General features: G+C 56.7%; 40 protein-coding genes and 3 pseudogenes (1 of these 43 cut by a window edge). 13 read left to right on the top strand and 30 right to left on the bottom strand.

All coding sequences use genetic code 11. The annotated features are described in order from the left end of the window. Positions 1 to 109 precede the first annotated feature (109 nt). Positions 110 to 631, top strand: coding sequence for a hypothetical protein (locus ACIGG6_RS11085; RefSeq protein WP_281997892.1), 522 nt, complete (start codon positions 110 to 112; stop codon positions 629 to 631). 126 nt (positions 632 to 757) lie between these two features. Here ACIGG6_RS11085 and ACIGG6_RS11080 read toward each other — a convergent pair whose 3' ends face one another. From ACIGG6_RS11080 to ACIGG6_RS11065, 4 genes are read right to left on the bottom strand one after another with little or no spacing between them, the layout of a single operon-like run. Beyond that, the gene (locus tag ACIGG6_RS11080) at positions 758 to 1,801 is read right to left on the bottom strand and encodes a L,D-transpeptidase family protein (protein WP_035539261.1); all 1,044 of its coding nucleotides are present in this window, start codon (positions 1,799 to 1,801) and stop codon (positions 758 to 760) included. A 53-nt stretch (positions 1,802 to 1,854) separates the two neighbouring features. Next, positions 1,855 to 3,387 (bottom strand): apolipoprotein N-acyltransferase, encoded by a 1,533-nt coding sequence (lnt, locus tag ACIGG6_RS11075; RefSeq protein WP_027957957.1) that lies wholly within the window; start codon positions 3,385 to 3,387, stop codon positions 1,855 to 1,857. Positions 3,388 to 3,391: 4 nt separating this feature from the next. Then, on the bottom strand, positions 3,392 to 3,895 hold the full coding sequence (gene lspA, locus ACIGG6_RS11070) for a signal peptidase II (RefSeq protein WP_027957956.1): 504 nt from the start codon (positions 3,893 to 3,895) through the stop codon (positions 3,392 to 3,394). Then, positions 3,892 to 6,078, bottom strand: a complete 2,187-nt coding sequence (locus ACIGG6_RS11065; RefSeq protein WP_027957955.1) for a heavy metal translocating P-type ATPase — start codon at positions 6,076 to 6,078, stop codon at positions 3,892 to 3,894. The genes lspA and ACIGG6_RS11065 overlap by 4 nt, the downstream gene beginning before the upstream one ends. 86 nt (positions 6,079 to 6,164) lie before the next feature. Here ACIGG6_RS11065 and ACIGG6_RS11060 point away from each other — a divergent pair, with 86 nt between their 5' ends. Continuing rightward, a complete protein-coding gene (locus ACIGG6_RS11060; protein ID WP_027957954.1) occupies positions 6,165 to 6,623 on the top strand; it encodes a MerR family transcriptional regulator in 459 nt (152 codons plus the stop codon). A 28-nt stretch (positions 6,624 to 6,651) separates the two neighbouring features. On the opposite strand, the gene ACIGG6_RS11055 is transcribed toward ACIGG6_RS11060, so the two are convergent. The 4 genes from ACIGG6_RS11055 to ACIGG6_RS11040 form a co-directional block, all read right to left on the bottom strand. Next, a complete protein-coding gene (locus ACIGG6_RS11055) occupies positions 6,652 to 7,434 on the bottom strand; it encodes a ZIP family metal transporter (RefSeq protein ID WP_016916429.1) in 783 nt (260 codons plus the stop codon). Positions 7,435 to 7,546: 112 nt separating this feature from the next. Beyond that, on the bottom strand, positions 7,547 to 8,536 hold the full coding sequence (locus ACIGG6_RS11050; RefSeq protein WP_016916430.1) for a M23 family metallopeptidase: 990 nt from the start codon (positions 8,534 to 8,536) through the stop codon (positions 7,547 to 7,549). Continuing rightward, positions 8,536 to 9,213, bottom strand: a complete 678-nt coding sequence (locus ACIGG6_RS11045) for a DsbA family protein (RefSeq protein WP_016916431.1) — start codon at positions 9,211 to 9,213, stop codon at positions 8,536 to 8,538. Before ACIGG6_RS11045 ends, ACIGG6_RS11050 begins: the two co-directional genes overlap by 1 nt. Positions 9,214 to 9,326: 113 nt before the next feature. Next, positions 9,327 to 10,241 (bottom strand): cation diffusion facilitator family transporter, encoded by a 915-nt coding sequence (locus ACIGG6_RS11040; RefSeq protein WP_016916432.1) that lies wholly within the window; start codon positions 10,239 to 10,241, stop codon positions 9,327 to 9,329. A gap of 204 nt (positions 10,242 to 10,445) precedes the next feature. On the opposite strand from ACIGG6_RS11040, the gene ACIGG6_RS11035 reads away from it, so the two are divergent. Then, positions 10,446 to 11,366 carry a bile acid:sodium symporter family protein gene (locus ACIGG6_RS11035; RefSeq protein ID WP_027957952.1) on the top strand — a complete coding sequence of 307 codons (921 nt, stop codon included), beginning with the start codon at positions 10,446 to 10,448 and terminating at the stop codon, positions 11,364 to 11,366. Between the two features lie 110 nt (positions 11,367 to 11,476). On the opposite strand, the gene ACIGG6_RS11030 is transcribed toward ACIGG6_RS11035, so the two are convergent. Together ACIGG6_RS11030 and ACIGG6_RS11025 are read right to left on the bottom strand one after the other, a co-directional pair. Continuing rightward, the gene (locus tag ACIGG6_RS11030; protein WP_027957951.1) at positions 11,477 to 13,246 is read right to left on the bottom strand and encodes a hypothetical protein; all 1,770 of its coding nucleotides are present in this window, start codon (positions 13,244 to 13,246) and stop codon (positions 11,477 to 11,479) included. A gap of 80 nt (positions 13,247 to 13,326) precedes the next feature. After that, positions 13,327 to 14,175: pseudogene (locus ACIGG6_RS11025) on the bottom strand (YifB family Mg chelatase-like AAA ATPase); the annotation flags it as partial. Between the two features lie 199 nt (positions 14,176 to 14,374). On the opposite strand from ACIGG6_RS11025, the gene ACIGG6_RS11020 reads away from it, so the two are divergent. Both ACIGG6_RS11020 and ACIGG6_RS11015 read left to right on the top strand, forming a co-directional pair. Further along, positions 14,375 to 14,710: a type II toxin-antitoxin system PrlF family antitoxin gene (locus ACIGG6_RS11020; protein ID WP_399844475.1), complete on the top strand. Its 336-nt coding sequence runs from the start codon at positions 14,375 to 14,377 to the stop codon at positions 14,708 to 14,710. Continuing rightward, complete coding sequence (locus tag ACIGG6_RS11015; protein ID WP_399844474.1) at positions 14,707 to 15,204, top strand: type II toxin-antitoxin system YhaV family toxin; 498 nt, start codon at positions 14,707 to 14,709, stop codon at positions 15,202 to 15,204. The genes ACIGG6_RS11020 and ACIGG6_RS11015 overlap by 4 nt, the downstream gene beginning before the upstream one ends. 12 nt (positions 15,205 to 15,216) lie before the next feature. On the opposite strand, the pseudogene ACIGG6_RS11010 reads toward ACIGG6_RS11015, so the two are convergent. From ACIGG6_RS11010 to ACIGG6_RS10990, 5 genes and pseudogenes are all read right to left on the bottom strand, one after another. After that, positions 15,217 to 15,450: pseudogene (locus ACIGG6_RS11010) on the bottom strand (magnesium chelatase domain-containing protein); the annotation flags it as partial. Between the two features lie 117 nt (positions 15,451 to 15,567). After that, positions 15,568 to 16,437 carry an ABC transporter substrate-binding protein gene (locus ACIGG6_RS11005; RefSeq protein WP_399844473.1) on the bottom strand — a complete coding sequence of 290 codons (870 nt, stop codon included), beginning with the start codon at positions 16,435 to 16,437 and terminating at the stop codon, positions 15,568 to 15,570. A 109-nt stretch (positions 16,438 to 16,546) separates the two neighbouring features. Next, on the bottom strand, positions 16,547 to 18,643 hold the full coding sequence (locus ACIGG6_RS11000; RefSeq protein WP_399844471.1) for a TonB-dependent siderophore receptor: 2,097 nt from the start codon (positions 18,641 to 18,643) through the stop codon (positions 16,547 to 16,549). Between the two features lie 131 nt (positions 18,644 to 18,774). Next, complete coding sequence (locus ACIGG6_RS10995) at positions 18,775 to 19,722, bottom strand: helix-turn-helix transcriptional regulator (RefSeq protein ID WP_399844470.1); 948 nt, start codon at positions 19,720 to 19,722, stop codon at positions 18,775 to 18,777. A 245-nt stretch (positions 19,723 to 19,967) separates the two neighbouring features. After that, positions 19,968 to 20,309, bottom strand: a complete 342-nt coding sequence (locus tag ACIGG6_RS10990; protein WP_159343507.1) for an accessory factor UbiK family protein — start codon at positions 20,307 to 20,309, stop codon at positions 19,968 to 19,970. A 349-nt stretch (positions 20,310 to 20,658) separates the two neighbouring features. On the opposite strand from ACIGG6_RS10990, the gene ACIGG6_RS10985 reads away from it, so the two are divergent. From ACIGG6_RS10985 to glnK, 3 genes are all read left to right on the top strand, one after another. After that, entirely contained in the window at positions 20,659 to 20,997 is a 339-nt protein-coding gene (locus tag ACIGG6_RS10985) for a P-II family nitrogen regulator (RefSeq protein ID WP_058579766.1), read from the top strand. A gap of 87 nt (positions 20,998 to 21,084) precedes the next feature. Next, on the top strand, positions 21,085 to 22,332 hold the full coding sequence (locus ACIGG6_RS10980) for an ammonium transporter (protein ID WP_253504134.1): 1,248 nt from the start codon (positions 21,085 to 21,087) through the stop codon (positions 22,330 to 22,332). Between the two features lie 265 nt (positions 22,333 to 22,597). Continuing rightward, the gene (gene glnK / locus ACIGG6_RS10975) at positions 22,598 to 22,936 is read left to right on the top strand and encodes a P-II family nitrogen regulator (protein WP_009098335.1); all 339 of its coding nucleotides are present in this window, start codon (positions 22,598 to 22,600) and stop codon (positions 22,934 to 22,936) included. 94 nt (positions 22,937 to 23,030) lie between these two features. Here the strand turns inward: glnK and ACIGG6_RS10970 are convergent, their stop codons facing one another. After that, positions 23,031 to 23,807, bottom strand: a complete 777-nt coding sequence (locus tag ACIGG6_RS10970; RefSeq protein ID WP_399844467.1) for a ferredoxin--NADP reductase — start codon at positions 23,805 to 23,807, stop codon at positions 23,031 to 23,033. A gap of 192 nt (positions 23,808 to 23,999) precedes the next feature. Here ACIGG6_RS10970 and ACIGG6_RS10965 point away from each other — a divergent pair, with 192 nt between their 5' ends. Next, entirely contained in the window at positions 24,000 to 24,926 is a 927-nt protein-coding gene (locus ACIGG6_RS10965; protein ID WP_058579768.1) for a LysR family transcriptional regulator, read from the top strand. A 3-nt stretch (positions 24,927 to 24,929) separates the two neighbouring features. On the opposite strand, the pseudogene ACIGG6_RS10960 reads toward ACIGG6_RS10965, so the two are convergent. The 3 genes and pseudogenes from ACIGG6_RS10960 to ACIGG6_RS10950 form a co-directional block, all read right to left on the bottom strand. Then, positions 24,930 to 27,035: pseudogene (locus tag ACIGG6_RS10960) on the bottom strand (methyl-accepting chemotaxis protein). Between the two features lie 144 nt (positions 27,036 to 27,179). Then, on the bottom strand, positions 27,180 to 29,048 hold the full coding sequence (locus ACIGG6_RS10955) for a methyl-accepting chemotaxis protein (RefSeq protein ID WP_399844465.1): 1,869 nt from the start codon (positions 29,046 to 29,048) through the stop codon (positions 27,180 to 27,182). Between the two features lie 119 nt (positions 29,049 to 29,167). Further along, complete coding sequence (locus ACIGG6_RS10950; RefSeq protein ID WP_083023018.1) at positions 29,168 to 29,599, bottom strand: host attachment protein; 432 nt, start codon at positions 29,597 to 29,599, stop codon at positions 29,168 to 29,170. A gap of 80 nt (positions 29,600 to 29,679) precedes the next feature. Here ACIGG6_RS10950 and ACIGG6_RS10945 point away from each other — a divergent pair, with 80 nt between their 5' ends. Continuing rightward, positions 29,680 to 30,273, top strand: coding sequence for a histidine phosphatase family protein (locus ACIGG6_RS10945; protein WP_399844463.1), 594 nt, complete (start codon positions 29,680 to 29,682; stop codon positions 30,271 to 30,273). On the opposite strand, the gene ACIGG6_RS10940 is transcribed toward ACIGG6_RS10945, so the two are convergent. From ACIGG6_RS10940 to hemE, 8 genes are all read right to left on the bottom strand, one after another. Continuing rightward, positions 30,270 to 30,662 carry a RidA family protein gene (locus ACIGG6_RS10940; protein WP_399844461.1) on the bottom strand — a complete coding sequence of 131 codons (393 nt, stop codon included), beginning with the start codon at positions 30,660 to 30,662 and terminating at the stop codon, positions 30,270 to 30,272. The two genes, ACIGG6_RS10945 and ACIGG6_RS10940, sit on opposite strands and share 4 nt — an antisense overlap. Before the next feature lie 99 nt (positions 30,663 to 30,761). After that, positions 30,762 to 31,490 (bottom strand): amino acid ABC transporter ATP-binding protein, encoded by a 729-nt coding sequence (locus tag ACIGG6_RS10935; protein ID WP_399844479.1) that lies wholly within the window; start codon positions 31,488 to 31,490, stop codon positions 30,762 to 30,764. A gap of 85 nt (positions 31,491 to 31,575) precedes the next feature. After that, positions 31,576 to 32,676, bottom strand: a complete 1,101-nt coding sequence (locus ACIGG6_RS10930) for an amino acid ABC transporter permease (RefSeq protein WP_399844459.1) — start codon at positions 32,674 to 32,676, stop codon at positions 31,576 to 31,578. A gap of 20 nt (positions 32,677 to 32,696) precedes the next feature. Further along, positions 32,697 to 33,887, bottom strand: a complete 1,191-nt coding sequence (locus ACIGG6_RS10925) for an amino acid ABC transporter permease (RefSeq protein WP_399844457.1) — start codon at positions 33,885 to 33,887, stop codon at positions 32,697 to 32,699. Positions 33,888 to 33,971: 84 nt separating this feature from the next. Next, positions 33,972 to 34,997 (bottom strand): amino acid ABC transporter substrate-binding protein, encoded by a 1,026-nt coding sequence (locus ACIGG6_RS10920; RefSeq protein WP_399844455.1) that lies wholly within the window; start codon positions 34,995 to 34,997, stop codon positions 33,972 to 33,974. A 225-nt stretch (positions 34,998 to 35,222) separates the two neighbouring features. Further along, positions 35,223 to 36,248 (bottom strand): amino acid ABC transporter substrate-binding protein, encoded by a 1,026-nt coding sequence (locus tag ACIGG6_RS10915; RefSeq protein ID WP_399844454.1) that lies wholly within the window; start codon positions 36,246 to 36,248, stop codon positions 35,223 to 35,225. An 88-nt stretch (positions 36,249 to 36,336) separates the two neighbouring features. Next, positions 36,337 to 37,197, bottom strand: a complete 861-nt coding sequence (speE, locus tag ACIGG6_RS10910; protein ID WP_399844453.1) for a polyamine aminopropyltransferase — start codon at positions 37,195 to 37,197, stop codon at positions 36,337 to 36,339. Further along, positions 37,194 to 38,309, bottom strand: coding sequence for a uroporphyrinogen decarboxylase (gene hemE, locus ACIGG6_RS10905; RefSeq protein WP_159343496.1), 1,116 nt, complete (start codon positions 38,307 to 38,309; stop codon positions 37,194 to 37,196). The genes speE and hemE overlap by 4 nt, the downstream gene beginning before the upstream one ends. Positions 38,310 to 38,530: 221 nt before the next feature. Here hemE and ribA point away from each other — a divergent pair, with 221 nt between their 5' ends. The 3 genes from ribA (at position 38,531) to ACIGG6_RS10890 (ending at position 41,060) form a co-directional block, all read left to right on the top strand. Continuing rightward, positions 38,531 to 39,166, top strand: coding sequence for a GTP cyclohydrolase II (gene ribA / locus ACIGG6_RS10900; RefSeq protein WP_159343495.1), 636 nt, complete (start codon positions 38,531 to 38,533; stop codon positions 39,164 to 39,166). A gap of 164 nt (positions 39,167 to 39,330) precedes the next feature. Beyond that, on the top strand, positions 39,331 to 40,500 hold the full coding sequence (locus ACIGG6_RS10895; protein ID WP_399844452.1) for a zinc-dependent alcohol dehydrogenase: 1,170 nt from the start codon (positions 39,331 to 39,333) through the stop codon (positions 40,498 to 40,500). A 20-nt stretch (positions 40,501 to 40,520) separates the two neighbouring features. Continuing rightward, complete coding sequence (locus tag ACIGG6_RS10890; protein ID WP_399844451.1) at positions 40,521 to 41,060, top strand: hypothetical protein; 540 nt, start codon at positions 40,521 to 40,523, stop codon at positions 41,058 to 41,060. On the opposite strand, the gene ACIGG6_RS10885 is transcribed toward ACIGG6_RS10890, so the two are convergent. The 3 genes from ACIGG6_RS10885 to dxs all read right to left on the bottom strand — a co-directional run. Continuing rightward, positions 41,061 to 41,687, bottom strand: a complete 627-nt coding sequence (locus ACIGG6_RS10885; protein WP_399844450.1) for a glutathione S-transferase family protein — start codon at positions 41,685 to 41,687, stop codon at positions 41,061 to 41,063. A gap of 67 nt (positions 41,688 to 41,754) precedes the next feature. Beyond that, complete coding sequence (gene djlA, locus ACIGG6_RS10880; protein WP_399844449.1) at positions 41,755 to 42,513, bottom strand: co-chaperone DjlA; 759 nt, start codon at positions 42,511 to 42,513, stop codon at positions 41,755 to 41,757. A 43-nt stretch (positions 42,514 to 42,556) separates the two neighbouring features. Next, positions 42,557 to 42,608, bottom strand: the 3' portion of a protein-coding gene (gene dxs / locus ACIGG6_RS10875) for a 1-deoxy-D-xylulose-5-phosphate synthase (protein WP_399844448.1). The gene runs 1,865 nt beyond the window's last position; 52 of the gene's 1,917 nt are visible here — the last part of the coding sequence; the start codon falls outside the window, past its right edge; it ends in the stop codon at positions 42,557 to 42,559.

Raw genomic sequence — 42,608 nt, 5'->3', positions numbered from 1 at the left:
CGCCCGCTGGCGAACTTCAGGGGAATATCGATTTGATTTGCTCATGGCTCCATCCTCTCAAGGTTTGGAGCCTCCGGGAATCCCGGTACGGTTCACGTGTCTCAGGTCTATGCCGTCCGCTTCTTTATCAGAAAAAGCGCTGCATGCTTATTGGCAGCAATTGGAAACCCGTATAGAGGCGGGCAAAACGTCCCACACCTCCGCACGACTTGCACTAAGAGCGGCAGCCGCATTGCTACTCGCTACTGACCGGGAGGGGCAGCGACTGCCTCAACAGGGCGATGTGGACAACTATTTGCAGGCGGTGCCCGGACAAGCAGCCTCGGTCACGGGGTTTACTAATTTCTTAAATCGCCAACATGCCACCACGTTGGCTCCTCGGGTGGATGTAAAACGGGCAAGAAAGCGGCGAAAAGAAACACTAGCCCGCACCCTGATGACGATGGCCCGGTGTGCTGATCAAGGAGAGGCCTGGAGGGAGGCATGGATCGTTGCTGCCATGGAGTATTTCCATGACACAAAATTAACGCAGAAAATGCTTCGACAACAGACCGTAGAGCGGACGACAGACGGGATACAGGTGGTAGTGGGTGGCGTTACCTACTGGCTGCCTCTGGATATTGAGTGCTAAGACACTGATAGCGCGCAGTCACTTGGAGGGCCCCGCGACTCTGTAGGCGAATGTCGCCCCGCCGTTTGGACGGGGCTATGGCTCTCTACCTATATGCCAGGGCTCAACGGGGTGCCAAAAGGCGTGTCATGACCGTTGAGATGACGTCAAAACCAGGTCTTCATAAATGCCCTTGATAGCCTTCTCTTCTGGGCTGTGGCGCTGTGGCTCCTGTTCCTGCTTTGGATGTAGTGGGGTTATAAGCCCGTTAGAGAGTGACAGGACATCGCTGAGCTGCTCGTAATCGAGGTTTACGTTATCGACATTGTATTGGTTAAGGCGTGTCATGGTCTCTGTGAGTGCGGTCATACTGTGCTCTTCTTCTCCAAGCGGCGGAAAGGCTTGAATCAGCGGCTGACCGCCTTCCCAACCTATCTTGATCGGCTGATTGATGATGTTGACTTGGGTGCCGGGTGGAATGCGGTCAAATATAGATTCGATGTCTTTGGGTAACATGCGGATACAACCTCGGCTTGCGCGCATGCCAATGCCATCGGGCTGGTTGGTGCCGTGAATCAAATAGCCATCGAAGCCTAGGATGATGGCATGGTCTCCTAGCGGGTTATCGGGGCCGGGTGGCACAACGCTGGGCGCGGTTTCACCGCGTGCTTCCGCTTCGCGTTTTACCGACTCAGGCGGGTACCACGCGGGGTTTTTAATGTTCATGGTGGTCTCGGTCACGCCTAGAGGAGTATCAAACCCTTCGCGACCAATGCCAATAGGATAGGTCTCAACACGCGGTGTCTCACCGTTTTTGACATCTGGGTAGTAGTAAAGCCGCAGCTCGGCGATATTGATGACGATCCCAGTACGCTCCACATTCGGCAGAATAAAACGTCCCGGAATAGTCACTTCCGTGCCCACCCCTGGAACCCAGATGCTAACCTCTGGGTTTGCACGGATCATCTCCAAATAGCCAAGGTTGTGACGCCTGGCAATATCTATCAAGGTATCGTCGTAATCCTTTACGATAAAGGTGTCAGCCTCTCCGATAATATTACCTTCCTCTGGTAGCGGGTAATGCCCTTTGGGCCATTCCGTCTCCTGGGCAGTGGAAGGTTGTGCCGCCATGGCGACAGGGAGCCATGCCAGAAACGAAACCATCACACTCACGATGAAGCCGATCTGCATTGGCCATGGGAGGAATCTCTTAAGTATTGCTGCGTTCTTTGCCAAGAGCATCGCTAGGTTCCTTTTTCATCTAATGCGTCGTTTTTTGATCGAGATAAGTTCAGTTGTAACCCGAGCAGTGTCAGCACCGCAGCGAGTATCCAAGCGGGGCCACTACCGGTGCGTGTGAAAGGAGTTAGGCCCTGCATCGGGGTCACCTCGCCAGTTAAACTGGCCGGTTCAAACTGTGGGGCACGGGCTGTGACGTGGCCTTGTGAATCGATGATGGCCGTCACGCCATTACTGGTAGCTCGAAGTAGGTGACGACCATTTTCTAAGGCACGTAGACGCGCCATTTGAAGATGTTGGTGTGGGCCAATGGAGCGCCCAAACCACGTATCGTTGGAAACCGTTAATAGCAGCTCGGCATTACGCGCCTGTTGGGCGACATGGTCGGCAAAAATGATTTCGTAACAAATGGCATTGCCAATGGTGGCTCCAGCCACGTGTAACGGAGCCTGTTCGCCTGTCCCTGGGGTCAGGCGAGGTACTGGCAAGTCGAAAAAAGCAAGGGTGCCAGCGAGGAGACTTTGGAATGGCAAATACTCGCCAAAGGGCACCAAGTGCGCCTTCTGGTATTCGCCCTGCACATCATTTAGCCCTATGACGCTGTTATAAGAGCGCCCTTCACTGTCGCGTTGCAAAATGCCGGTCAACAAGGCGGTGTCAGGCCCCAGGTCGGACGCTACTTGCTCAAGTATTTGCTGTGCTTCCTGCTCAAGCATGGGAAGGGCTGCCTCGGGCCAAACGATGAGATCGATATCCCTTGCTTGCTCCCGTGTCATCGCCGTGTAGATACTGATCGCCTCGCGCTGCCCTTGGGCAGTCCACTTAATGCGCTGGTCAAGATTCCCTTGCAGCAATGCCACCCGGATGGGCTTGCCAGCCGGGGTTGTCCATTGGGCGGGCAATAGGAATGGAACGATCCACAAGGCGGCCATTGGGACAAGGAAACCCCAGCGGCGACGCAGTACCTCTACCCCTAACGTACCTGTCAGCGCGGTCATGAGTGACAGCAAGTACACACCACCAACGGGCGCCCATGGGGCTAGTGGAGAATCTACCTGAGAGGTGCCCAGCAATAACCAGGGAAAGCCGGTGAGCAACCAGGTGCGTAGCCATTCGCTCACCACCCACATACCGGCAAAGCTAAGACAGGCTAACCGTGGCCCCGTGATGCGCCGATAGAGCCCAAAGGGGATTGCAAAGAAGAGCGCCAGGGCGCTGACAAAAAGAGTGGTGAGGAGCATCGCCACCAAGGCCCCGGTGCCACTGAAATCGTGAATAGCAACGAAGACCCATGATGTGCCAGAACCGAACAGGCCTACCCCATAGCACCACCCACGCAGGGTGGCCATGGCGGGCGTTAGCGACTGTATCTTCCAATAGACCAGTGCCACGGCCACTGGGCCAAGCCACCATAGGGAAAAGGGGGCGGCACTCAAGGTGGTCATTACCCCAGCGGCGAGCGCTACAACGCAATCGACTATTGGTGAGGAGCGCCCAGCAAAAAGCGTATATTCTTTATCTTTATCGACCACATCCATAGCGTTACTCAGAGCGCTTAAAAGCAGGACTTTCACGCCATAACGCCACTGCGAACATCAATACACCTGCAAACAGAGCGATATCGGCCATGTTAAAGGCGGGCCAATGCCATTCGCCCCAGTAAATGTCCAGATAGTCGACGACGTACCCTCGCGCTAAGCGATCAACAGTATTACCGAGCGCGCCGCCAAGAATCAGGCTGTACGCACAGGCCTCCAAGCGCGACAGGGGTTTGCATAGCTGCACAACCAATACGACGACCACCACCAACGCTAAACCAAGAAAGAGGTAGCGCTGCCAACCCCCTGCTTCTGCGAGAAAGCTGAAAGCGGCTCCTGTGTTCCCGGTATAAACCCAGTTAAAAAACGGCGTTAGCGGAATGACTTGGCCAAACGACATCTGGGCGTGCACGATTTCTTTGACCAGTTGATCGGCTAGAGCCAATACGCAAGCAAATGTGAACCATGGCCAACGTCGTGAAGGGCTATCGTTTGGCGCTGTTCTCATGACGTTGTTTTTCCTTGTGACAGGCCTGTCATTGCGGTACTGGGCGAAAAGCGGTAACCCAGCAGTCGCATGGCGTTCAACGTCACCAGGACGGTAGCACCGGTATCGGCCATCACCGCAATCCACATGCCGGTAATACCCAGCGCCGTTGTAACTAGGAAAATGGCTTTTAAGCCAAGGGCGAGAACAACGTTGGTTTTCACATTGCGCAGTGTGGCACGAGAGAGGTCTATCAGCTCAGCGATGCCGGTAACGCGGTTCTTGAGCAAGGCTGCATCGGCGGTTTCCAACGCCACATCCGTGCCGCCCCCCATCGCGATACCCACATCGGCTGCCGCGAGTGCCGGTGCATCGTTGATGCCATCGCCTACTTTACCGATGGGGCCACGGCCAGCCGCTTGCCAGTCTCGAACATACGCTGCCTTGTCTTCAGGCATTAGTTCGCCGTACGCTTCAATGCCTAAGCGACCCCCCGTGGCAGCGACGGTGCGGGCATTATCACCGCTGAGCATGACCGCCTGTACGCCCAAACGGGATAGCGCCGCTAGGCCTTCAATGGCATCTTCGCGTGGCTCATCGCGAACCGCGATCAAGCCCAGTAAACGCTCGCCTTCGACGAGGAGAGCGAGGCTCTTACCGGCTTCTTCTAACGCGACAATCCGAGCACTGAGACTTTCCTCAAGGATGACTTTCTCGTGAAGGTGACGAGGCGTCATTAAGCTCAGCTCGCGACCCTCCACCTGGCCGGAAACACCGCGCCCCGCCAGAGCGCGGCCGCCGGTGACGGTGGGGAGGTTGATGCCCGACTGTCGGGCATGCTCAACGATAGCCGTGGCGATAGGGTGACTGGAATCCCGCTCTATTGCGGCGGCGAGCCGCAATACGCTGTTATCGTCTTCCTCAGCAATCCAAGACTCCACATCTGTGACTCTTGGGGTACCCGCAGTGAGGGTGCCCGTTTTATCTAATGCCACCAAGCGAAGCTTACCTAACTGTTCAAGAACGGCTCCCCCTTTGATCAGTAGTCCGCGCCGAGCTCCCGCCGAGAGACCGGCGGCGATGGCGGCTGGGGTGGAAATGACTAACGCGCAGGGGCATGCGATTAACAGCAATGCTAACGCACGGTAAATCGACTCCGACCATGCCATGGTCGATACCAGCGGTGGCACTATCGCCATCAGTAGGGCGAGTAAGACGACGGCGGGCATATAGTAATACGCAAAACGATCAATAAAGCGTGCTATCGGTGCCTTGGCGGCCTGTGCTTCTTCAACCAGACGAATAACGCGTGCGATCGTATTGTCATCAGCGCCTCGTGTTACCTCCACCTCCAGGGCGGCATCAAGATTCACTGTGCCAGCAAAAATGTCATCACCAGGCGCTCGCGAACGGGGTATGGACTCGCCGTTTACCGGCGACTCGTCAATGTCGGAGGTGCCCACCAGGATGCGTCCATCGCAGGGTACGCGATCACCGGGCCGCACCAGCACACGCTGCCCGGGTTTAAGTGACTCCGCCGAGACGTCACGCAGATGGCCATTGTCCATCAGCCTCGCCGTTGAGGGTGTTAAATTTGCCAAGGCTGAGATACTGCGGCGCGCTCGTGAAGCAGCTACCCCTTCGAGTAGCTCACCTACGGCGAACAAGAACACGACCATCGCAGCTTCAGCGGCAGCATTGATGGCCAATGCGCCAAGCGCAGCGATGCACATCAGCATCTCTATGGTAAAGGGATTGCGCATTTTGAGGGCGCCCCAGGCACTCTGCGCAATGGGTATTAAGCCGACTAGCGTGGCCAAAATGAAAGGCATATTACCCAGCGCAGGCCATGCTAAACGAAGCGCGAAGGCTACGATCAGCAAATTGCCTGTGATAATGACCAAGCGCCCTTTAGCGGTTTGCCACCAAGAGGATGAAGCACCAGGTGCGCGTGTTTGGCCATCATGGGAAGCCACTTGATAGCCTAGTTCGTTCAGGATGCCCTCAATGGTCTTTCGCGAGGGGGCCCCGTGATCGTGGTGGTGAATCTTCACTGATCCCGTGACCGAGCTTGCCGTGACTTCCTCAATGCCTTCCAGTCGCTCTAGCGCCGATACAACCTTGCGCTCACAACCGCCGCAGTCCATGCCTTCAACACGCAGCGTCAAGGTGGTAGGCGCTGTTGTCGGCGTTGATGTTTTCATGGTGCCTCTCCTGCCAATGGGCTATGGTTTTTAAGTGTAAACCTTGTAGCAACTACAGCTTCAAGCCCTGCCTAAGGAGTTTTACCATGTCGATGATCGGCCAAAGTATCAGCATTGGTGAGTTAGCACGACGAGCCGATTGCAAACCTGAAACGGTTCGCTATTACGAGCGTATTGGGCTGTTGCGCGATGCGACACGAACCGGTGGGGGGCAGCGCCGCTATGGAGACGACGCTGTGCGGCGCTTGACCTTTATTCGTCATGCCCGTGACTTTGGCTTTTCGGTGGAGTCAGTGCGAGAGCTTTTGGCCATGTCAGATCAACCTGATATGCCTTGCCAAGAAGTCGATGCCATCGCCACGCATCACCTAAAGAAAGTGGAGTCCCGCCTTCAACGACTGTCCATACTGCGTGAGGAGCTTCAACGGATGGTCACGCAGTGTGCCGGTGGTAAAGTGGAAAGCTGCCGAATCATTGAGGTCATCAGTGATCATCAACTCTGTATCACTGAAAAATCGCACGGAGGGGCTCTCGACTTGGGTTAGCACTAACGCTACGCCCCACGCCCAATGGTCAGCCCAGCGAAACATCCAAAAACAGCATGAGTACCAATCCGATGGAGAGGCCCAGCGTGGCCTTTTTTTGGTGCCCGCTTCGATGAGTTTCGGGAATAATCTCATGACTGATCACATACAACATCGCCCCCGCTGCAAAGGCCAACCCCCAGGGCAGTAGCGCTTGTGACATGCTGATGACTCCAGCGCCTAATAAGCCACCCAACGGCTCAACAAGCCCCGTAAGGGCGGCAATCGTCCATGACCGCCAACGTGAATAGCCCACGCCTAGCAGTGATACTGCTACGGCCAGTCCTTCTGGGGCATTCTGAAGTCCAATGCCAATCGCTAGTGGAATGCCTCCTTCGCTTCCCCCTGCGCCGAAGGCCACGCCAACGGCTAGCCCTTCTGGCAGGTTGTGTATCGTAATGGCAATAATAAACAACCAGATACGACGTAGTGAGGCAGCCTCTGGCCCTTCTCGCCCCTGTTCGAAGTGCTCATGAGGTAAGAGTTCGTTCAGTAGTGCGACCATTCCAATCCCTAGCAAGATGGCCGCACAGGCAATGGCAGCAGGTACCACGCTACCTCCGTAACGCAGCTCCGAGGCTTCTAAGGAGGGTATGATCAGTGAGAAGAAAGAGGCCGCTAGCATGACGCCAGCGGCGAACCCCAACGCTAAATCGCGAACACCACGATTCGGTCTTTTGGTAAACAAGATAGGAAGCGCCCCGACAGCCGTCATCAAGCCCGCGGCAAGGCTTCCCAATACCCCCATTGTGACGAGAGAAACCTCTTCCATACCGATTACCTGTCTTGTGGTAGATGAGTGATCACAGCGCTAGGGTTCCATAACGAGGCAAGCACACGTTCACGTTACTAACAATCCATGCAACGTTGCTAAGCACGGGTGGTTACGGCTCGTTAAACGAGATCAAGTCATAAATGGACGCCGTGCCGATAGCTTGTTCCAAGCGATCTCTTGCCTCGTAAAGTGACGCTTGATATTCACCTTGAGTCGGCTGCTCACCCAACATGATGCGTTGACCTTGACCAAGGGGATCAACAGGCTGGTTATTGACTCTCACTTCGTAATGCAGGTTGGGGCCCGTGGCGACCCCGGAGGAACCTACCTCTCCGAGCGACTCTCCCGCATTGACTAAATCCCCAACCACTAGCTGTGGGGAGAATCGGCTAAGGTGTGTGTAGCGACTAATGGCCCCTGTGTCGTGCTCCACCTCGATCACCTGCCCATATCCCCCTTGGCGACCCATAAAGAATACGCGCCCAGGTGCGGTGGCAATGACCGGCGTTCCTGTCGGCGCAGCCAAGTCAATTCCATTATGAGGACGCATCCCTCCATACACAGGATGTCGCCGATTCCCAAAGCGAGACGTTAAGCGGGCACTAAGCACGGGCAACCGCAACGTGCCTAGCAGGGTGTCGCTTTTGAAAAGAGCTACGTCCCCCTTTTGGGTGACCGGCCATATGACCTCCAAGGGCTCTGCCTGATCAGGCAGAGCGGCATAACTGAGGCGTGGTGGCCCAACACGGGCGCCGTCCTGGCGTCGATCTTCCTCCCACACTAATTGAATACGTTCACTGCCAGAAAACTCCAGCGGCGCTGCGATAAACTCGCTGAGCAGTGTTTCCAGTTTAGTGGCGAAACGCGTTGGGACACCTTCTGCTGCCAAGGCCTCGTAGAGGGTGGTATCAATGACGACATCACGCCCAAAGGTTAGGGTATCAACGCTATCGAGCGGTAATGTGCCTTCTTGCTCGCTAGCCGCCTGTAACTTGACAGGGCTAAGTTCAGACGGAGGCAATGACAGATGCGTTTGCCAATTGGCTTCGGCTAGCAAGGGGTAAAAGCCCACAAAGCCTAGTAACCACCAGCGCTGCATCACTGGCCATCCTCTTCCCCAGAGATCTCCGCTACTTCACTCTCAACGGCATCAATCAGCTCTTGCATACCAAAGGGGTCTAAAGGCTCGCCATTGACAAAAAAGGTAGGTGTTTGGCGAATCTGATTGGCTCTGACATCCGCCATGTCTTGGTCAATCACCGCCTGCACCTCAGCAGAAGTCAGTTGCTCTTCGGCAGCCGCTAAATCAAGGCCTCCTTGGCTCGCGATATCGAGGATAGCGGATTCATCAAAACTGCCATGTGAAGCCCATTGATCCTGGCGAGCCAGCAGCCTCTCCAGTACCGGTTCAAAGACGCCCTGACGACGAGCAACTTCTAATACCCGAATGGCCTTATCAGATACGTCGCCGTGGAAAGGAGTGTAGCGCACGATGAGCCGCACTTTTTCTGGGTAGGTTTCCAGAATACTTTTTGTCAGGGGATAGAAAGCACGGCAGGCTTCGCAAGCCGGATCGAAGAATTCCACAATCGTCACCGGCGCGTCTTCTCGTCCCAAGATGGGGGAGTGTGAGCGCACCAAGGAGTCCTCTGCCTGGACACTGCTCTCCTTTGCTGCCTGAGCTTGCATATCTAAGAGGGCAGGTTTCGATACGGCGACGATCGCAGCGGTCAGCATTAACGTACCGGCCAATATAAAAGACGCTTTTTTGAACATGTTTCTCTCTCTTTCTCAACGATGGGGTGGAAAAGTAGGGTTGAAAAATAAGCCAATCGCTATGGGAGTAAGCCGCTCGCTACCTACCTGAGCCGGGAGTCGGCCTCGGTCTATCACTCGTGCCCATATAGATTGGCATTTTGATGCGCGTGGTCACTATGCTCAAACTCTAGGCTGGAATGAGCAATACTGAAGCGCATTTTAAGCTGCTCCTTGATCTCTGCTTTGACGGATTCAAGCTGCTGCCAGCCGGTTTCTGTCAGAACCACGTGGCAGTCAAGGGCTGCCATGTTTTCCTGCATCTGCCATAGATGCACATGGTGAATATCCTGGACTCCCTCGATATCTCGTACGGTCTCAACGACTGCCTGCCCGTCAATGTCCGGGGGAGATCCCAGCATTAGCGTACGGATAGGGCCGCCAATTTCAGAGAAGGCTAGGTAAAGAATATATAGCGCAATCCCTATCGTGATCGCGGGGTCCACCCAGCGCATGTCGTACAGTAAAATAAGCGAACCACCGATAATCACGGCGATGGAGGCAAACGCATCCGATAAGTTATGCAGAAAAAGGGCGCGGATATTGACACTCTCTTTTTGCATTGACCACGTGAGCATGGCGGTAAGGGCATCGACGACGAGCGCGACGCCACCAATAATCACGATCGTCCATCCCTCTATCTCAGGGGGATCGACCATCCGCATAGCGCCTTCGTAAATCAGGTAGACACCGACAATAATGAGGGTGGTGTAATTGATGAGTGCTGCCACTATCTCGATGCGGCCATAGCCAAAGGTCATATGCGCATCGGCAGGCCGTCTGGCGATTTTACGAGCAGCAAAGGCAATGACTAATGCTGCCATGTCAGAAAAGTTATGTAACGCATCAGCGATCAGCGATAGGCTCCCCGCCATAATGCCACCGACGATTTGAGCGATGGTTAAGAGCCCATTGGCCCAAATGGAGATGCTGACGCGCCGGTCGCCAGAGGCAGGATCAATGTGGGGATGATCATGATGATGTCCCATCTGTTACCTTCTCTCGAATTATCTGTTCTTGGTACTATAAAACCTCTAGCAACTAAAGCTTCAACCCTTGAGCATTATCTATTTGCATCGCTGGATTGGGAAGCACGTCCCTAGCTACCAAGGAGCCTTTGTGTGCTGGGCCGAAGGTGATCATGTTTTAGGTGCGGGGCTCAATCCACTTCAACCGGTAACGTCCAATCCACCATGGGTAGATTCATTTATTTTGTCGAGGCGCACCTTGTCTGGTTTGTAATCGTCGTCGCGGGGGGAGGCTTACTCTTTCCGGCCACCGGAATAATGCTTAAGTTCGCGATTGGGCCATTACTGGCATTACTGATGTTGATTATCAGCCTCACATTCGATGCGCATGCAGTGCGCATCGTGTTCCGAAAGCCGTCACGGCAGTTGTTGGCATTGGGGCTGGTCTATGGGCCTATGTCGATTGCCGGGTGGCTAACGGGCCGTCTATTTTTTGGAAGCGGCCCGCTGGCTGCTGGCCAAACCTTGCTCGGCACGCTGCCGACAGATGTGTCTTCTCCTCTTTTGGTACTGATGGCGAAAGGCAATGTGGCGCTTGCCGCTGTTTTCAACGCAGTCAACACCGCGTTATGTCCGTTTATTGTTCCCTTCCTGTTTTTATGGCTCACCGGCCTTCAGTTAGACGTGCCGCTTGGATCAATTATTCTTGAATTAACACTAATCGTGCTTCTTCCTACCGTGATTGGGGTCAGCTTGCGTACAAGGTTCTCGGCTTTCTTTGCACGGCATGATTCAGCGTATGCAGGGATAGGGTCGATTCTGTATCTGCTGATCCTACTCGCCGTGGTCGGGCCGAATGCCACCACGATCATTGGCTATGGCTGGTATGCGTTTGTGATTGCGGGCGCGGCCCTGTGCCTCAATTTGATTGGGTACCTGGTAGGTATGTCCTCACGGTTACTCACCTCTGATCGCAAAGAGGTGATTACCTATCTTTTCACGGTCAGTAAAAAGGAATTCAGCATCGCTGCAGCGTTTGTCGCTGCTTCTGGCTTGCCATCAGAGATCGCAATTCCAGCCGCTTTTTTTGCCGTGATTCAAATGATCACTTCGCCCATCGCAGCGAAGATCCTCGCCCGCCACTGAAGGGATGGCCGTATCGGCTCTTCGTCAGAAGAGCAACCTGCACACGGGGTGTACAGGTTGCTCTTACCGACAAAACAGACACCGCTACTCATAAAGGTGGCAAATAGTACCTATGCTAAGTCACTGCGACCAATACTGACCTTGCTAAAAGCATTTAACACAGAGGCTTCGCAGGGTATCTGTTCCTTTTTGGATTTAGGGTGCTTGAACGTATCGGCGAATCCTGGGCAGTGACCAACTAGTTTTTGGACAACACCTTCTACGTGCCGCACGTTAGACAGCACTTGGCGTAACCACTGCTCGAAGCTGCCTTGGTGGCTCAGCGTGAAGACTAAACCTTTATAGGAAGGAGGCTTGGATGCCTCCTCGCTACCGCCAGCTCTGGGTTTTGGAGGGCGTCGTTGGATCTCCATGAGATAGAGCGTTTGATCTAACACATGCACCCGAACGACGAGCACCCCGCGAGGTACCTTGGTCTGAGTATCAATGTAAACCCAATTAGCGACTGACGTTTCCACCTCCTCGTCTATTTCGAAAGGTTCGAGGCTGATTAACCGAGGGTCAGGAGAAGTGCTGAATCCGTCTTCAAAGGTAAACCAGCTAACGCCACGAATCGTTGCGGGATAGGCCGATTGTAAATAGAGAAGCGCATTCCACATATCACGTAGAAAGCCCTGTGATTCCAGTGTAATAGGAGCATGAATAGACGCTTGTCCCACTCCCTTCCCTGACCCATGTGGCTCCCCAGTGGAGAAAATGGTTTCGTCACCCGGAACGGGGACGCCTCGTGTATCGGGCACGTTTTTTCGGGTATATCGTTTATCCAAGACGGCGCGAGGCTTACCTAAAATAACGAATTCGTCCTCAGTAAGGTCTAGCCAGGAAGAACCATGGTCGGGCTCGTCATCATCCGTCAGGTCAATGACATCGGGGATGTCTTGAAGCTGATGATAGGGGAACTGAGAGGGGGCATCGTCGCCATCGGTGGCTGGTACTGTCGTTGATTTCTCTCTTTCACGGTGGATCGTGGCACCATCGGGCTGCGTACAGCCTAATATCTGCAAGCCTAGGAATGTGTTGCCACCATCAATTGGAACGCCAGAAACAGAGATTTCCCCGCTGCCTTGAAACCATGGAGTGACTTTTAAAAGCATCTTATCTTGGGGGAAGCTGGCTTCAGTCTGCGCATAAATATCTCTGGCAGCTTGTTCGGCATAGGGGTCGTACAGCATGTGCGCGAGCAAAATCGCATCGTGCCTATGAACACGATATGTAAATCTGACAGGCCAGGTACCTGGCGATGGGGGCGCATTAAGCGGTCGATAAAGCCGTTCTTTGACCTCCTCCCAACAGTAAGTGGCGAGCACACGCTTGATTTCAGATGATCGACCGTAAACGCGTGCAAAAAATTCGGTGCAAGGGATGAGCAGATGTTTGCCATCTGGGAGGTCAAATTCAATCAGGTACGATTTGTGTTTTCTGTCCAGCGGTAAATAGCTTGCCTCATGAAAGGAGGTATAGAGGCTGCGCCCTGCTTTGTGCAAGTCGTCTAAGGAGACAATCCGCCAGCCGCCCGGAGAGAACGAAACAGGGAATGTTTTCTCCTCAAATGCGATGCGGGAGTTGCTCACGCCCTTTTCCCAGACGGAGCCGATTCTCAATAGTCCGACATGCGTTAAGACCGTCGTTCGCTTAATCACGTCTCCTAATTTGTTCTCCTGATCAATAGGTCTTAAAAATACATAAATTTTAGGGACGCTTTGTGAGCGGATATTTTTGAAGATAGGCCCGTACCACCAAACGACCAAGCGCTCAGTTTCGTCTTTAAGGGTGCCATCTTGAAAGCTAAAGGTTCTGGATTGTTTGAGAGAAACGGTCACAAGGGCGTGCTCTATGTAAACTCAACATAGAGATTGTCGCAGCAATTATTGTTTAGTCGCAACAATTGTTGAAAATGACAGCCGCCGCCGACCAGCGCGGCGGCGCTCGCGCTATGGTGGGGTTGGCGAAAAGGCCGCTGGCCCCAGTCGGCTTCCAGCGCTAAGCCACATACCGAGCGCACCGCTGCCACCTGTAGCGCATCATCCTCTGAAAGCGGCGGCAGGATGCCGGGTAAACGGCTGGCCAGCATGGTTTTGCCGGTGCCGGGTGGGCCTGCGAGCAATAGGTTATGGCCTCCTGCCGCTGCTACTTCCAGCGCCCGGCGGGCCTGATGCTGTCCGCGCACGTCGGCTAAGTCGGCTACCGGGGCGGTGGATTTAACGGATGCTGAGAGCTGGTGGGGCTGAATTTTCTCCTGGCCCAGTAAGTGGGCGACCACTTGCCAGAGAGAGTCGGCGGGTAGCACCGGTAAATCGCCCGCCAGGGCGGCTTCATCGGCGCAGGCGCGGGGCACGATCAGCGCTTTGTTGGCGCGGCGGGTAGCCAGCGCAAACGGCAGCACGCCGGGCACCGCCCGCAGTTTGCCGTCCAGGGCCAGTTCCCCCGCGCACTCCATGCCTTCCAGCGCATCCACCGGGATTTGGCCGGAGGCCGCGAGGATGCCCAGTGCAATCGGCAAATCAAACCGGCCACCCTCTTTGGGCAGGTCCGCCGGGGCGAGGTTGAGGGTAATGCGCTTGGTGTTGGGGAAGTCAAAGCCCGCGTTGATCAAGGCGCTGCGCACCCGTTCGCGGCTCTCTTTCACGGCGGTTTCCGGCAACCCTACCAGGGTTAACCCCGGCAAACCGTTAGCTAAGTGAACCTCTACATGTACCGCCGGTGCTTCCAACCCCACGCCTGCCCGCGTGGCCACAATGGCTAGCGTCATCGCCTTTCCTCTGCTGTTGTCACTTACTCCAATGTAGGATAAAGCTACATTAGCTTAAGTATTTAACCTAACGTAATTAAGAAGGCTTTGGTAGCGCTTAAGCAACCGGTTCAAGTAACGGAGACGGCTTGACGAAGTAATGCGCTTGCATTAACTTTGTATGCATTACCTTTGCATTGCTATCAAGCGGAGAGCGACAGTGAGCACGCTTATCGAAGACGACTCAACTCTGACGGATCGCTATCAAACGACTGTTCCGGCATCGATTCGCCGGGCGCTAAAGCTGAAGCGCCGAGACCGTATCCATTATACCGTTCGTCCTGATGGAGAAGTGGTGCTTTCCCGGGCAAGTGATGAGGCCAAGCACGACCCTGTGATGGTCAACTTCCTCAATTTTCTAGAGCGCGATCTTCTGGCGCATCCAGAAAATATTCGCACGGTGACTGCCAGTAGCTTTGCCGAGGCCGAACGGCTTACCGCAGGTATTGAGGTAGACCTCGAAGAGGCGCTGGAAGAGGATGATGACGACGAATGAAGCCTCTGGAGGTTAATGGATGGACGATTTATGCCCATCCGTTGTTCTTGGAACAAGTCGAAGCACTCACCTTGAAGGTGAGACATCTTCAATCGAAAGATCCTGCCGGTTATCGCAACAAGGCGGCCACCAAGCGCCTAGCAGCGATCATGAAGCTGGCCTTGAATGATATTCCGCAGGATCCATCAGGCACTCAATACCGCCAAGGGAACACGCTTGGCACAGAGCACACTCATTGGCAACGAGCAAAGTTCTACCAGCAGTACCGGCTGTTCTTTCGCTACGATGCTGTGAGCAAAATCATTATTTATGCGTGGGTCAATGATGACGCTGCAAAACGTGCTTATGGCAGTAAGCATAATGCTTACTCTGTCTTTCAGAAAATGCTCAGCAGTGGCAACCCACCGGATAGCTGGAAAGCCTTACAGAAAGCCTCAATGAGCGAAGTTGAACGAATTCATTTACTTTTAGCGGCAGATAACAACGATAACTAAATCACACTAGATCTCTTTGGGGAGATCCGCCGGGGCGAGGTTGAGGGTAATGCGTTTGGTGTTGGGGAAATCAAAACCCGCGTTGATCAAGGCGCTGCGCACCCGTTCGCGGCTCTCTTTCACAGCGGTTTCCGGCAAGCCCATCAGGGTTAACCCCGGCAAACCGTTGGCTAAGTGAACCTCTACATGTACCGCCGGTGCTTCCAACCCCACGCCTGCCCGCGTGGCCACAATCGCTAGTGTCATGGCGCTCCCTCGCAACGTCTCTCAATCTGATTGCTCAGTTTAATGAGCTATCTCGTTGGCTAAGCCTACTTTATTTCAGGCGTTGGGCGCTACTCAGGTGGGCAGGCTGATGGCGGGCTAGTCAGCGTGATGGGCATTCAACGCGCTGGTGAGTTCGCGGGCAAAGCGCTGGGCGGAGGGGAGAGCGCCAAAGCTCCAAACTGGCGGCAGGCGCAGCAGTCGGCCGTTTTGCACGTTGGGTAAGTGCTGCCAGAGGCCGCTCCCTTCCAACTGCTCTTCCACGCCTGCGGGGAGTGGGTCAACGATGACCAGCGTGGCATCGGGGTAGCGTGCCAGCGCTTCAATACCGGCCAGGGCAAACCCCCAGGCGTTGGTGGGTTGGTCCCAGGCGTTGGGCAGTTCAAGCTGTTCCAGCACAGCGTTGTAGAGGCTGTTCTCACCAAACACCCGCACATGCCGGGCATCCATAAACTGCACCATCAGCAGTGGGGTTGAGTCGCTGTGCTGGCGGCGCAGCTCGGCCATCAGCTGTTCGGTGTTCTCAATCAGCGCCTCGGCTTCGGCGTTGCGGTCGGTGAGCTCGCCCAACTGGCGGGTAAGGCTCTGCATCTCCTGCCATGTCTCCGCGCCCGGTGAGTAGAGGGCGAAGGTGCCTACCGGGGCGATTTTCTCCAACCGGGGAATTAGCCCGGTAAACATAGGCGAGAGCAGCGTTTGCTCGGGAGGCGATTGGGCCAGCAGCTCGAAGTTGGGCTGGGTGCGCAGGCCAATATCCATCACATGCTCGGGAATGCGCGGCTCGCCCACCCAGTCGTGGTAGGCGGGCTGCTGCGCAATGCCGCTCACGGGGGCCTTGATGGCCAGCAACGTCTCGGCAATGGTCCAGTCGATGGTGGCCCATTGGGCGTGGCTGGCGGTAGACAACAGCAGGCCAGCCGCAAGCAGGCTGCGGCGGGCCAGGATAAGCAGTCGGGGGAAACAGCGCATGAGGTTAGTACCTAGCAATAAGCGCCTTATTTAAACGAGTCTGTTTATCAATTGCAAATAGAAACACCCAGGCATGCACAGGGAGTGTGCGCCTGGGTGTGGTCGCTGCTTAGAATCGGTAATGAACGCTAGCGGTGACGCCGCGTTCGGCACCGAAATAGCAGTACTCCAGTGAGTTACACGACGCCACATACGCTTTATCCAGAGCGTTGTGCACATTCAGGCGGGTTTCGACGCCATTGAGGCCTGCTTGGCTCCAGTCGTAGCCCAGCGTGGCGTCAACGAGGGTGTAGTCCGGCACGGTGGCGGTGTTGGCGCGGTCAGCGGCAATGTCAGCGTAGTGGCGCACGCCCACGCCGATATCCACACCGCTTAGCCAACCCTTCTGCACGGCATAGTGGCCCCACAGCTGTACTTGATGGCGGGGGGAGTAAATGGCGTTATTGCCCTGGTTGCCGTCGTCGCTTGTGGCGTAGGTAATGTCGGTAAAGCTGTAGCCTGCCTGAAGTGAGAGCGCCTCGGTGAGCTGCGTTTGGGCTTCCAGTTCGATGCCTTGAGACTCAATCTCGCCTACGGCACGGTAGGGGTCGGTAGGCTGCTCTTTGGTAGCCACGTTCTCCTGGCTGATGTGGAAGAGCGCTGCGCTGTACTGCTGCCGGTCGTTGGGTTGGTACTTCACGCCGGTTTCCCACTGTTCACCCTCCATAGGAGCGAGCAGGTCGCCGTTGGCATCGACGAAGCTGGTGGGGGTAAAGGCCGTCGAGTAGCTGACGTAGGGGGCGATGCCGTTATCGAACAAGTACACCACCCCGGCGCGGCCACTAAACTGGGTGTCGCTGAGCGCGCTGGTATTGCCGCTGTCGCGGTTGGTGTTATCGATATTCACCCAGTCAAAGCGCCCGCCCAGCGTCACGCGCCAGTTATTGACGGCGATCTGATCCTGAAGGTAGACGCCGGTTTGCTCCAACTCGTGGTTCTCCCGGATGGGCGCGTAGAACGCCAGCGGCTCGCTGCCGTAGACCGGGTTGAAGGCATCCAACGAGGGGAATGCACCGGAAGGCCAGGCAACCTCGTTCTCGCGCTGCTGGTAATCCGCTCCCAACAGCAGGGTGTGCTCCATGAAGCCGTTGGTCAGGCGGGCTTCTAACTGATTATCCACCGTTAAGGCCTGAAGCGATTCCTCGCTGCCGGAGTAGTAGCGGGCCAGTGCGTTTGAGGTCGGCGATGCCCAGCCAAAACCATACACCTGATTTAGCGTCACGTCTGAATTGAGATAGCGCAGCAGTTGGCGGGCGGATACGCGGTCGTTAAAGCGGTGCTCAAGGGTATAGCCAAGCATGCGCTGGGTGCGCTTATAGGCGTCGTAGTTGGCTTCGCCATCGAAGAAGTTATTGCTTATTTGGCGGCCATTGCGAGGGGTCACCGCGCCTTCATAAGGCACGCCGGAGTGGTAGCCGCCTTCTGGCTCATCCTGAAGATACGCTTCTAAGGTCAGGCTGGTAGCGTCGGTCATGTCCCAGGTTAGCCGTGGCGCAATGGCGTAGCGCTCCTCTTCGGCTGGGCCAAACTGGGTATTGGCGGCGCTGGCGATGCCGGTGAGGCGAAACGCAACGCGCTGCTCTTCCCCCAGCGGGCCAGTGAGATCAAACGCAGCGCTGCGCTGATCATTATTACCGACTCTAAAGCGCAGCTCGCCGCCCGCTTCAAACTCAGGGCGTTTGCTGTTGAGGGCCACCACGCCGCCCGGGGAGGCGCGGCCATACAGCACGGATGCAGGGCCGCGCACCACTTCGATGCTGTCTAAAAACCAGGGGTCGATGCGCATGCTGCTATGGGAGTTGGCGTCGCCCATCACCTTCAAGCCATCTAAAAAAGTGTTGCTCAAGCTGCCATCGGAGAAGCCTCTTAACACCAGGTAATCAAAACGGTTGGAAGCTCCTATTTGATTGCTGTACACGCCGGGGGTGTAGTCGGTGGCGCGCTGTACGGTACTGACGCCGCGTTGCGACATCTGCGTTTCGGTGATGGTCGAAATACTCTGTGGGGTTTCGATAAAGGGCGTGGCCACTTTGGTGGCTGCCTGCTGGGCAGTCACAGTGACGGTGGCTAAGGCAGTGCTCGGCTGTGCCGCAGCAGGCGTTGCCAGCGCGATGAGCAGCGCACTGCTCAAGGGGGCCAGTAAAAACAGACGATGGGTGGAGGCCATAAGTGATCCTGGGAGGAAGTGGAATCAGTGTTATTAAGCAATGAGAATTATTGCTTTTTATGGCGAAATAAAGGTATGCGTCGTGCCAAGCCTGCTATGCGCGCTGACATGTTTGTACACGCGAAAGGAACTCAAGCGCGGGCTATACGCTGGAGCGATTTCCCCTCGTGAGGGGAAAAACCAAAGTGGCGTTTGAAGGCGCTGGAGAAGTTGCTGGCATGCCGATACCCACAGTGATGGGCCGCTTGTTGCACGCTCTCACCTCGTTGCAGTGCCTCGTACCCCTGCTGTAATCGCACTTGGCGAATATAGTCGAACAGCGTGCAGCCGTAGCAGGCGCGAAACTTCTGGCGCAGGCTGCTGGGGCTCATAGCGGCTTCTTTGGCTAATGCGGTGAGGCTATAAAGCTCGGCGGGATGCTGAGCAATGCGCGAGTGTAGTGCCGTGAGGCAATGACGATCACGGGTAGAAAGGCGTTTGTGTTCGGGTAGCGCTGTCAGACGCTCGGGCAAGCCTAACCCAATCAACTGCAGTGCTAACCCCTGCCATACCAGCGCTTGTCGCCAGAGCGTGGGCGGTTGCTCACTAATGGTGCAAAGCGTTTCGCAGAGGGCCTTGGGGAGCTTCCAGCAATGCAAACATGAAGCATCAGGCGGGGCGGGAAGCCCTAAGGGTGCAGTGGCCAGAACCGCAATATTCACAGTACGAAGGCGTGTCTGAACAGGTTGATGCACCGTGAGTGGGTGTCGGGCATCAAAGTGGCTGCATATGCCATCCCCTGCAGAGAGCTGTATCTGCTGCTTGCCCATTTGGAGATGAATGGTGCCTTCCAAGAGAACGCTCAAGAACCATGGCACGCTTTGGTAAGACGTGGAGGTATAGCCACGCTCTACCTGCAAATCAGAGAGCGTTAAGTGCACCCCGTGGCGCAGGCTAACGTCATGTACATGACCAGTGGCGACCGGCTGGCGCGGAGAAGTAGGGCCTTCAATGCGGTAGTGAATGCCGAAGCGCTGGCCAAGCTGGGCCAACGAAAAGGGGGTGATTTCAGGCGTTGCTAAGCGTTCCTGCTGAGGCATGGGGGCAGTCGCTATCGTGGGTGGAGCGTAGTGCCTGCGCCGTATTGGTGCTTAACGGCACGCGGGAGGCTGCAGATAAGCGCACGATAGCACTATCACTAGGGTTGTCAATGATAGTGATTCTTGTTCACTGGCATAAGGTGTTGAATTAAGTGCAGGGGAGAGGACGGGAGAGAGTATGGGAGAGAGGTAGGGGCAAGAAGTGGGGCAGCCGAACCTGCCCCATGCCGTGCAAAACGGCGTACTTACTCAGCGCCGTCAGCGGTTGGCTTAGTTGTGCTGGAAGGTTGCACAGGGGCGGGCGGTACTTCAGCTTCTACAGGCGTGGCGGCGGTGGTGCTAGAGGCCTCTACCGCTGCTTCCAAGCTGGCCACTTGGCGCTCTAGGGCCTCTACCCGCGAGCGGGTGCGTTGCAGCACATCCATCAAAATATCAAAGTCTTCCCGCGATACCAGCTCCAGGCGGTCAAACGCGCCGCGTACCACCTGCTGGACACCTTTCTGAATATCTTCCGGGGCTTGTGACGCATTCTGCAAACGGTCGCCGATCTGCTGGGCTAAGCGGCTAATGCGGTCTTGGGGCGCCATGGCTCTCTCCTTAAACGATCACGCATAAATGTGAACTGCTTGTGAGTAAGGATACGCAACCCGCCGACGATTCGCATGTGCCGTTTGTTAATTAAGCGCGGTGGGCGTACGTGTACAAATGCATCGAAATGGGGCGACTAGCTTTTTTCAATGTTCTTTTATGGTGCAAAGCAAGTCCGGCACGTAGTAGGTAGCGGTGCTTAGTTACCGCCACTTACTTATGTTAATAATTTAAGTTTTTGAATTTAAATAATAAAAAAGTGAGTGGCACGGTATGAGCATTAGTAGGGCAAGCACTAAATTCGGGCGGCCATGCCGCTATCCACCGAGCCAGCAGGGGAGATCCGGGATGAAACTCATCACCGCTATCATCAAGCCATTCAAGCTTGACGACGTTCGTGAAGCACTCGCCGACAACGGCGTTCAAGGGATTACGGTTACCGAAGTAAAAGGCTTTGGCCGTCAAAAGGGGCATACCGAACTCTACCGCGGTGCGGAATACGTGGTCGACTTTCTGCCCAAGGTGAAAGTGGAAGTCGCCGTAGACGATGCGCGCCTGGAGAGCGTGTTGGATGCCATCTGTAACGCAGCGAATAGCGGCAAAATCGGCGACGGTAAAGTGTTTGTGACGCCGTTGGAAGATGTGATCCGTATTCGTACCGGTGAGCGCGGTGCCGACGCCGTTTAAGGGCCGACTTTGAGTTGCTGATGACGTTTTAACGTCGCCAAGTATCTCTTCCAAGTACCTTTTCTTAGTACAAACGGGGAACACCTCATGAATGAGTTAGCTGATTTGAGCTATGCGCTCGATACGTTCTACTTCTTGATCTGCGGCGTGCTGGTCATGTGGATGGCCGCAGGCTTCGCCATGCTGGAAGCGGGCTTGGTTCGCTCCAAAAACACCGCAGAAATCCTGACTAAAAACATCGCACTGTTTGCGATTGCCTGCACCATGTATTTACTGGTGGGCTACTACATCATGTACTCCAGCAGCGCAGGCGGCTTCCTGCCGAACCTGGGCTTCTTGATCGGTACTGAAAACAGCGCCGATGCAGTGCTGGCCGGTGGCGACGATGCGCCTTACTACTCCATGCGTTCTGACTTCTTCTTCCAGGTAGTGTTTGTGGCTACCGCGATGTCGATTGTTTCGGGTGCGGTTGCTGAGCGTATGAAGCTGTGGGCGTTCCTGGCCTTTGCCGTGGTGATGACTGCGTTCATCTACCCGGTGTCTGGCTACTGGACCTGGGGCGGCGGCTGGTTGTCTGAAGTGGGCTACTCTGACTACGCGGGTTCCGGCATTGTGCACATGGCCGGTGCGGCTGCAGCGCTTGCCGGTGTGCTGGTACTTGGCCCGCGTAAAGGCAAGTACGGTAAAGATGGCTCTATCCACGCGATTCCCGGTGCCAATATGCCGCTGGCAACGCTGGGTACCTTCATCCTGTGGATGGGCTGGTTCGGCTTCAACGGTGGCTCTGAGCTGAAAATGTCCGATATCGGTTCAGCTAACAACGTTGCGCAAGTGTTCGTGAACACCAACGCAGCGGCTGCTGGTGGTGTCATCGCCGCGCTTATTCTAGCCAAGCTGTGGTTCCGCAAGGCGGACCTCACCATGGCGCTGAACGGTGCGCTGGCTGGCCTGGTGGCGATTACCGCCGACCCGCTTTCTCCTTCAGCGCTGGGTGCTGCCATTATTGGCGCAGTAGGCGGCCTGATTGTTGTCGCGGCTATCGTAACGTTGGACAAACTGAAGCTGGACGATCCGGTTGGTGCGATCTCCGTTCACGGTGTGGTCGGTATCTGGGGTGTGTTGGCAGTACCGCTGAATAATGGCGATGCTTCTTTCGGTGCACAGTTGATCGGTATCGTGGGCATCTTTGGCTGGGTCTTCATCGCAAGCTTAGTGGTATGGCTGGTGCTGAAAGCGGTCATGGGTATCCGCGTTAGCGAAGAAGAAGAGTATGAAGGCGTCGATATCGCTGAGTGCGGTCTGGAAGCCTATCCCGAGTTTAGCGTTAAGAAATAAGCTTGCGCTAATCATGTGAGCTGGCGTGCTCCTTTTGGCCTCCCCACCGTGGGAGGCCTTTTTGTCCTTCACAGGTAGGTTGCACGCTGGTTGTTATTAGCTAGGTACGTACTGGTTTTTTATTCTCTGCCCATGGCGGTGTATGCTTAACCCACTGGGTAACGGGCTTGGCTATGCGAGTGCCCCGCCAACCTTGATGGGTTATGACAACCGTTCAATAACGCTGTTTTGATAACAGTGGGCCACCAAGCTAGAGGATGTCGCAATGAAATTGATCTCAGCCATTATCAAGCCGTTCAAGCTTGATGACGTACGCGAATCGCTCTCTGATATCGGCGTGCAGGGCATTACGGTAACGGAAGTGAAAGGGTTTGGCCGTCAGAAGGGCCACACGGAACTCTACCGTGGCGCGGAGTACGTGGTGGATTTCCTACCCAAGGTGAAGTTGGAAGTGGCCGTTGACGACGATATGGCCGAGCAGGTGATCGACGCGATTACCCAGGTCGCCAACACCGGTAAGATCGGTGACGGTAAAATCTTTGTGATGCCCCTTGAGCAGGTCATCCGTATTCGTACCGGCGAAACAGGTAAAGACGCGGTATAACGCCCCATGGCGTACAAACAAACACCCCGCCACGCGACTGCATTGGCGGGGTGTTTTAGGTTTGGCAGCTAATTAATGTTGATCTCTTAGCACCTTACTTCTCGACGAACGCACGCTCGATGACGTAGTCGCCCGGCTCGCCCATACGCGGGGAGATATTCAGGCCCAGTTCGTCTAGTAGTGCGCTGGTGTCGTCCAGCATCGCCGGGCTGCCGCAAATCATGGCGCGGTCTTGGCGCGGGTCAATCGGCGGTAGGCCGGTGTCTTCAAAAAGCTTGCCGCTGCGAATGTGGTCGGTCAGGCGGCCCATGGTGTGGAACTCTTCACGGGTCACCGTGGGGTAGTACACCAGTTTTTCGGCGACTTCTTCGCCCAGGTATTCGTGGGCGGGCAGCTCTTTGGTGATGAAGTCGGCGTAGGCCAGCTCAGAGACTTCACGCACGCCGTGAATCAGCACGACTTTCTCGAAACGCTCGTAAACTTCCGGGTCTTGAATCAGGCTCATAAACGGCGCCAAGCCGGTGCCAGTCGAGAGCATGTAAAGGTTACGGCCCGGCAGCAGGTCGTCGCACACCAGCGTACCGGTCGGCTTGCGGCTGACCATGATTTGGTCGCCCACTTTCAGGTGCTGCAGGCGCGAGGTCAGCGGGCCATCGGGCACTTTGATGCTGAAGAACTCAAGGTGGTCTTCGTAGTTGGGGCTGGCGATGGAGTAAGCGCGCATCAACGGTTTGCCATCCACTTCCAAGCCGATCATCACAAACTGGCCGGTTTTGAAGCGCAGGCTGCGCTCGCGGGTGGTGCGGAAGCTGAATAGGGTATCGTTCCAGTGGTGAACGCTTAGCACTTCTTCCAGGGCAAACTTGCTCATGCTAACTCCTCCAAGGGCAGCGCGGCCTAAGCCTTGCTCGCCATATTCCAAAAAAGAATAAAAAATAGCTCTATAGGTTGCTGCTTATTCTAAATAAAGGGTGATATATCTGTTAAGCAAATTATCTTGATAACGCTTATCTTTAAAATCGATATAGCCCTCTCGCCGATCACTCACAGATAGGTTCTGGTCATGCACTACACCCTGCGCCAGCTAGAAGTCTTCGTGGCCGTTGCCCAGCATGAGAGCGTTTCCCAGGCGGCGCGCGCGCTGGCCATGTCGCAATCGGCCACCAGCACAGCGCTGGCGGAGCTGGAGCGCCAGTTCGACTGCCAACTGCTCGACCGCATTGGTAAGCGGCTAAAGCTCAACGCGCTCGGCTTCCAGCTACTGCCCAAGGCGGTGGCCCTGCTGGACCGCGCCGAGGAGGTTGAGGAGCTACTGCGGGGCCAACAGGGCGTGGGCGCATTGGACGTGGGGGCAACGCTCACCATTGGTAACTATCTCGCTACGCTGCTGATCAGCGATTTCATGCAGCGCTATCCCGGCAGCCGGGTACGGCTGGCGGTGCGTAATACGAGGCATATCATTGAGGGCGTGCGCCAGCACTCGCTGGATTTAGGGCTGATTGAGGGGCAGTGCGATGACGATATGATCATCAGCCAGCCCTGGGTCGAGGATGAGCTGTGCGTGTTCTGCTCGCCTCGCCACCCGCTGGCAGGGCGGGAGCACCTGGAGCTGGATCAGCTGCTGCGGGAGGATTGGATCATGCGCGAGGAGGGCTCCGGTACGCGTATGACGCTGGAGCATGCCGCCCGCCACCGTCGCAGCCGGTTCAATACGCTATTGGAGCTGGAACATACCGAGGGCATTAAACGCGCGGTGGAGTCGGGCCTTGGCATTGGCTGCGTTTCCCGGCTGGCGCTGCGCGATGCCTTCCGGCGCGGCAGCTTGGTGCCGCTGCCCACGCCGGAGTTGGATTTAAAACGCCAGTTCACCTTTATCTGGCATCGCCACAAGTACCTGACCACCGGCGTTCGGGAGTTTTTACGCCTCTGTCGCGAAATGACCGCCGGGGCCAAGCGCAGTGACGATATCCCGCTGCCACCGATTCCCTAGTGGTTACACCTTGGCCTTTTCAGGGCTTGGCAGCGCCTGAGCCTGGTGCTGCGACGCCTCTAGCGTAAAGCCACCCACCAGCGCGGCCAGCCTGTCCGCTTGGTCTTTGAGCTGCTCTGCAGCGGTGGTGGACTCTTGCACCAGGGCGGCGTTTTGCTGGGTCATCTGATCCAGGTCGGTCACCGCGACGCTGACTTGGTTGATGCCGTCGTTCTGCTCACCGGCTGCCGTACTGATATCGCCGAGCATTTGGGTGACGCGAGTTACGTTATCGGCCAGCTCGTGCATGGCGGCTTCGGCGTCGCGTACCATTTGCGTGCCGCTTTCGACCTTGTCGGCAGACGCATCAATGCGCTGGCGGATGTCCTTGGCGGCGTCGCTGCTGCGCGAGGCCAGCTTGCGCACTTCATCGGCCACTACGGCAAAGCCGCGCCCGTGCTCGCCAGCCCGCGCTGCCTCTACTGAGGCGTTGAGCGCCAGCAGGTTGGTTTGGAAGGCAATGCCGTCGATCACGCTAACAATGCTCTGAATCTCTGCCGAGGTCGCGCGGATGTCATCCATGGTCGAGACCACCTGCACAAACGCCTTGTCGGTACGGGAAGCCAGCTGCGAGGCGGTGTTGGACAGCCCGCTGGCCTCTTGGGAGGCGTGGGTGGTGTGGCTGACGGTGCTGCTGATCTCTTCCATCGCTGCCGAGGTTTCTTGCAGGCTAGCAGCGGCTTGCTCGGTACGCCGCGAGAGGTCATGGCCGCCTTGGGTGATCTCGTTGGCTGCGTGGTTCACGGCCTCGCTGCTGCGCCGTACGTCCAGCAGAATGGCCTGAATTTTTTCGGCAAAGGCGTTGAACTGCTCGGCCACGGCGGCGCTCTCATCGCGGCCATGCACGGGCAGGCGCTGAGTGAGATCGCCGTTTCCAGAGGCGATCTCTTCCATTCTGTTCGCTAAGCGTTTGAGCGGACTCGCAATACGCCCACCAATCCACCACAGGGCAGCGATGCCGATGGCCGCCAGCAGCAGCCCCACCAGCGTCATCCCTAGGGTGTTTTGCTGGCGCTGATCGCTCAAAACGTTCTGCAGCGCGTTGAGTTCGGCGAGCACGACGGACTCGGGCAGCTGTAGCACCAGCACCCACGGCTGCTCCGTATCACCAATGGTTAGCGGCTGATAGCGCTGAAACATGCCGTTGGCCATGCTGCTGTAGAGGCTGCCTTGTGTCGTGGCCTCGGCAATGCCTGCCAGGGCCATGTCGCTCAGCGCATTGCTGGCAGGCTGGCCAAGGGCCTCTTCGCCGTTGGTGTCCGCCACCAAGCCGCCGCGCCCGGCGACCAGCGCTATCCTGCCTGCGCCGTCATACAGCGCGGCGTTGGCGTCGCGCAGCAGCGTTTGGATGAAGTTCAGCGAGAGGTCGACCCCGGCCACGCCGCGAAATTCGCCGTTCACCAAAATCGGTGCGTTGAACGAGGTGACCAGCTGCGTTTCGCCGTCGTAATCGTAGGCGGCGGGGTCGATCACACAGGGAGCGAGCGTTTCGCGGGGACAGAGGTAGTACTCCCCCTCACGCACGCCGCTGGCCAGGCGGGTTTCGCTCTCCATGGTGTCGCCTAGTGGTAAGACCTCGAGCGAGCCATCCCCAGTGCGGTACCACCAGGGCATGAAGCGGCCACTGCCATCGTGGCCGTAGCGCTCGTCGCCAGCAAAGCGGGCGTCGTCTCCAAAGGCGTTGGGCTCCCAGCCGATGAACGCATCCAGCAGCGCGGGGTTGTCGGCAACCGTCTGCCGTACCAAGTTGGAAAGCTGACGGCGGCTCAGGTAGAGCGCGCGCTGGCCTTCGGCATCTTCCACGCCCATGAGGGCGTTGGTGGTGGCGAGCTGGCTGGCCAGGGTCATGGCCTTGTCCAGCTCGCGTTGAATCCGTTCACCCTCTGCCTCTGCAATGGCATCGAGCCGCGCGTCCAGTGCGCTCTGCATGAGCGTTTAGGTGTGCTCTTCAACGGTGGCTTGGGTGCGGGCGGCCGCGATCAGGTTATACACCACCAGCGCGGCAACCACAGCGAGCAGGCAAGGGCCTGCCAACGCCAAAACGAGAGAGCGAAGGGAGCGAAAGTGCATAGAAGAGCGGTCCTGTTTCAGCAAGAGGCGAAAGAGCGTATCGAGTGCCATCCTTGAACCAGTAGAACAAAGATTCATGGCTAACGCGTGACATGGCCACCACCGCAGGCGAGGGGGCGGAGGCGGCCATGGAGGCGGTGACGGTTAGAAATTCTCCGACGTGCGCGGTAAACGGTCCTGTGGCGCCTGTAGCGCGGGCGATGCCGCGTGAGAGAGTTTGAAGCTGCTGATCGTGCCGGTCAGGTGGTCCGCCTGCTCTTTCAACTGCTCGGCGGCGGTGGTGGACTCCTCGACCATCGCAGCGTTCTCTTGGGTCATCCGGTCCAGTTCTGCCACCGCAATATTGACCTGTTTGATGCCATCGCTTTGCTCGCTGGTTGCAGCGTTGATCTCTTCCAGTACGTCGGTTACGCGGGTGATGTGGTCCACGATATCCTTCATCGTGCTACCCGCATTGCGTACCAACGAGGTGCCGTTATTCACCTTGGTTTGTGAATCTTCAATCAGCTTCTGGATATCGTTGGCAGCGTCGCTGCTGCGGCCCGCCAGTTTGCGCACCTCATCCGCTACAACGGCAAAGCCTCGGCCTTGCTCGCCTGCCCGCGCTGCTTCTACCGAGGCGTTCAGTGCCAGCAGATTGGTTTGAAAAGCGATGCTGTTCATCAACGTGACGATATCGCCAATCTTGTTGGAAGCGTCGGAGATGTCTTCCATGGTGGTGACCACGTTCGATACCACCTGACCGCCCTCTTTCGCGACTTCGGTGGCCGCGTGGGAGAGCTTGTTGGCTTCCTGGGCTGAGGCCGCCGTGTGCTGTACGGTACTGGTGATCTCTTCGACCGAGGCTGAGGTTTGCTGCAGGCTCGAGGCGGCGTTATCCGTACGGCGCGAGAGATCCTGGCCACCCATGGCAATCTCGTTAGCGGCGTGGTGCACCGATTCGCTGCTGGTGCGCACGTCGATTAAGACGTGCTCCATTTTGTTAACAAAGCGGTTAAAGGCGCTAGCGATTTGAGTGACTTCGTCGTTGCCTTCTTCTGGCAGACGCTGGGTGAGGTCGCCCTCGCCGGAGGCGATGTTATCCATCGCGTTGCGCACCCCCAGCAGGCGGCGCAACAGTAGCGACAGCAGCAGCCCAAATACCACAGCGGTAATGGCTGCAACGATCAATAGGGTAACAATAGATGTGGTGGCAATGGCGCGTAGTCCTGCGGTGGCCTCCGCTTCATCCAGTGCTACCACAAGCTGCCAGTCGCTATTGCCGCCTATTGGGCGGCTCAGCAGTAATTTACTGCTTCCTTCTAACTGCATCTGCTGTGGCTGCTTGGTGTTAGCAAGTTGCTCGATATAGGCGGCGTTTAATTCATCGCTTAAAACAGTGGTGGGTTCTAGCGCTAGCTCGCTGTTGGGATGGGCGATTAGCGATCCATCGCCGGTAGTCAGAAAGCCAAAACTTGAAGGAGTAGGCGAGATGTCTTGCACGATCGCGACCATATCGCGAATATTGACGTCAGCACCTACTACCGCCTGAAGTTGGTTATTTTGGTAAAACGGGCGGGCAAAGGTCACGACTAAGTCGCCGCTTTGGGCATCGACATACGGCGCGGTGACAATAGTATCCTGCGCGGCAGCGGCGGCTTGGTACCAAGGTCGCTCTCGTGGGTCAAAATCGGCGGGTGGCTCCCAGCCGTTGAAAAAAATGGTCTCTCCGCTATCAGCCAAGCTCAGGTAGGTTGCCATAAAATCGCCAGAGGTGGTCAACTGACGCAAGGCAATACGTGGGTCATTGCTGGAGATAGCTTCCTCCATACCGTTCAGCATGGTGCTACGGGATGCCATCCACTCATGTAGGGCGCTACTGTTACCACGTACTACAGCGTCTAGGTTGCGTGCTACCTGTTGGGTATTGTGCTGCTGGACTGTGTAGTAGCTGGCAACACCATTGACGATCAGGGCAAGGGTGATGGCAGTGAGTGCGGCTAGCAGTATGCGGGCTCGCAGAGATGAAAACATGGTCGCTCTCAACGTCGTTTGGAATCAGTACGCGGGTGCCACGTACACTAAAGTTCGACCTTAGCTATCGGCGAGAGCCACCATGCCTTTAATAAAAGAGTAAGAAAGTGTTGATTTGATTAGCGCAGATCGCTCACGGCGCTTTGAATATCTGCCATCGACGCTTTGCTAAGATCTTTTGAGAGCGTGTGCGTCACAAGCTTTTGGGTAGGGTGATCAAGCTTTTCTCGCAGTAGCCCTAAAAACTTGGGCGGCGCGACCATAATCAGTTTTTCCATGCTGTTACTCACGCGGGCGCTATACAGGCGTTGGGCGACCTCTTTAGCAAACAGCTCGTTCTCATGCTGAGAGGCAGCCCCTTCTTCGCCAGATGAGCGCGACGACGTTGACGTTGATTCATGGACATCAGCCCCGCGGCGGTCAGTGATCAAGTCACCTTCATGCAGCCTGCCGGCTGCGTGTACCAAGCTCTCTTGCTCGGCGAGATTGAGCGCGTCACGGGTAAAAATACGTGCGCGGGCGGCGTCAGCTACCACGATATAGGTGGTCATCGTCGTACGTCCTCCATGTCGTTGATTACCCTTTAACCATGGCAATCGTTCGGTGTTTGGTCAAACACGGTTTTTGAGAGATGACAATGGACTTACTGCGTACAAATTATCATTGGCGAAATCGCTATTTACTCATGCGCCATGGACATAGCCAGGCTAACGCCCAGCAGAAAATTATCAGCTCCCCCGAGCGGGGGCTTACGAATTATGGGCTCTCTGAACAGGGTGAACAGCAGTTGGTGGATGTGCTGGCGCAGTGGCGCTGGCCGGAGCCGACGCGGGTGGTGCATTCAGATTTTTTACGCACCACCCAAACCGCCGCCAGAGTAGCAGCGGCGTTTGCTCTAAACATGCAAAAAGAGGAGCGCGTAAGGGAGCGCCACTTTGGTGAGCTGGATGGCCAGACCGATAGCTATTACCCAGAGGTGTGGGCCTTTGATGCGCAGAGTGCAGACCATACCCAGTGGCATGTTGAGCCGGTCAGCCGGGTAGCTGCACGGATGTGCGCCGCATTGGACGCGCTAGAGCAGTGCTTTGAGGGCGAAACGGTACTGGTGGTGAGCCACGGTGACCCGTTACAAATTCTGCTCACGGCGCTGGCGGGCAAGCCGCTGACTCAGCACCGGGAGCAGCCTGCGCTACTGCCTGCCAGCATTACGCTTGTGGGCGGTTAAGCGCCCTCTTTAGGAGGAATCCAGGCGATCATATCGACTTCCACATCCGCGCCGCCCGCAAGCCCGGTCACGCCGATGCAGGTGCGAGTGGGCAGCGGTTTTTGGAAGTAGCTGGCGTAGACCTGATTCACCTCATCGAAGTGCCCCATATTGGTAATAAACACCCGCGACTGCACCACGTACTCAAAGCTGCTACCGACCTCTTCCAGCACGATGGCAAGGTTCTGCATCACCCGGTGGGTTTGCTCGGTAAAGGTGCCAAGCAGCATCTCGTTGGTTTCCGGCACCGTAGGCATTTGGCCGGTGATAAAGACCAAATCGCCCACGCGGCAAGCGTGTGAGAACGGGGCGATGGGCTGCGGCGCGCGGTCAATAAATAGCTTTTCCATGGTGGCTCACTTGTTGTGACGTTATTGGATCGAGTTTAAACATAAAAATGGGCCTCATAGGAGGCCCAGATTTAGCATCCAGTGATGCTATCCGTTGTGTTAATGGCCCAGAATCTGGCTCAAGAAGAGCTGAGTACGCTCGGACTGCGGGTTATTGAAGAACGGCTCCGGCGCGTTCTCTTCGATGATTTGCCCTTGGTCCATAAAGATCACGCGGTCGGCAACGGTTTTCGCAAAGCCCATCTCGTGGGTGACGCAGAGCATGGTCATGCCTTCTTCGGCAAGTTCCACCATGACGTCCAGCACTTCCTTGATCATTTCCGGGTCAAGGGCCGAGGTGGGCTCGTCAAACAGCATGACGTCCGGGTGCATACACAGCGAGCGGGCAATCGCGACGCGCTGCTGCTGGCCGCCAGAGAGCTGGCCGGGATACTTTTTGGCCTGCTCGGCAATGCGCACCCGCTCCAGGTACTGCATGGCCATGGCTTCGGCCTCTTTGCGGGGCTTCTTCTGCACCCACATCGGTGCGATACAGCAGTTCTCTAGCACCGTGAGGTGAGGGAACAGGTTGAAGTGCTGGAACACCATGCCGACGCTACGGCGAATCTGCTCGATGCGTTTAACATCTTGGGTCAGCGGCACGCCGCCTACCGTAATCTCGCCTTTTTGATGCTCTTCTAAGTGGTTGATGCAGCGAATCATGGTGGATTTGCCAGAGCCGGAAGGCCCGCAAATAACAATCCGCTCGCCGCGTTTTACCTCTAGGTTAATATCGCGCAGCACGTGGAAATCGCCGTACCACTTGTTCACGCCGCGCATTTCAACCATCAGGTCAGAAGTACTGTTGCCAGGGTTGTTGGTGGCTGCTTGAGTCATGTCACTATCCTGCTAAAAATCGTTAATGAAAGCGGCGTTAGCGCTTGTGGCCGGTATGCAGCTTGCGTTCTAGGTACTGGCTGTAGCGCGACATGCTGAAACAGAAGATCCAGAACATGAAGGCGGCAAACACGTAGCCTTCCAACGAGAAGCCTAACCAGCGTGAGTCGGCCAGTGCCGCTTGCACGATCCCCAAAAGGTCAAAGAGCCCGATAATCATGACCAGGGTGGTGTCTTTAAACAGCGAGATAAACGTATTCACGATGCCAGGAATCATCATCTTCAGCGCTTGGGGAAGGATAATCAGCCCCATGCGTTTCCAATACGTCATGCCGAGCGCGGCAGCCGCCTCTTCCTGGCCTTTTGGAATCGCCTGCAAGCCGCCACGAATGACCTCCGCCATATAGGCGCTCTGGAACAGCGTTAAGCCGATCAAAGCGCGCACCAAGCGGTCTACGTTCATCTCTGAGGGCAGGAACAGCGGCAGCATCACCGAGGCCATAAACAGCACGGTGATCAGCGGCACGCCGCGCCAGAACTCAATAAACACCACGCAAAAGCTTTTGACGATCGGCATGTTGGAGCGTCGCCCCAAGGCCAGCACGATGCCGATAGGCAGCGCGCCCACCATGCCCACCGTGGCTAACAGTAGCGTCAGCATCAGGCCACCCCAGCGGTGGGTAGGCACTTGGGGAAGGTCAAAGTAGCCGCCGTAAAGCAGTACAAACGACAGAACTGGGAAGACCACCAGCGCAAAGACGGCAACCCAGCGCTTGAAGGGCAGGCGGGGTATGGCCAGCCAGCCAATCAGGGTAAAGAACATGGCGAACACGATATTGGCGCGCCAGGTCTCCTCGCTGGGGTAAAGGCCGTAAATAAACTGGGATAAACGGGCGTTGATAAATACCCAGCAGGCGCCTTCGCGAGAGCAGTCGTCGCGGGTAGTGCCTACCCAGTCGGCGTTGATAAACGCCCACTGCACGGTCGGTACCACCAACAAGTAGAGAATATAGAGGCCGACTAAGGTGAAAATAGTATTAATCGGGCCGTTAAACAGGTTGGTGCGCAGCCAAGCAACAGCCCCAACAGAGCTACTAGGCGCTGGTCGCTGCTCAATCACGGTTTGGTTATGAATCATGTATGGCTCCTCGCCTCAGCCTAGCGTTCAACCAGCGCCACGCGGGCGTTGAACCAGTTCATAAACATGGATACCAGCAGGCTGATCGTCAGATAGACCGCCATGGTCATGGCAATGACCTCAATGGCTTGGCCTGTCTGGTTCAGCGTGGTACCCGCAAACACCGACACGAGGTCTGGGTAGCCAATAGCGGTGGCCAGCGACGAGTTCTTAATCAAGTTCAGGTACTGGCTGGTCAGCGGGGGAATAATGACCCGCAACGCCTGGGGAATGACCACCAAACGCAGCACTAGGTTACGCGGCAGACTCAGGGCCTGTGCCGCTTCGGTTTGGCCATGAGAAATGGCCTGTATGCCTGAGCGCACGATCTCGGCGATGAACGAGGCGGTGTAGATCGATAGTGCAAACCATAGCGCCAGGAACTCGGGAATCACCGTAATACCGCCGCGGAAGTTAAAGCCACGCAGTTCGGGCATTTCCCAAGTGACGGGCACGCCAGTCACAAACATAACCAACAGCGGCAAGCCAAAAATCAGCGCAAAGGAGATCCAGTAGGCAGGAATACGTTTCCCCGTGGCTTCCTGGCGGCGCTTCGCCCAAATCACCAGCGCAATGCTGGCCACAATGGCGATCACAAAGGTCACGGGAATTAGCCCAAAACCGGACTCAAACAGCGGTTCTGGTAGATACAATCCGCGCACGTTGAGGAAAAACGCTTCCCCAAAGGCAAGGCTGTCCCTGGCGCTTGGCAGGGTGCGCAGCACGGCAAAATACCAAAAGAAAATCTGCAGCAGAAGCGGAATATTCCGGAACGTTTCGATATACGCCGCGGCCAGCTTGGCGATCAGCCAGTTGGGCGATAGGCGAGCGATACCGACAATAAAACCAATGATGGTGGCGGCGATCACGCCTAACCCGCCCACCAGTAGCGTATTCAGTAGGCCAACGAAAAAGGTGCGGCCATAGGTGCTTTGGGAAGAGTAGTCGATCAGACTCTGTACGATCCCAAAACCGGCGGTATTACTCAGGAAACCAAAGCCTGTGGTGATACCCCGAGAGGAGAGGTTGTCTTGCACGTTGCCGACGATATAGAACAGAAAGGCGATGACAGCGGCAATCAGCAGACATTGGAAGATGAGCGCACGTTTGGCGCGGTCTCGCCAAAACGGTGGCTTTTGGCCAACGGGGCGAGCGTTAGGTCTTACGGACATGGGTGGCGTCTCCGCGATACGGAAGGTCAATCAAATGGCCCGCCATGACCAAAAAGGGTGGCGGGCCGGGGTCAAGCGAGACGCTTAGCGAATCGGCGGTGCGTACTGGAAGCCGCCTTGGTTCCACAGGGCGTTAACACCGCGCTCAATTTCCAGCGGTGAACCCATACCTACGTTGCGCTCGAAGCTTTCACCGTAGTTACCCACTTGGCTCAGGATGTTGTAAGCCCAGTCGGATTCAAGTCCCATGCCTTCACCGTAGTTACCGTCCTGGCCGAGCAGGCGAGCCACGTCCGGGTTCTCAGAGCTGAGCATCTCTTCAGCGTTCTCGCTGGTGACGCCGTACTCTTCACCGTTGATCATGGCGAACAGCGACCACTTCACGATGTTAAACCACAGGTCGTCGCCTTGGCGTACTACCGGGCCCAGCGGCTCTTTCGAAATAACGTCGGGCAGAATCATTGCAGAAGCGGGGTCGTCCAGTTGGATGCGCAGAGCGGCCAACTGAGAGGTGTCAGAGGTTAGTACGTCACAGCGGCCAGCCTGGAAGCCGCCTACCGTTTGCTCAGAAGTATCGAAAACGATGGGGTCAAACTCCATGCCGTTGGCACGGAAGTAGTCCGCCAGGTTCAGCTCAGTAGTGGTACCGGACTGGATACAAATAGCCGCGCCATCCAGCTCCGAAGCACTGGAGATACCCAGGTCACGAGACACCAAGAAGCCTTGGCCGTCGTAGAAGGTCACCCCGGTGAAGTTTAGGCCTAGCGTGGTGTCACGGGTGGTCGTCCAGGTGGTGTTACGAGAAAGGACATCCACTTCGCCGGACTGAAGGGCAGTGAAGCGCTCAACGGCGTTCAAGGAGATGTAGTTGACGGCGTCTGCGTCGCCCAGTACTGCTGCGGCTACGGCGCGACATACGTCAACGTCCAGGCCCTGCCAGTTACCGTTATCGTCTGGGGCGGAAAAACCTGGTAAGCCGTCGCTGACGCCACACTGTACGGCACCGCGCTCGCGGGTATCTTCTAATGTATCGGCTTGCGCGGTGGCAACACCGGCGAGGGTAATAGCACCAGCGGAGGCCAGCAGTACCAGGTGTTTCTTATTAATCATGTTTGTTCCCCTTCCTCGATTTAATGTCATTATGCATGGTGATGCATCATTAAAAGCTAGCAAGGAAGGTGCCAAGAAAGATATGCCGTCAAATTCAGCGCTTTTCAACGTAAAATCAGCGAATTTGACGAAGGTAGTGGTGCAAAAAAATAGGCCAGCAGCTACGCCATGCGCTTTTTTGGTGCGCAGCCGCTGGCGGAGGTCGGTGGCTAGTCGCCTAGCGTGTTAGCGAATAGGTGGCGCGTACTGAATGCCGCCATCTTTCCACAGAGCGTTCAGACCGCGCGCAATGTTGAAATCAGAGTCCGCGCCCACGTTGCGGTCATAAATGTCCGCATAGTTACCCACCTGTTTGACGATTTGGTAAGCCCAGTCTGACGAAAGGCCCATGGCTTCACCAAAATCGCCATCTTGCCCAAGTAGGCGCATCACATCGGGGTTTTCTGAGCTTAGCTGCTCATCCACGTTGGCTTGGCTGACGCCCAGCTCTTCGGCATTCAGCATGGCAAACAGCGACCACTTCACGATGTTGAACCACTGGTCATCGCCTTGGCGCACTGCTGGGCCAAGCGGCTCTTTGGAGATGATCTCCGGTAGTACCACGGCCATATTGGGGTCGGCCAGTTGAATGCGCTGGGCGTAGAGCTGCGAGGCATCCGAGCTCAATACATCGCAGCGGCCTGCTTCGAAGCCCGCAATCGACTGTTCAGGTGAATCAAACACCACCGCATCATAGGTCATGTTGTTAATGCGGAAGTAGTCGGAAAGGTTGAGTTCGCTGGTGGTGCCTGACTGGGTGCAAACAGCCGCCCCATCCAGTTCTTTTGCGCTCTGTACGCCGAGGTCGCTGGCCACCATAAACGCCTGGCCGTCGTAGTAGCTGACGCCAGTGAAGTTCATCCCTAGCGTGGTGTCGCGGCTAGAGGTCCAGGTGGTGGTGCGGGAGAGTACGTCCACCTCGCCCGACTGTAGTGCGGCAAAGCGTTCCACCGAGTCTAACGGCACGAAATTGACCTTGCTAGCATCGCCCAGCGCAGCGGCGGCAATAGCGCGACACACGTCGGTGTCCAGGCCGCGGTATTGGTCGTTATCGTCCAGCGATGAGAAGCCGGGCTGGGCCGCGTTAACGCCGCAGCGCACGCTGTCACGCTCTTGTACGGTCTCTAGGGTATCGGCCATGGCCGTGGCAGGTAGCCAGAGAGCGGGTGCTAACAGAGTGATTCCCAATCCTAACCAACGCGTTGTAGTCATTTATTATTCCTTAACGTCGAGCGCAGCAACTCCTGCGCATAAAAAAGGCCGGGCAGAGCCCGGCCTGATACATAGCGGAACCGCGAAGTTATGCGAACGCTTTACGCATAAAGGGCGGCAGCGCCAGGGCACCACGGTGGGCATCTACTGTGTAGTACTGTAGCGGCATTTCGTGGCTGGCGGCAGCCTCTTCACGGAAGCTTTTAACGTTGGTGCTTTTGCCTGCCAGCGTCACGCTCCACCAGCCGGAAGGGTACACCGGCTGGGGGAAGGGCAGGGTGGCTACGCTATCAAAGCCTGCTTCGCGCATGTCGTTACGCAGCTCGCGGATGATTGAGCCGCTGTGATACAGCGGTGACTCACTCTGCTGCACCATGACGCCGCCGCTTTTCAGAATGCGGTGGCAGCGCTTCAAAAAGTCGGTTTTGAACAGGCCTTCGGCAGGGCCTACCGGGTCAGTGGAGTCGATGATCAGCACGTCGATGCTCTCGTCGGCAGCGTCGTCGACCCATTTCACGCCGTCGGCAAACAGCAGCTCGGCGCGGGGGTCGCCGTTGGCTTCCACCAGCGACGGGAAAAAGCGCTCGGAGGCTTTGGTGACTTCTTCATCAATGTCGATCTGAGTGACTTTTTCAACGCCCGGATGGCGCAGCACTTCTTTCAGCGTGCCGCAGTCGCCGCCGCCAATAATCACCACCCGCTTGGGGTCTTGATGGGTGAACAGCGCCGGGTGAGCAATCATCTCGTGGTAGAGGAAGTTGTCGCGATCGGTCAGCATCACGCAGCCATCCAGCACCATCAGGTTGCCGTAGGTTTCGGTGGCGTACACTTCCAGGTGCTGGTAAGGGCTTTGCACATCCAGCAGTTTTTCGGTGATTTTCAGCGAGAAAGCGCTGCCGTGGCTATCAAAGACTTCGGTAAACCACTGGTCGTCGCGTAAGTCGCTCATTGCTTGGCTCCTGGGCACTGGTCGTTCGTTTGGGTCGGAATGCCCTGATGGTACTGCGGGCTTAAGTCGTGCAGCGCCTCCATAAAGGCGGTGACGTGATCGGGATTGGTGAACTGGCTGATGCCGTGGCCCAAGTTGAACACGTGGCCCGGGCCGTGGCCGTAACTCTCCAGCACGCGGGCCACTTCGGCGCGAATGGCAGAGGGGCGAGCAAACAGCACGTTGGGGTCTAAATTACCCTGCAGGGCAACTTTATGGCCCACACGGGCGCGGGCGTCGGAAAGCTCGGTCGACCAATCGATACCCAGCGCGTCGGCACCGGCGCAAGCAATGTGTTCAAGCCACTGGCCGCCGTTTTTGGTGAACAGAATCACCGGCACGCGGCGGCCGTCGTGTTCGCGGATCAGCCCGGAAACGATCTGCTCCATATAGCGCAGCGAGAACTCTAGGTAAGCAGGCGTGGAGAGCGCGCCGCCCCAGGTATCGAAAATCTGTACCGCCTGAGCACCGGCACGAATCTGCGCGTTCAGGTAGTCAGTGACCGACTGCGCGAGGGTATCCAGCAGCTGGTGCATGGTGTCCGGCGTGTCGTACAGCATGGTTTTTAGGTGACGGAAATCCTTGCTGGAACCGCCTTCGACCATGTACGTCGCCAGCGTCCAGGGGCTGCCGGAGAAACCGATCAGCGGCATGCGGCCGTTCAGCTCGCGGCGAATCGTGGATACCGCCCGCATCACGTAGTCCAGGTCGCGCTCGGCGTTTGGCACCGTCAGCGCCGCTACTTCTTCCGGCGTGCGGACGGTTTTTCTGAATTTGGGGCCTTCACCGGTTTCGAAGTAGAGGCCCAGCCCCATGGCATCGGGGATGGTCAAAATATCCGAAAACAGAATTGCGGCGTCGAGCGGGTAGCGCTCTAGCGGCTGCAGGGTCACTTCACAAGCCAGGTCATGATTGCGGCACAGGTCCATAAAGCTGCCTGCGTCGGCGCGGCTGGCGCGGTACTCCGGCAGGTAGCGGCCGGCTTGGCGCATCATCCACACCGGAGTGCGGTCAACGGGCTGGCGAGCCAGCGCGCGAAGAAAACGGTCGTTTTGCAAAGGTGTGGTGGTCATAAACACTTGCTCTTGAGAAATTTGCCCGCATTGTAAGGGAGTCATCGTACCTGAAGATAGGAATTGTACGTGAAGATAGCCGGGGGTGGCGGCGCAAACCGTGGCAAAAATCGTCGCACCCCGCTAAGACCGTGAGGCCTGCGCGGCTTCCTGGTAAACTGTTCGTCCACTTCGCCAACACTGGTGTGGTTAACTGGTTTGGTTAATCAGCGAGGAAACCTGTGACCATTCGCTTCATTGCTGCCTCTCGGCTGCCCACTCCCTGGGCCACATTCACCATGCATGGCTTCGAAGACGACGCCACGGGTAAAGACCATATCGCCCTAACGTTGGGCGATGTGAGCGGCGGCGAGCCGGTGTTAGGGCGCGTGCACTCCGAATGCTTAACCGGCGATGCGCTATTCTCGATGCGCTGCGACTGCGGCTACCAGCTGCAAGAAGCGCTGAAGCGTATTGCCGAAGAGGGGCGCGGCGTGCTGCTCTATTTACGCCAGGAAGGGCGTGGCATTGGCCTGCTCAACAAAATCCGCGCCTATCATCTGCAAGACCAGGGGGCCGATACCGTCGAAGCCAACGAGCAGCTCGGCTTTGGTGCCGACATGCGCCGCTACGACCTCTGCGTGCCGATGCTCAACCACCTGGGCATAACGGCGCTCAAACTGATGACCAATAACCCCCGTAAGGTAGATGCGCTGACCCGCGACGGCGTGAACGTCGTCGAGCGCTTGCCGATTACCACTGGTTTAAACCCTCACAACGAACAGTACCTCTCCACCAAAGCGGGCAAGCTCGGCCATATGATGGCGCTGGATGACTTCACCCAGGCCAGCGACGTGGATATTGAACGCAAAGGCTAGGTAGGTGGCTGTTGTTATCCGTTGTTAACTTAAGTTTCCTGATTAGGGCGTGATTGTCGTCGAACACCCGTAAAAAAGCTTTTTCTTAACTTTGGTTGCCGTGTGTCTGAGCTATGGTGATACATGGCAGGACGCTATGCACAACCATGTAAGGAGAAGCAGCCATGAAAGCACTTTGCTGGCACGGTAAGAACGATGTTCGTTACGACACCGTGCCCGACCCCGCGCTCGAACACCCCCGCGATGCCATTATCAATGTCAGTAGCTGCGCCATCTGCGGCTCTGATCTGCACCTTTACGATCACTATATCCCCGGTATGTCCTGTGGCGATGTCCTAGGCCATGAGTTTATGGGCGAAGTGATGGAAGTGGGCAGTGAGACGAAAAATCTCAAAGTAGGCGATCGAGTGGTGGTGCCCTTCACCATTGCTTGCGGCGAATGCGAGCAGTGCCAGCGCGGCAACTACTCGGTTTGCGAGCGCTCCAACCGTAATAAATCCCTGGCGGATAAAGTTTTTGGCCATGGCGGTGCCGGGCTGTTTGGCTACTCTCAACTTACCGGCGGCTATGCGGGCGGCCAGGCCGAGTTTGTGCGCGTGCCTTTTGCCGACACCACGCATATTAAAGTGCCCGATACGCTCACCGATGAGCAAGTGCTGTTTCTAGGGGATATTTTCCCAACCGGCTGGCAGGCCGCCGCGCAGTGCGACATTCAACCCACCGATACCGTGGTGATCTGGGGCGCAGGCCCGGTTGGCCAGTTCTGCGTGCGTAGCGCGGTGCTGCTGGGCGCCAAGCAGGTAGTGGTGATTGATAACGTACCCGAGCGGCTCTCAATGGCCGCTGCCGGTGGCGCGATCACCATTCACTTTGCCCACGAAAGCGTACTGGGCAGGCTGCAGGAGCTGACCCACGGTAAGGGGCCAGAAAAGTGTATCGATGCGGTGGGGCTGGAAGCCCACGCCACGCGTTCGCTGGACTCGGTGTATGACCGGGTAAAACAGGCCATGTGGCTGGAAACCGACCGTGCTCATGTGCTGCGCGAGATGATCTATGTCTGCCGTCCGGCGGGTATTTTGTCGATCCCCGGGGTGTATGGCGGGCTGGTTGATAAAATCCCTATGGGGGCGCTGATGAACAAAGGATTGACCGTGCGCACCGGGCAAACCCATGTCAAACGCTGGACGGATGATCTGTTGAGGCGCATTGACGGGGGCCAGATCGACCCTTCGTTTGTGATTACCCACTCGGTGGATTTAGCCCAGGGGCCCGAGATGTACCAAACCTTTCGGGATAAGCAGGATGGCTGCGTCAAAGTCATTCTGAAGCCGTAATACTGCACAGGGAGGAGAGTATGAAAACATCGATGAAACGCCATTTCCACTCGCCAACGCGCTCAATGTCACCAGCAGATAAGTTAGCTAGAGGCTTGGGTTGGCTAAGCTTGGGGATGGGGTTGTATCAGCTAGTGGCCCCGCGTCGGTTGAGCCGCGCGTTAGGTATGCCTCATCGTGAAAATAAGGTACGCGCCTGCGGTGCGCGGGAAATCCTCAGCGGCATCGGCGCGCTGTCGGATAACCCGACCAACGCAATTTGGAGTCGAGTTGGCGGAGATGTGCTAGATTTTGCCGCGCTCACCTTTGCGTTAAAGCGCCATCCATCGCACAAAGAGAACCTCTATTTAGCACTCACCGCGGTGGGCGTGCTGACGGTAGTGGATTATAGCTGCGCCAAAGCGCTAAGCCAGCGCCATGCCTACCAGGGCGGTGTCACTCCAGATTACAGCCAGCGAAGCGGCTTCCCTGGCGGGCTGGAAAGTGCCTGGGGAGCCGCCCGGGCCGAAGGGAGTAAAGCGCAGGAAACACTCCGGCTGCCTTCGCCTAACGCGGTGTAATCAGGTCGCTTGCGCCGCCGCCTGCTCTTTTTCGGCGGCGCGGGCAAGCGCAGGGCGATTAGCATGACGGGCGCGGTAAGCTACCAGCGGCTCCGGCAGGCGGTGCTTCATGCTGGCCGCCCAGGTCAGCGTATGCGTCAGGAAAAGATCCGCAAGGGTAAAGGTGTCGCCTACCAGGGTTTCTTGGCCGCGGTAGCGGCGCTCCAGCGCGAGTAGCGCTCGCTGGAATTCCCAAGCCGCAGTGGGCAGTACTGAGGGGACTCGCTTGTCTTGTGGCAAGGCGAACTTGTGCTTGGCCTGTAACCACAGCGGCTGTTCAATCTCGGTGACGATAAAGCTGAGCCACTGGTCGACCTGGGCGCGCTCGGCAACGCTTTGAGGCAGGAGGCTGCCATCGCCATACTGCTCGGCGAGATAGCGGCAGATAGGTGCGGATTCAAACAGCGTTAGCTCGCCATCTTCCAGCACCGGCACCTTGCCATCCGGGTGGCGAGCAAGATGCTCGGTACTTTGCCCTTCGCCTTTATCCAGCGCTACGTGGTGGCACTGGTACTCTAGGCCCAGCTCTTCAAGGGTCCAAGCAGCGCGTAGCGAGCGGGAGTTGGGAAAGCTGTATAGCGTGATCATTTGGCGGCTCCAGGCAGTACCGTGAAGTTTTCACTGTAGCGACTCCCTGGAACCCTGTCACGAGCTACTAGCTCCGCGCAGCGCGGATGCGTTCGTAAGCGTTGCCAATTTCACTGGTCCGTGCCTGAGCCACTTCTCGCATGCTCTCTGGCAACCCTTTGCCGGCCAGTTTATCCGGGTGGTTTTGGCTCATCAGGCGGCGGTAGGCTTTCTTCAGCTCGGCATCGCTGGCCTCTTCTGATACCCCAAGAACGCGGTAAGCATCTTTCAACGCTTCTTCGCTGGCGCCTTGGGAGTTGGCGGCAGCGCCGTGCAGCATCGCTTCGATTTGCTGAACTTCGGCGTCGCTACAACCAACGCCGCGGGCAACGCGCAGAATCATCTCGTGCTCGGCGGGGTGCAGCACGCCATCGGCGGCAATCGCGCTCAACTGAACCTGTAAAAACACTTGGCGCAGTACCGGCTGGCGCTGGGTGAGGCGGTTGACCTTGGCCAGCTCGGCATCCAGGTTGAAGTCAGCCGCGCGGCCCCGGTCAAAGGCGGCGCGAGCTTTGGCGCGGTGCTCGCCCTGAAGACGCATTTGATCGAAGAGCTTTTCGGCAACGTCTAGCTCGCCCTCGGTGACTTTGCCATCGGCCTGACAGAGACAGCCCATCACGGAGAAGATTGATTCCAAAAAGCCTTCTTGAATTTGAACACGGGCAGCGTTCAAGCGACGGCTGATGCGCCGACCCAGCCACCAGCCAAGGCCGCCACCTACGAGTAAGCCAATGGGGCCACCGACGGCAAGGCCAATCAAACCAAACACAATAATTAGAAATAACATAGACATCTCAACAGGTTAAAAACGCGTGGTTCACACGCGGAGGTTACGGCAGTCGGGCGCGAATAGCGCGCTCGATCCCTTCAGCGTCCAGGCCG

It is taken from the genome of Vreelandella lionensis, assembly GCF_044543515.1.
Lineage (GTDB): Bacteria > Pseudomonadota > Gammaproteobacteria > Pseudomonadales > Halomonadaceae > Vreelandella > Vreelandella lionensis.
The sequence above is the reverse complement of the archived record's forward strand: the minus strand, read 5'-3'. Positions and strand labels throughout refer to the sequence as shown.

Excerpts from the sequence above, each read along its gene's own strand:
- ACIGG6_RS11080 (WP_035539261.1), bottom strand. The coding sequence starts at position 1,801 with ATGCAGATCGGCTTCATCGTGAGTGTGATGGTTTCGTTTCTGGCATGG.
- ACIGG6_RS11065 (WP_027957955.1), bottom strand. The coding sequence starts at position 6,078 with ATGAAAACATCAACGCCGACAACAGCGCCTACCACCTTGACGCTGCGT.
- ACIGG6_RS11060 (WP_027957954.1), top strand. The coding sequence starts at position 6,165 with ATGTCGATGATCGGCCAAAGTATCAGCATTGGTGAGTTAGCACGACGA.
- ACIGG6_RS11050 (WP_016916430.1), bottom strand. The coding sequence starts at position 8,536 with ATGCAGCGCTGGTGGTTACTAGGCTTTGTGGGCTTTTACCCCTTGCTA.
- ACIGG6_RS10945 (WP_399844463.1), top strand. The coding sequence starts at position 29,680 with ATGACAATGGACTTACTGCGTACAAATTATCATTGGCGAAATCGCTAT.
- ACIGG6_RS10925 (WP_399844457.1), bottom strand. The coding sequence starts at position 33,887 with ATGTCCGTAAGACCTAACGCTCGCCCCGTTGGCCAAAAGCCACCGTTT.
- ACIGG6_RS10950 (WP_083023018.1), bottom strand. The coding sequence starts at position 29,599 with ATGACCACCTATATCGTGGTAGCTGACGCCGCCCGCGCACGTATTTTT.
- ACIGG6_RS10990 (WP_159343507.1), bottom strand. The coding sequence starts at position 20,309 with ATGGCGCCCCAAGACCGCATTAGCCGCTTAGCCCAGCAGATCGGCGAC.
- ACIGG6_RS11000 (WP_399844471.1), bottom strand. The coding sequence starts at position 18,643 with ATGGCCTCCACCCATCGTCTGTTTTTACTGGCCCCCTTGAGCAGTGCG.
- ACIGG6_RS10985 (WP_058579766.1), top strand. The coding sequence starts at position 20,659 with ATGAAACTCATCACCGCTATCATCAAGCCATTCAAGCTTGACGACGTT.
- ACIGG6_RS11015 (WP_399844474.1), top strand. The coding sequence starts at position 14,707 with ATGAAGCCTCTGGAGGTTAATGGATGGACGATTTATGCCCATCCGTTG.
- ACIGG6_RS10980 (WP_253504134.1), top strand. The coding sequence starts at position 21,085 with ATGAATGAGTTAGCTGATTTGAGCTATGCGCTCGATACGTTCTACTTC.
- djlA (WP_399844449.1), bottom strand. The coding sequence starts at position 42,513 with ATGTTATTTCTAATTATTGTGTTTGGTTTGATTGGCCTTGCCGTCGGT.
- ACIGG6_RS10955 (WP_399844465.1), bottom strand. The coding sequence starts at position 29,048 with ATGTTTTCATCTCTGCGAGCCCGCATACTGCTAGCCGCACTCACTGCC.
- lspA (WP_027957956.1), bottom strand. The coding sequence starts at position 3,895 with ATGAGAACAGCGCCAAACGATAGCCCTTCACGACGTTGGCCATGGTTC.
- ACIGG6_RS10970 (WP_399844467.1), bottom strand. The coding sequence starts at position 23,807 with ATGAGCAAGTTTGCCCTGGAAGAAGTGCTAAGCGTTCACCACTGGAAC.
- ACIGG6_RS11005 (WP_399844473.1), bottom strand. The coding sequence starts at position 16,437 with ATGCGCTGTTTCCCCCGACTGCTTATCCTGGCCCGCCGCAGCCTGCTT.
- ACIGG6_RS10965 (WP_058579768.1), top strand. The coding sequence starts at position 24,000 with ATGCACTACACCCTGCGCCAGCTAGAAGTCTTCGTGGCCGTTGCCCAG.
- hemE (WP_159343496.1), bottom strand. The coding sequence starts at position 38,309 with ATGACCACCACACCTTTGCAAAACGACCGTTTTCTTCGCGCGCTGGCT.
- ACIGG6_RS11055 (WP_016916429.1), bottom strand. The coding sequence starts at position 7,434 with ATGGAAGAGGTTTCTCTCGTCACAATGGGGGTATTGGGAAGCCTTGCC.
- ACIGG6_RS11045 (WP_016916431.1), bottom strand. The coding sequence starts at position 9,213 with ATGTTCAAAAAAGCGTCTTTTATATTGGCCGGTACGTTAATGCTGACC.
- ACIGG6_RS10995 (WP_399844470.1), bottom strand. The coding sequence starts at position 19,722 with ATGCCTCAGCAGGAACGCTTAGCAACGCCTGAAATCACCCCCTTTTCG.
- ACIGG6_RS10915 (WP_399844454.1), bottom strand. The coding sequence starts at position 36,248 with ATGACTACAACGCGTTGGTTAGGATTGGGAATCACTCTGTTAGCACCC.
- speE (WP_399844453.1), bottom strand. The coding sequence starts at position 37,197 with ATGAGCGACTTACGCGACGACCAGTGGTTTACCGAAGTCTTTGATAGC.
- ACIGG6_RS10935 (WP_399844479.1), bottom strand. The coding sequence starts at position 31,490 with ATGGTTGAAATGCGCGGCGTGAACAAGTGGTACGGCGATTTCCACGTG.
- ACIGG6_RS10885 (WP_399844450.1), bottom strand. The coding sequence starts at position 41,687 with ATGATCACGCTATACAGCTTTCCCAACTCCCGCTCGCTACGCGCTGCT.
- ACIGG6_RS10890 (WP_399844451.1), top strand. The coding sequence starts at position 40,521 with ATGAAAACATCGATGAAACGCCATTTCCACTCGCCAACGCGCTCAATG.
- lnt (WP_027957957.1), bottom strand. The coding sequence starts at position 3,387 with ATGGATGTGGTCGATAAAGATAAAGAATATACGCTTTTTGCTGGGCGC.
- ACIGG6_RS10930 (WP_399844459.1), bottom strand. The coding sequence starts at position 32,676 with ATGATTCATAACCAAACCGTGATTGAGCAGCGACCAGCGCCTAGTAGC.
- ACIGG6_RS10895 (WP_399844452.1), top strand. The coding sequence starts at position 39,331 with ATGAAAGCACTTTGCTGGCACGGTAAGAACGATGTTCGTTACGACACC.
- ACIGG6_RS11035 (WP_027957952.1), top strand. The coding sequence starts at position 10,446 with ATGGGTAGATTCATTTATTTTGTCGAGGCGCACCTTGTCTGGTTTGTA.
- ACIGG6_RS10920 (WP_399844455.1), bottom strand. The coding sequence starts at position 34,997 with ATGATTAATAAGAAACACCTGGTACTGCTGGCCTCCGCTGGTGCTATT.
- ACIGG6_RS11040 (WP_016916432.1), bottom strand. The coding sequence starts at position 10,241 with ATGGGACATCATCATGATCATCCCCACATTGATCCTGCCTCTGGCGAC.
- glnK (WP_009098335.1), top strand. The coding sequence starts at position 22,598 with ATGAAATTGATCTCAGCCATTATCAAGCCGTTCAAGCTTGATGACGTA.
- ACIGG6_RS11085 (WP_281997892.1), top strand. The coding sequence starts at position 110 with ATGCCGTCCGCTTCTTTATCAGAAAAAGCGCTGCATGCTTATTGGCAG.
- ACIGG6_RS10940 (WP_399844461.1), bottom strand. The coding sequence starts at position 30,662 with ATGGAAAAGCTATTTATTGACCGCGCGCCGCAGCCCATCGCCCCGTTC.